Here is a 57,671-nt window from a genome sequence, read left to right on the forward strand (position 1 = left end):
ACTAAATTACATATTTCGTTGGTTAGTGTATTAATAACTGGCTTACTTGGTGGCTGCTCTGGTAGCGGCGAAAATAAAGTCGAAAGCAAACCAAAGCTAGCAAATAGTATAAAACCGGCTCCGGTATCAGCCGTCACTTTACAGTTTAATAAGGAAGCGGTTAGCGTGACCCCCACAAGTCTATCGCTTACTAAAGACCAGTCTGGTGTTTTTACTATCAAGACAATGCCTGGCTACAAAATTGAACAGATTTCTGGTTGTAGTGCAAAGTTAAGTGAACAACACAATACAATTACACTCAACGGTGCAACTCAAGATTGTACCATCACTATTATAGACAAAATGCACATTGCCAATGTTGCAATTACAAGTACGGTATCGGGGCTAGGTGAACTACTTAATTTACCTCAATCAGTGCAAGAAGGGAGTCCGTTTTCATTTGACTCAAAAGCACGTTCAGGCCATAAAATAAAAAGTATTTCAGGGTGTGGCGTGACCAAGAAGTCACAAAATAACTGGCATGTAAGCAATGCTAAAGCACCATGTCATATTACAGCAACGTTTGAATCTAAGTTTCAAATGCCTGAAGCTTCAAAAGAGCTCATAAAATTACCCATTGTTGTACACACATTTGACAATGCCACAACCGTAATTAGCGATGCGCAAATACATGCCCAACTTTCACAACTAAACAGGCATTTTCGGGCTGAAAGTTTAGGCAATGAAACAGCTACAGTCAGTACAACATCAGCAATTGCGACACAAGATACCGGCATACAATTTTATTTAGCTTCAATAACGCCATCAGGTGAAGCAACTTCTGGTATTAACCGCATAGCCCACAGCGACATCGTTGAGCCTTTAAGCACAAATAAACCTGAATGGGACACATCACGCTACATTAATGTATGGGTTGGAGACTTTACAACAATTACAGGACTTAAGTTAGGTAAAACAACCCACATGCCAACAGACTCAAATAACCCAATAGGCATTGTTATCGACAGCAGTGTGTTTAACACAGATGAGAGTAACGTTTTAGCAAAACCTGCAAAACAAAATGCATCAATCGAGCAAATAAAGCCTGTACGAGATGGATTAAACACTGTGCTTACCCATCAAGTTGGGCACTTTCTTGGGTTACCAGGCTACGTCGTCGACAGTCCAAAAGCCCTACCTTGTGATGTAATAACAACTCAAAATGACCTCTGTGCGAATCAGCTAATACACTTGAATTTCATGCGTGAAACAGCCTTGGGTGGTAACAGACAACTATTCACCAAAAGCCAAGTTAAGCAAATGAGAACAACGCTTACCAGCGGTGCTCTTAAACCCTTATACGATAATTCGCAAGCTCGCTAAGCGCGAGCTGCTAGTTCCCATATACCTCAAAATTTTAGGTGTTGAAATGAAACGCAATAATCAGTTGCTACGCATTGCTTTGCTTCTTCTTATGTTTGGCTCATGTATATATGTGCTGTACAGCATGCCAAATGATATTCAGCGGTATGCCTGTTCACACCAACAAGCTTACGATGCCGTCAAGACACAGAAAAATGCCTGTTTTCTTCACAAGAAAAAAGAGGTAAGTATAAATAAATCAACATATTAGATGAGCTTGTCAGCTAGAGCATTTTGCATAATGCGCTAGCTGACAACACGGTGTACGACTTTTATACCAATCGTCTGCATTTGACAAAAAACAAACACATCCACGTTGCTTTTTCCACGAATTATGAGGTTAAAATGAAGCATAAACAAAAGTGCCAGCTTTTGCTGACTGCACAGAGCTTATTATTGCTCAGCATTGGTGTACATAGCCAATACACGCGAGCCGACGAAATTGTTATATCATCGGCATTATCATTACAAACTGGTGATACTATTGTACTTAAACCCAAAAATGCGCAGCCCAGTGACTTTGTTTGTTTGGGGAACGACAGAGACAGTAATTTAGCAACGCTTGCAGTGCCTGATCACCGTGGCGTGCCAGTATCATCAAGAGGTTTTTATAACCCTTGGTGCAAGTTTAACGTTGAAGTTGTCGATGCTCAGCGCGGTATTCTCAATCTAAGCATCCATCAAGATGCAACATATGACTATGCAGGACGTTACTTAAAACGATATTACCAAGACAAACAGTACGTTTCTATTACACCTGGTTGGACACCTCATGGAACTTCTGCCTTTAAAGTAATCTCGCAAGGGAGTGATTTAGTTGAGTTACAAGCGGACAATGGAAATTATGTTACAGCGTTTGGACGTACCATTAGTGTCAGTAATACTGGCGAGCGCCAATTTCATTTATATACATCAGCGGAAGATATCACTGACGGTAGCCCTGATGAGAAGGCGCCCGAAGAGGAAAGTGTAAACACTGATACCCCACTATCACAATCGCGAGCTTACATGGCCAGTACGCTCGATGGCTACCCTGCATATAGTAACAAAGATGGTTACGGTGAATATCAGCTCATTAATGAGACAAACCAAGATGCATTAACAATTTTATCATTTGAGCGCCAGCTAGCCCCTAACCAAAACGGCGCAACACTGGCTTTTGAATACAAAAGTTGTAATGCCGATGGCAAACCTAACACTCAATCTATGCAAGTATCCTCTTTTGGTATTCGTCTGGGTACACCAGCACCCACAAGCCTTGAAATTAAACCTAACTCAACTATTGGCCCGTTACTTAATGAAGAAGCCAATGGTATCGAGGTATTTTTTAGAGATACTTTTGGTCGTATGATAGGCGTATGGGGGCATAATCCAAGCGTCGACATTCGCAACTATATCTGGACTGATTATCAATATACAAATTGCCAATTTAAAGACGTTACTTTACATATTAATACCGACAACCAGCTTTCGCTTAATATTAACAAACACACCATTTTAGACAAAACACAGTTAACTGACGAGCAAGTGGCCAACATATACTCTAATCCAGTCACTTTTTTTGCAGGTAGTAATAGCACTGGTTTATCCCAACAAAGCAATAGTTATGCGATTCGTAATATTCGCTATGAAGGCATTGATGCCACTTTTAGTGCTGATCCCATAGCAAAGATCCCCTCTCTTACTCGTGATAACACACAAAACCCTAGTGAGTTTTCGTTACTAAACACAACAACCAATGCACCAAGCACTCGCAGCGTATTTTTACCGCCTTTAGAGCATGCAGAGTTTGGCTTTGAATTTGATTATCGCGTTTGCCCTACACGCAATACCACTCAAACAGATATTGGCCTAGCAATTAGCTTTAATCAAAGGGATGTTATTTCAAGCTATGAAAAAGCCAACTTAAATCGCTTAACACCTGAATTATACGGCCTACTAGAACCCGAAAAAACGCAAGGCGTTGCTTTGCATGTTGGCGTAAATAGCAACGCAAAACTACTTGATACATTTGATCATAACATTATGAACCGTGGAGCTGGTCAATCACTCATCGCTGATTGTACTTGGCATTCTGCCGTCCTTGGTACCAAAAGGGTAACAGACGATGTATCAGACTCCTTTGCTTTTGGCTTATATCTATCTCCGAACGATGCAGATAGCAAATACGGTCAAGCCAACCCTGATTATGCATTATCTGTTATGCACAATTTAAGTGCTGATATTGTATATGAATTTTTATCTCAACCTATTGGTTTACATGCTGCCAGCAAAGATTTTGAAGGTAGCTTTGATATTCGTAACTTAAACTATTCGCAAAACTTACGCATTGATGAGCCGCACGAAAACTTAACAACAACGCAAACCATATTGAATGTTGCTGAAGTATCGTTTGAAGAGGACACCGATGCTGACAAAGTAGCTAATTGGTATGAAGATTCTCGTTTTAACATTAATACTGAACCTACCTTACAAGGAACTAATATTTATAGCTTTAAAGGCAACTTGCAAGCATCAGCCAAAGACATATTTACTTATTTCAAGGAATATTTAACGCCAGACCAAAAAACGATGTACCTTTACTATCCTGAATTTGTGAAAATGTTCCACGCTTTACAGTTTAATACTCAGCAAGCTACACAGCAGCTTGGCGGGCACCCAAAAAGCCGAGGCAACGTCTGGATAAACGCTGTTGGTGCTTATTTGCAAAAACTACAAGCGCATAGGGTTAATAACGAAAGCATGGAAAACTTATCCAAACAAGAAAGTTTGGGTAAAACCATTTACTTAAAATCGATAACTCCATACATAAATAAACCCATAGAGACACAAAAAGCGGGCGTTACACTAACCAACACCCTCACTCGCGATATCATAGATGGATACTTTAGCGGTACATTTTTGGCTCATTCAGGGTTTGCTAAGGTGTCCGAGAGTGCGAAATACATCGTACAGTTTACCCGCTTTGACAATATTGCTGACCGACAATATGGTGCTGGCAACTACCCTATTCCTACCGTTAAAAATCCAGATCCAGACTGGCAAGAAGTAGAAAATTGGCGCTTGTTTCATCGCGCAGAAGTACCCGCTTTGTGGGCGTATGCAACGCTAGGATTAGATGTTTACGGTTATGGAAGCCGTGCAGCTGGCACAACATTGCGTGAATCCGAAGAAGCAAAAGATGCAGCAAGCCGACAAACTCGCGAATTTTACAAGCTCAATGGTCATAACGGCGATAAATTGTATGCTGCAGCGCAACGTGCAGTTGCGCAATATCAACAAGCCTATTTACCCGGTGCATTTGGTTCTGCAGGTTACGATCCAATGATTAGAGCTGCGCACTATGTCCGCAGAGCATACGCAAAAAACCTTCTTCAACATGTTGATGGGCAATTAGCTTCAGCCTGTACAACAAGTCAATTTGATTATGAGTTAATAAAAAACTGCTTCTACCCGCAACTGCAAGCTGACTTAAACAAAGTAGCTCGTATTCGCCAAGAAGCAATAAGCGACTTCATAACCCAAAAAGGCAGTAAAGGTTTTTTTGGCGGGTTTGTTGACTGGCTAATAATTTTACTACCCGTGGTAGAAGAAATTAGAGCCATGGACTTAGTCAGCACATTTAGCGCTGCGCTTGAAGAAGAAGGTATGTCAATGAGCAGTTTTGCAGAAGAAGGTATTACTTCATTAGAAGAAGAAGGTGCAAGCTTAGAGAGCGCTATTTTAGGACCTGAAACAGTAGAGGAAATCGACTTTGCTGCATTTTGCCCAATTTAAATCGGAGAATAACAATGATTAAAAGTATACTGATAACATCACTGTTAATATTATGCACAGTTAATGCTTATGCAATTGGAACGCAAACAAAAATAATAGATGAAAAGCCTTTTACTTATGCGTCAGATTTAAGTGAAGAGGCTAAAACTGAACTTTTCGAACGCTTTACCAATACAACCGCGGTGGTGGACAAAAGCGCAGCCGATTTTGCATATATAAATGATGTACTTGCCTACGAAGAGTCTGGTGTTGCCGCTGCGACATTAGCTGAATACCAAAATTCATTCCCTGAGGCTAGTAGACTTTTTGGTCGGCTGATTAACCAATCTAAATCAGCTATAGCTCGTTATACAAGAGATTTTACAGCAATTAATAACTATGCCCGCACAGGTATTGCTACAGGTGCAGATGACTTCGTTGCGGACCTTGCTGATACTCAGATGTATATGAATAACCTAGATACTGGGTTAAAGCATTTACCTAGATATACAGGCACAAGTTATCGCTACACTCGGGACTTTGGCATAGGTCGCAAGCTTACTAGCGGAGAAATAAAAGTGGGCGATGTGGTTGCTGATAAAGCTTATCAGTCAACTTCTAGCAACCTAAACTTTATGAACTCCACTAAAGCAGAGCAGTTTTATGGTAGTGCTGATGACCTGGTTTTTTACGAAATAGAAGGGGTGAATGGTCGCTTTTTACCTACGAACTTCACCGCGTATGGTCCTGCAAAAAACCAATTTGAAGTGCTTTTTCCAAGAAATACCGCATTTAAAATTGATGGTTATTCGCAATTTAAAAAAGTCATGACATCAGGAGGTGTAGCTAGGGAGCGCGTTGTAACATACATCAAGGTATCTGAAGTTGAGTCTGATCCCGAGGTAATGGAAAGTGCCTTAACCAGTCACAGTGGTGAGCTTATCAACGCTGTGAGCTGTATAGAGTAAATAAAAAGTTAAAAAAAATTCTACTAGGCTAGCAGTCGGGTTACTTTTCACTCGGCTGCTATTTCAAAAAAAGTAAGTAAATTATTCAAGCATATATAGTAACAATTCTGACTTATAAACACTCCCCCCATTTTACAACCCGTAATAATAAAAGCCAAAAATCCATTCAACACATAAAAAATAAAATAAAGTATATTGTATATCTTTTTAATAAAATGCTATAAACATATGGCTTTGTTTAAATTACGTACAGATAAGTGCAGTAATCAAAACAAGGCATCACCCATACACTAGTAAGGAAAACCTAATGGATACATACAATACAACATGTAATCTGTGCTGCGCGACGTTGCTTATGACCGGGTCATTTGCTGCATATGCACAGCAACCAGACATAGCGCATATCGAAGGGGTTAATACACCCACTATCAACGATATGTCCTCGAATCTAGCACAACAACTTGAGGATAGCTGTCAAACTGAATCTCCCTATGGAGGAAGAAACTTAACAAATGGAGATACTGTCTGCCTCTTCGATCAAAGCACTCGCTATTTGAGTATTGCGAACTCAAACCAACACGATAGTATTGCAATCAGCACCGGTTATGGTAACGGTAATTTGGATTTATACGCTAGAAATGGTGGCTGGCCAAATACCAATGGTGGTGATCCATCGTCAAAAAACCCTGATAATAACGAATGTATTATCATCAGCAACCCGAACCAATACTGGACATATATCACAGTATCTGGTCAAGCCTCAGGTGCATCTTTGGTGGTTGATTTAGGAGCAAATAGTTGTAAAACGACTGGAACTACACCACCGCCGCCGCCAGATGGAGGAGGTTATCAATATGATTATGCCAATATCAAAGTATATCGCTTTGAATTCTCTGATACACCATTAGAATGGCCCACCATGCAGCAGGAGTTAGATAAGGCGGCACAATACTACAGTGAGCAATCGTATGGTAAGTTTAATATGACCTACGATATTACAACGCCTGTCATAAAAATAAATGCCCCTAAAAGTCAGTATGATAATGACTTTCATGGTTGGACTGCATTGTGGAAATCTAAAGTAAGTGAGCTTGGTGTTAATCCTGATGATCCCGGTGCGGGCAATGTCGTCATGATGGTTGCACCTCAAGTTGGAAACTATAATTCAAGCGCAGCACCACCAAACATTACTTTATACCACCATACAGCTGGTGTTATTGCGCATGAGTTAGGCCATGCTTTGGGACTGCGTCATGCAAAAGCGCTAGAAGCAGGTCCTGGTAAAGTAATTGGTGTTGGCAATTATGACTCTGAAAGCCTTAATTACGGTAATATATACAGCATGATGGGTATGGGTGCTCACTCACTACAAGAGTACAACTTACTGTACAAAGAGTATTTTGGTTGGTTAAGTGCTTCGGATGTTCCACTAATCAATGCATCTGGTATCTATCGTATTTATGCCTTTGATCACGGCAGTAATAGCAATGGCAATATTGGATTAAAACTAAAATCAGGCAATGGTAGCTATACTTACTGGCTAGAATACCGTACAACGCACAGCCGTTATACAAATACTAAAAATGGCGTACTCATCAACCTACAAGGCTATTTTGAAAATGAACAAGATGCGCGTTTTTGGAAAACAACGTCTTATTTGTTAGATATGACCCCAGGTTCAAAAACACCCGGTTGGTGGGGTGATGACCAAACTGATTCAGAATTAGTGATTGGCAAAAGTTATACCGATCATTGGGGTGGTTTTAAAATAACGCCTATTCGTAAAGGCGGTACTGAAGGCACTGCACAAGCATGGATTGAAATTGAAGTCGAAATGCTTTAATTCGCTGATTCGCTTTAGTGGTAAGGTTTTCAACCTTGCCACTGTTAAACCCTCTGATAAGAAACATAAAATCAACACTGCATACATCATTATTTAATCTTTCTCTGTCAGTATTGCGCACTTTTACAATCAAGGAAACAACGATGAGGTACGCACTATTTGCAGCTGGCGTAATAAGCGCAGCATTATTCACGCAGCCATCAACCATGGCTCATTCATTTCATGTCACCCCCTACTTACAAACCGCAACCCCTTCAAGTATTTGGATCAGCTGGGAAACAAGTGGTGGCGAAGAGTCCATCGTACACTGGGGCACCACTAGGAATTTAGGGCAACAAAGTACAGGGCAAAGTAAAACAGGCCATATACTCAGTCGCATCCATGAAGTGCAATTAATCAATTTAACACCCGATACGGTTTATTTTTATCGCGTTAAAACACATGATGTAATGAGCGACATTCATAGTTTTAAAACGCCACCACTTGCGTCACAAGAGAAAAGTGCGCGTATTTTAGCAATGAGCGATATGCAACAAGACTCATCAAACCCAAATAAATTTAGAGATGTGATAAATACCGGCGTGATCCCGTACGTTGAAAATACGCTTGGCGTCAGTTTACATGAAGGGCTGAACATGACGTTGATCCCTGGTGACTTGGTCGATAACGGCAATCATTACAATAGTTGGAAAAATACTTTTTTTAACCCTATCGCACCGCTTGCCCGCCATGTACCCACCTACCCAGCACCAGGAAACCATGAAAACGATTCGCGTTATTTTTTTAATTACTTCAACTTACCCACAAATGGTTCCCCTAACTACCTTGAACATTGGTGGTTTAAAGATCATTCAAACATTCGTGTGATCTCTTTAGATACCAACTCTAACTACCGCATTGATGAGCAGCTGCAATGGCTAGATAATGTACTCACCCAAACCTGTAGCAACACCGATATTGATTTTGTATTTGCGCAAATGCACCACCCTCATAAATCAGAAATGTGGTTAGCAGGCGAAACCGATTATAGTGGTAAAATTGTTGCTAAAATTGAGCAGTTCTCAAGCTCGTGTAACAAACCAAGTATTCACTTTTTTGGCCATACGCATGCCTATTCGCGAGGCACCAGCCGAGATCATAAACATGCCATGGTTAATGTGGCGTCCGCTGGCGGCAATCTAGATTATTTCGACGAATATGCTCAAACCGACTACACCGAATTTGCCGTCAGCCAAGATGAATATGGCTTTGTTGTCGTAGATGTAGAAGCCGGTGACGATCCAGCATTTGAAATTAAACGCATCTCATTGGGTGATGAAAATACGCCACTAAATAATGTGATACGCGACACTTTAAAAGTGAAATTAAATAATACCGCCCCCTACACACCTGAGGTTTTATGGCCTCAAGCAGGGGCAATCAATGCCAGTTGCAACACAGCTACAGCTACCTTGTTTGCCGATGCTGACTTAGATTTATTTGGTGCAGCACACTGGCAAGTAAGTGGGCAGTGTGATGATTTTTCAACGCCCTTATTTGATCACTGGTATCAGCATAAAAACATTTGGAATGAACAGGACACCCAAGCAGGTAAAGCACCTAACAAAGTGGCTTTACAAGGTTTAGTAAAAAACCAGCAATATTGTGTAAGAGTACGTATGCGTGATCGAGCTTTAGCGTGGAGTCAGTGGTCATCTCCCATTGCCTTTACCACTTCAAGCTCAACACAACTCAGTGATAATTTGCTTCTCAACCCAGGAGCAGAACAAGCGGTTACCCACTGGCAAGGCACTGGCCCCATAGAGAGTCTTACTGATGGCCAATGTGATTCTGTCTCACCACACGATGGACGACATCTATTTGCTGTGGGCGGTATTTGCAACAATGAGCAAGACTTTGGTCAAGCATTTCAGCGCATTGATGTGCATAACTACGCAACCCTTATCGACCAAGGTGGAATAAAAGCGCATTACTCAGCTTTCATGCGTAACTTTAACGGCAGCGATACACCAGCTATCAAACTTGAATTTAAAGATGTGCAATTACAAACACTCACAACCAGCGCACCACTCAATGGTGCCAACTCCAGCTGGCAAGCATTTACCGGTAATGCATTAATACCCCCTCAAACTCGTTATATTGATTTTGTGCTCACTGGCACACGCAGAAATGGCACCGACAACGATAGCTATTTCGACTCACTCAACCTTCAAATACAAACTGAAACATCAAACTGCCCTACTATCAATAATCGGGGACCAAGCAACGCACCTATTGAGCATATTACTCAGCAAGTCGTGCCATCAGGTAATTTGCTGCAAAACCCAAGTGCAGAGACAGGGATAGATGGTTGGAGTGGTGCAGGCCCCATTGAATCTCTAAAAGCAGACCAATGTGATTCAGTTGTGCCCTTTCAAGGTGAACAGTTTTTTGCCATAGGCGGAGTATGCCAAGGTGAAACGGCACAAGGAAGCGTTTATCAACGTGTTGATTTACAAAGCTACAGTTCGCAAATAACACACGGTGCAATACAGCTTAATTTTGGCGGCATGTTACGCAACTACAGTGGAAAAGATACCCCATCTATCCAGCTCTCACTATTTAACCACGCTGGCGAGCTAATAGAACATAGCCCTGCGCTCACAACACAAAGTGCGCAATGGCAAAGTGCTACAGGTCAAATAACATTGCCTATTGATACCGCCTTTGTAGATTTTGTATTAACGGGTAAACGCAATCACGGCTCAGACAATGATAGCTATTTTGATGCACTTTATTTAACCATACAGCAGTAACGTTTAAACTGTGGCAGCGCACTGCTGCCACAAAACTAGATAACAACTAAAGAACATGCCTATACTGACAACATAATTAATAAAATAACTAACCCTATGACAAAAGAAGAGATAGATTTACTTGCCTATGAACTCGCTAATCTTCGTCTAAAAGCAGACCTAACATTAGCACCTCAGTACCCTGCTTTTTCAGATAAACCTTACCCGCTTGGCCGGTGTCTTGAAATACGCGATGAGATGTATAAATTGATCCATGCGCAACTGGCGCATAACAGCGAATCTCTCGCACCTCTTGCACATTACATGCAAAGCGCTCAAAAAGAACTCCAAAAAGTATGGGGATCGCTCAGAGACGAATATTTTCAAAATGCCATTGTTGTAGGGCACTGGTATATTGACTGTGCCAATGACACAGTCAATGCCAACAAACCTAGGGTTGAGATAAAAAAGCTTGAACAATCTGGTTTTTCAGCCATTAAGGACTTTGAGCAATTTGTAAAAATTGCCCAGTCATACTGGCAAGTGACTGTTTATCAAAATACGGCTTTTCCAGCTTTAGCACCTTATTTTCCGCTAATTTGTGAAAATGAAAAAGGTGCCAGTTGGCTTGCAGCAGCAAACGATGACATGCTAAAAGTTGCCATGAACAGTGAATTTGCTTTATCACAAAGAATCTTAGCTAACCTGCCACCGCCCCCTAAAGCAATGCAAGTACGTTGGCGTCAAATAATAAGCAAAATGCCCAATCCAGATGAGCTTTTAACACACCAAGGAGACCCACTCTCATTTTGTAAAAGTTACAGTGAATCAAATTTAGCGACTGATTTAACATTTAGAGATAAAGCGGTACGTGCTTTTATGAGTTTACCTAAAGGCGCATAAAAATTGACTCTGACTCACACATTTCATAAAATTTTAATAACTATAGTGGATGATTTTATTGCGTGTTTTACAATTAATAAACGATACCGAAGTATTAAGTACTTGAGGAATTAAATGATTAACGCTGAACAGATGTCCGCAGTACTGGCGGCGTTACCAGATCCTGCTTTTTTGCTATCACGCAGTGGCAAGTACGTTGCTATTTTTGGTGGTAAAGATGAACGTTATTATCATGATGGTAGCAACTTAATAGGCAAATCTATTAATGATTTAATAGTACCAGAAAAAGCTAGCTGGTTTATTGACACCATTGCGCGTGCATTAGACTCGCAAGCGTTGCTAATTGAAGAATATGAACTAAGTAATCAAGATGTTAAAGGCCTACCCAAACAAGACACCACCGAAAAAATGTGGTTTGAAGCCCGCATAACCCCCCTCGATTTTAAAGTAAATGACGAAGATATGGTGTTATGGGTTGCCAGTAATATTTCTCAGCGACGCCGACTTGAAACACAACTTAGAGAACAAAGTGACACAGACTTACTCACGGGGCTATTCAATCGCCGACGTCTTGAACGTGAATTAAGCTATCACTTTAATGCGTTTAAAAGACACGATTATTGTGTATCAATCCTCATGTTTGACCTTGATCATCTCAAAGCCTTAAACGACAGTGCAGGCCACCACGCTGGCGATAAAGCAATTTGCAAAGTTGCCAGTACATGTCAAAAAACATTACGCCAAACAGACATCCTTTGCCGTTTTGGAGGCGATGAATTTGTGGTTATTTTACCCCACATACAAAAAGATAAAGCCATTCAAACAGCGCAACGACTGCGCCAAAATGTTAAGCTAGCATTTAAGGGAAGCCAAGATTTTGGGCTAAACACCATTACTATTAGCGTTGGTGTTACTGAAATTTTAGCGTCTGATCCATCATACACACAAGCACTTAAGCGCGCAGATGCAGCAATGTACAAAGCCAAGAATCAAGGACGAGACAGGGTGTGTGCACAGTAACCCTTCTCTTTCAGGTATTGTCTTAAAGTCTTGACGAATTTGTTGCACAAGCACCAAAAAGCACCTAACTCGTAGCGCAGCTTAAGACTAAATTTAGCACCACTTCATTGGCTTATCTACAATTCACAAAGTGATAACAACGACTCATTTTTTGCTGCCCTAAACTTAGTATATAAGCCAAACGCAGTAGGTGGCGCTATGAAAAAATACGTTAAGTACATTGCATCCATTATATTAATTGCAACGACTATAGTTTGTATACTTTTGTATGGGCCTATGCTGAGAAAAGATGAATATAGTCATAGACAAGTGCAGGCAATAGCCCCAAGTGAAAGCAATTTATTGCTTGATTTTTATCCGCACATTTCCCAAGTACCCCGCCCAAAGGACCCCTATCCATTTCCCATCAACCTTGGGCAAATAGGGCCATCAACAAACTTATATTCCGGTCCAAATCAATACCCATTTTTCTGCATGACGGTTGACTCGGGGCTCGGGCAACCTGAAGTAGATAACCAACAAGGGTATGGTGTTGCTGTGTTTGATCAACATAATAAGATGATCGGGTACAGCAAAGATTGCGCTTTAAAAACTAAGCTTGAGTATTACACTTTGGATAAAAGCTTAACTCCAAAACAGCTCGGTGCAACCCAAGCTAAACACCATCAAGGACCGCTATTTAGAGTTGAAAGAGGCACAATAAATCGTTTCATTTACACCCTTATTATGCCAATTTCAAACCAAGAAGTAGGTGACAGACTAACGCAATCTCAATGGAACAAGCGGTTAATTTATCAATTTAATGGCGGCTCTGGTATTGGTTACCGCCAAGGTCGACAGCATGCTTGGAAAGTAATGCAGCGCCAAGCACAGCAATTACTTGATGGTTATGCCGTAATAAGCTCTAGCGGCAACAAAACCAGTTACACCTACAATATGCTATTGGCAGAAGACACCGCACGGCGCGTTAAAAAACAATTTACTAGCTTGTATGGTGAGCCGCTTTATACCGTCGGTGTTGGCGGTTCTGGTGGCGGACTTGCACAATACCTGATTGCGCAAAATAGCAGCGGGATTTTAGATGGACTCATTCCACTTTATAGCTACCCAGATATGATAACCCAAACCACCTATGCGCTAGATTGTGACTTACTCAACAACTACTTTACGTTTAGAGCAGACAATAGGAAGTCGTGGTTAGATTGGGAGCGCAGACGGCTAATTGAAGGCATGAATGCCATTAATGACTTTCCTCAACGCGCGGGTTTTTTACAACCATTAAACCAATTAATGGCAGGGTTTGTGCCCTCTTTCCCTGATGGCAATAGCGAATGTATTAACGGTTACTTTGGACTATCTGCATTTATAAATAACCCCAAACAAGGTTTTTTAAGGCAATTTTTTGCAAAACCTGTGATAGCACACACTAACTGGAGTTATTGGCAAGATATGCAGCATATTCTTGGCACTAATAAACAAGGTTTTGGCCTGAGCACTTGGGACAACGTTGGCGTGCAATATGGTATAAATGCCTTACTTAAACAGCAGATTTCAATGGATGAATTTTTAGATATTAATCGCCAAATAGGCGCATGGAAAGCTCAAGAACACATGCATAAAGAACATATCATTACACCATTGGGCACCAAGGTTCCGCTTTGGTTATCACTGTGGGGTAGCGATAACATTACACAACCTCAAGATGGGGTTGCGCCTCGTCATCATGGCTCTGTCAAAGCAATGCAAGCAGCTTATCGTTCTGGACAAGTATTTTTAGGTAAAGTACACCTGCCTATAATAGACGCCCGACATTACTTAGAGAATGAACTCGATATGCATCACATGTCTGCCTCATTTTATAGCCGCTTACGCATAGAGAAAATGCAAGGTCACAGCAAAAATCATATTATTTGGGTAGCGCACAAGGAATATGACCCAACCGTTAAGGCCTTTGCAATGATGGATGAATGGCTATTAAGTATCAAGCATGGTACGCCCGAAGAGGTTGTTAAAGCAAAACCTAAAGCACTAAAAGACAGTTGCTTTAACGAAGACGGCAGTGTTTATTCAGCAGGGCCAAAGGTCTTTGATGGGCAATGGAATAACCGTATTGAGGGCCAGTGTCAATCGCGTTTTCCTATGTACAGCACAAGTCGGATTGAAGCAGGTGCGCCATGGGCAGGAGACATGTTTAAATGTGCTTTAATAAATGTTGAGTTAGCAATCACTCGCGGTATTTACGGTACTAACTTGTCCGAGCAAGACGTGAGTGCTCTAAAAACAATTTTTGCACAAGGCGTGTGTGATTATAGCCAAGGCGATATCGGCAGACCAAAGGACATTTAATTTAAAAGGTTTTTTGTTATAGTTATGCCTTACTCATTACTAAGGTACAACATGGAACAGCTCTTTTCGTATGGTACGCTGCAGCAAATTCAAGTGCAATTAGACTCTTTTGGTAGAAAACTCGAAGGTCATAAAGACACATTAATGGGCTACTTAGTAAATGAAATAACCATAACCGACCCAGCCGTTATAGCCAGTAGCGGTAAAAATGTTCATCCAATTTTAGTGTATACTGGTAAAACCTATAACCTAGTTGAAGGCACTGTATATTCGCTGACTGATGATGAGCTAACCAAAGCCGATGACTATGAAGTAGATGACTATGTGCGCGTAGAGGCCAAGCTTAAATCAGGTAAACGTTGTTGGATTTACGCGGCATCTAAACCACTATGACAAAAACTGAAAAACGCTTAGAAAAGCAATTAACCTCACTGCTCACAAATGCGTGTAATACCTTAAAAAACGAGCTTCCTCAGTTTTGTTACTTAAGCCATACAGCCTCTTTAAAAAAGTTAAACACAACACTGTTGGTGCAACTGTTTTGTTCGCAGAGCTTAAGTGCAACTCAATTGCAAACTGCCACTCAAGTATTAAATACACATTTATCAGCACTTAACTGCACACTTAAAGCAACTCAACTTAAAATCACATTGCTTGACTAAACAGCGCGGTTAGAATTTGTGCGAAATTGTTATTAATTGTATTTACATATTCAAACCTTTTTGTTTCTAAAGTACGATCTGCAAAATTTCTTAAAAATATCTATAAGGATATATTATGTCTCATTTCAAATTAGGCACTATTGCGCTTTGCAGCCTACTCGTCAGCGCATGCTCTTCAGATACTAATTCAAACTTAGTTAAAACCGAGGCTATTTGGTCTGATATTTTGGTTAAGTCTGATGGTGATATCAGCAAAGTTGTTGCAGAACTCAACGTAAGTAGCAGAAACGGCAACAATATAAATTTAGTGCAAGGAGATAAACTCTCGGTCACAGCAACAAACAATGCTATTTCAGCAAACATGACTAAAAATATGGACAAAGATAACAAGATTTTTGATATTGATTATCGAGCAAACTTTCCATATTACCAAGCTGATACTCAGTATGAAATTAGGCTTTATAGAGCCAAAGATAAAGTTACGCTTAGTAGCAAAGTAACACTTCCAGAACCTATTTTGATACTTGCGCCACAGGCTTACCAAACATTTTCTGCAGATAGCGCTTTGGAGCTGCGATGGGCTAAAGCAACGAAAATTATAGGCGATCAATCACTTAAAATAAACGTTGATAGTACTTGCAAGCATGGTGAGAAAGAAATCACCAAATCTTATAATTATAATGATATAAAAGATGATGGAATACAGGTTGTTGATTTTGAAACCATTGGCCTTTTTAAGAATGAAGAACTAAACAGTAACTTTACCTGTACGGTTAAATTTAGTTTTGAACGCAGGCGTTATGGCTCGGTTGATGGCCGCTACGCATCAAGTAGCAGAACGTACGCCACACAAACCAAAATATTAGAAAACATCAACATAACTATCAAATAACCCGCTTTTTAAGCAAGTGTCACTCGCAGACACTTGCTTCTATCAAAGATTTCCAAAAATAATTAACAAATATGTAATTTAAGTTCCCTAAAGTTCTACCGATAAGGTAGGCTATACTCAACGACGTATGGCAAGTGCATGGAAGGGATAAGTTTTCTTGCCAATAAAAATTAAAATTGAATTGTAACTAGGAAGTTTATCAAAGGATCTGGTTGCAAGTTCTTTATTGGAATACTTAAGTTATGTCGCTCACACAATTTTCAGACGAATTTATCACCTCGAGCTTCAATTCTGAGCATTATGAACTGCTCCATAAGATTGGTGAAGGTGGCTTTGGTAAAGTGTTTAAAGCCAAACACAAAAACACCAACCAGTTAGTCGCTATCAAGTTTTTAGCTTTAGAGCCCCATTGTGAAGAACAAAAAAAACAACGTTATATTGAGCGATTCAAACGCGAAACTGAACTAAGTAGCCAATTGCAACACCCTCATATTGTGCGTTTGTTAGATAGAGGCCAAGTGAACGAGGACATTTTATATGGGGTGTTTGAATATGTTGAAGGCGTATCGCTGCGTGAACATTTAACCACCGAGCACGCACTAGACTCTGTGACCGCCACTGATGTGATGCTTCAAGTGCTCGATGCACTTATTCATGCTCATCAAAAAGGGATTATTCATCGCGACATAAAGCCTGCCAACATCATGTTGACCAACTCAGGTGCCAAAATTCACGCTAAGATTTTAGACTTCGGCATTGGTACGCTGGTAACTGAGAGTCGCCAACCAGACTTTAATACCTTAACACTTACGCAAGAAACACTCGGCACGCCTTCTTATAGCGCACCTGAGCAACTGCGTGGAGAACCTGCGTCTGCAAAATCTGACTTGTACGTGTGGGGTCTAGTATTTTTAGAATGCTTAACAGGGTTACCCGCCGTCACAGGTAACAGTATTGCATCAATTTATCATAAGCAATTAAGCGATGTACATATTCCTATTCCCAGCGCATTGCTAGGCCACCCATTGGCTGAATTACTGCGCCGTGTATTACATAAAAATGCCACTGAGCGCGTGATAACAGGCAACGAAATATATTCAGATTTATCCTCTATTAACGTCTCAAACCTAGTTGGCGTACTTGCAGATGCTAATGCGCAACATGGCTTTGACGACACCACCGTACTGATTCGTGATGATGACCCAAACCACAGAGCGCTGCAAGAATACACTGCATTGACTGAGCGAAAACAACTAACAGTGCTTGCGGTACGGTTAAGTGTAAAAGCACTGAATAACAGCGATAAAGACTACGATGTAATAGATACTGTTTACAAATCTCAGCGCAATAACCTGATTGATATAGCCACACGCTATGGCGCTTACCATGTGGGAAACTTATCAGATACCTGCTTGTTTTATTACGGCTACCCAGTGACCAGTGATAACGACACTCGATTATGCGCTCGTACCGCACTTGAAATGGTCAGTGAACTCAGTAAACGTAATGCTTTAATGCATGAAGCACATAATGTGGCTATCAACGTGCACCTTGGCATGCATACTGGGGTATTTATCACTTACGCCAACGCGGTGCCTGAAGGCTATAATGCCAACATTGCAGTCGCACTGTCCCGAGAAGCCGGCGAAAAGCAAATTCTCTGTACCGCAGAATCGAGGGCTATTCTCGACTCATACTCTGAATTTACCAGCTACGGACAAGCCCAAATGGGGCCAATTTTTGACCCTATTGATGTGTATAATTTAGTGGGTGAACGCCGAGTAGAAGCCTTTGGATTTATGCGTGGTACACGTAATAATCATGAGCTAATTGGCCGCCACCAAGAGCTTGAACAAACACTCTCGTTAATAAAAGCCGATAACAATAACACCCGCATTGCCCATATTCATGGTGAAGCAGGCATTGGTAAATCGCGACTATTGCAAGAAATACGTGCTAATTCTGCGCAATTTCAACACCTTGTTGCACAATGCCTACCTGAGCATCAAAACAATGCACTCTACCCAATATTGACTCTACTTCGTTACCTATTTAACACCACAAACCTTGATACAAAAAACGCATGTGCGTTATTTAGCAAGCACCTTAAGGAGCAAGACAGCACCCTTAACATTGATCAAACTTTACCAATTTTACTGGTATGGTTAAATATTGAGTTAGGAGAAGAGTTACAACCCTCAGCACTGGCACCTGATGCTCAAAAAGAGCTACTTTACAATGGTTTAAGTGCATTGTTATTAGCCAACCAACACTCGCTTAACGAGCTCAAGCTCTATATTGTTGAAGACATTCATTGGGCTGACAGCGCCACGCTTGAGTTTTTGCATCACTTTGCGCAAAAGCTTACCTCAGGGCACGTATTACTTAGCACCTCAAGACAAGATATTCCAAGCCAGCTACAAGATTTAACTTTAATGGACGTGAATCTTAAAAAGCTCACAGAACAAGCCACCGAAGACTTTATTGCTAAACTATTCGACGGCCATAGTGTTGCCCGCAATGTGTTAGATGTATTGGTCAGTAGAACCGACGGCATTCCACTGTTTATTGAAGAATTAGTCGGTATGCTAAAACAAAAAGGACTGGTTGCTGATAGCAATGGCACCATTGATTTTGTAAGCCCTGATAAATTAGACCAAGTACCAACAAGCTTACGAGAGTCATTACAACAAAAACTCGACAGCTTACTCTACGCCAAAGAAACCGCACAACTGGCCGCCACCATTGGCCGAGAGTTTGAATACGACCTACTCGTTGCCGCCTCGCCCCTAAGCGAAAACCAAGTTCAAAACGACTTAAATGAACTCATAGAAAACGACTTAATCATCCACCAGCGAAGAGTAGATAACGATAGTTATATTTTTAAACATGCGCTGGTCAGAGATGCGGCTTATGAGAGTAGTAATACACAATCTAGAGTTAATTTTCATCAGAAAGTTGCTCACTCGATGACTAATATGTCTAATGAAATGATGATTGAGCCTTTAATCATATCCGCTCACTTTCACAAAGCAAATCAGTTCGATGAAGCCGTAGAATACCGTTTAAAAGCTATTGATAAACAAGTAAAAAGCTCAGCTCATATGTCTGCCATTGAAATTAGTGATGAAGCATTGTGCTGGGATGAATTTCAAGGTACTACTAATAAAAATAGCTTACTTAAAGAATTAGATATTTATAAGTCTATGCTTCCTTCTATTATGACCCTATTCGGCTATGGCGCAGAGCGAGTTCTTGAGTGGGGAGAACACGTAGGAAGAATCACAACAAATGAATTATTCTCATCTAATGAAAAGCAGCAACTATTTGATATGTACAAAAAAAGCAAGTGGACACTATTTATGTCGGCACACTATGCTTCTCATCGAGTTAAAGCCAGAAAACTTGGTGAAGATTTACTAACAGATGTAACAAAATACGGTACTCGGCAAGATAAGGTCGTTGTCTTAGTACACCTAGCGCAAGCATACAACATTGATGGTGATTTATTAAAAGCAAAGCAGTTATATGAGCAAGCACTTTCTCTTTATGAAGATGATCAAGATGATGTTCTGGCTTTAGAGTATGGTATGAATATCAAAGTACAAATTCTAGCGCTAGCATCATATAACTATTTACATTTAGGTGAGTTATCAAAAGCTAAAGAATTTGCTTATGCAGCTGAAAAAATAGGTGAGCAGTTGGATTCAATAGGTGAAATTGTTTTTGCAAACATCTTCATTGCCTTGTATCACATATTTTTGAAACAACATGAATATGTAGTAAGTAACTGGGAGAGATTTAATGATAAATACTCCAAACAAGCAACTGGAAATGTCTTCCACCTTCATTATTTAGAGTGTTATAGCTATTCATCAGCTAGAGAAACCATACTATCTCAACTCGCTCTAAACAAACAAATAGAAACAGGACAAACTTTTGCTACTGGCTACTATGTAACTCATTTAGCAGAAGCTTATATAGAAGAAGGTAAATTAGAAGAGGCAATCAACCTGATTCAGACATCATTAGAACGGTGTATAAAACAAGGTGAGCACTCAGTACTTCCGTTTGTAAAAAAAACTTATGCACAGTGCCTGTATCTAAAATATAGCCAAGCTACTGATGGAATCATTAAGTTATTAAGCGAATCGATTTCTGATGCTCAATCTCAAGATGCTAAATTCTTTGAGTTAGAAAGTCGTTACCTACTTTATAAATTAGCCAATACGACAGAGAACCTAACAGAGTTAAAAAAATTGTACACATGGTTTTCTAACCATAAAGAAACTTTAAATAGTCCACTTTTTAATGAATTAAAAGTGCTTTTTACAAAGGAGAATTAAAAAATGTCTGAGCAAAAAACACATAAATTAGGTACTAGATATGGGTTCAATAGCACTGCTGATTGCGACACCCCTACACCTGTTGATAATGTTTTAGCTATTAGTGCCTGGCACTCTGCACTTGGAAGAATGATCGCATATACTTGGAAAAACTGGGATAACGACAAGGAGTTAAGCTACATAGTTAAGTTCCCTGAGTATTACTTGGCGAAATTCGGCTTTTTTCCACAGATCCCTGCTTATCAAACGAAAGTCCGCTTTGTAATTAAGAAAGGTGACTCAGTCACTTTCTCTCATGGTAGCGCAGATGAGGGCGGCACTATTAGCGCTATATCGCAAAGCCAAGAAGCTGAAAAAATTGTTGAATCCCTTAAACCCTGCCCTCAATATATTGTCAACAACACTGAATTCCCAACTACTTGTGATATTGAGTCTGTAACAAGTGTCGTTGAAGGTGTTGACCAACCAACTGACGCAGAAATTCGTAAGCACCTTTCCGAACAGCTTGGACTAAACAATATAGAGTCTGAAAATGAACTATCATCACTTCATAACGGGTGGCAGTTTGAAAACATGAGTGAGCTAACAGGTTGCTTTATTGTAACTATCCCACCAAAGCCAAGCTTGCCCGAATCATTAAACCAAGATCAAAAATCAATGATCGAATCACAAGCAATAAGTGACTTCATGGATATTTGTCGTAGCCAACCTTTCACTTCTTGTTAATGATTTAAATTACAGCGTACCTAGTGCGCTGTATCCCTCTATATTTCTAGGCAGTTTTATGAGAATTTTCGATTGTGATCGGCATGTTATGGAGCCGCTCTTTATATGGGAAAAGTACTTAGACAATCAAGTGTATCAACAATACCCTGTTCACTTTAAACATCATTTTGAAGCTCAGGTGGATTTACCTCCAACCTACTACATTGGTGAGATTCCTATTTTAAAACACTGGAATCGTGATATCCAACTAGAAACAGCTTTACGTCCACAAAATTCTACTGCTCGTAAACTGGCCATGAGTGGATTAGGTCAATTACAAAGTATGGACCAAGACTGTGTAGAGAAAGCGCTTATCTTTCCTACCTTTACTGGCTATATCGTTAACCACAAACAAGTGCCAGAGCAAGTATCACTTGCCTATGCTCAAGCATACAATCGTTGGATATTAGACTATTGTATGGTAGACAAAAATCGCCTCATACCTGCTGCAATGGTTAGCCGTCACAATACCAGCACACTCGCCAAGCAAGTAGAGTTAATTGCTAAACAAGGCTTTAAAGTCATTACTATTCGTCCAGAGCCAATAAACGGATATCACTTAGGAGAATCGGTCTATTTTGAGTTTTGGGCAGCTTGTCAAAAATTCAATATTAATATCGCTTTTCATGGTGGCACACACTTGCATGGAGACACAATTGGAGCTGATAGGTTTGACACACGATTTAGCTTACATGCTTGCTCACATGTGCTGGAAGCACAAGTGGTATTTTTGAGCCTATTGGAAGGGAATGTTTTTGAGCTATATCCGCAACTGAAGTTTATTTTCTTAGAAGCTGGCGCTGCATGGTTACCCTATTGGCTGTGGAGATTAGACAATATCTGTTACCCAGAATTTCCGGCTCTTGTAAAAGATAAATTACCAAAGAAGCCTTCTGCTTATTTTAAAAATAGCTGCTACGTTAGCTTTGAAGTTGGTGAACCTTGTCTGGATGAAGTCGTTAATTGGATTGGTAATGACAAGTTATTATTTGGTTCGGACTTTCCACACCCTGATCACCAAGGCTTTAATACTAATGCCCTAACACAAGAGCAAAGTTTATCAAGCCAAGACGTCGAACGTACACTCTTGCAAAACCCACTTGAATGTTTTGGGTGGCCACATGAATAACCACTATCAAGATAAAGGGTTCCATCTCTTCGATGATAAAAGTATTGCACACAAATTGATTGATGCTGCATTCAAATCAATTCCTGACCTCTTTTGCAATAAGAGCGATACAGGATTAAATCACTGGGGTATTGTCAATGGACATGAAAATGGTGCACTGATCCGTGTTGCTCAGCCTCACCTTTGTAGCAGTGCATTTAATAATTTGCTTATCCATAGCCATATCGGTCAAATAATTGCACATATTCTTAAGTGCAATAAAGTACGCGTTTGGGGGAGCCAATTATATTATAAGCCTCATGGTGTAGGCAGTAGACTTAATGTTGGTTGGCATAGAGATTCACAACATATGCCTTTTTTTAAAAGCGGAGTTGCGACATTATGGATCCCTCTAGTTGATGTAGCACCTGATACAGGCTCACTATGCTATGTATCACAATCTCATCATTTACATCAATTTGAAACGCCTGTTGGTGCACAAGCACTTGAGTTAGAAAAAGAAGCCATGCGCATTTCAAACACTTCCCAAGGCCAGTGGAGTGAACATGCACTGACTCTCAACAAAGGAGCTTTTGCTATGCATCACTGGGACCTAATCCATGGTAGTAAGAGTAACCACAGTCTAACACCAAGAGCTGCATTATCTGTTGGCGTGTGCACAGAACACTTACAAGTAAAAGAAACGGAAAATGACTATGGTTATAAACAAATTTTAAACAACGACTTTTACTGTCCTGTATTATTTGAGAAATAATTAATTATGAATGCACGCTATCTACTTTGGCACCCCAAATTTACTTTCGCAAGCCACACTAACACAAAAATTTTTTTATCTAGCAGTACGGTTAATTATATTTTAGACAGCGCCCAGTTACCGTTTATTCAATTTATCGATGGAACAAAAACGGCCTCCCAAATTGAGAAACTTCTGATAAATACTTATGATAAGTCATCTTTTCACTACTACTTAGACTACATGCTTTCAACTGGGCTAATCCACGAGGCGGTATCACCTATAAGCTCTGAACTAATCCCTAGTGTTAAAGTTATAAAACAAGAGCAATGCCCACATTTTGCAGAAATCTTTAACACACTTGATATACACAATATCATCATCACTAAAGATATTTCACAAATCAATAGTGAATTTACCAAAGCATTATCACCTTTCATTATTATTGAAGACTTCTACGACAACTTCGTAATTAGCCCAGTACTTTTTGAATCAACACAGCACCTTTTGGAAGCATACTTAGACGCTAGACTGCAAAACCTCCCACTAATAAACTTTATAAGTCACACTCAAGCGCGCATTTCAAAAACATATAGCCCCTACAATGATGGAGCATTGGAGGTATCGAAACATCTACTAAATAACTTGATTCGCCATCAAGAATGCACAGTTATCACTAGTACCCGCGAAATTGAAAGTTATTATATTCCGCAACCTGAGGAACAACCGATTTGTTCACATGAAATATATTTAAAGGATTGCCTGATTAACTATGATGACGATGGCGGCTCTCGCACAGTATCAGCTAAGCAGACGGTGAGTAAAATTTTACCCTATGTCAATCGCTATACAGGGCTAATTAATCAACTTTCTATCTTAGTTGACAATGCTCAACCGATAAAAATCTATAAAACTGCTTTTTATAAACAAAATCACCAAAACGTTTCCAACGCGACTATCGATAATTTCAATCAAACATGTTTAGGGAAAGGTGTAGAGATAACTCAATCTAAAGCAAGTGCACTTTGTGAAGCACTTGAACGGAAAAATGCACAGTACAGAGATACTGATGTGGGTATTTTAACCACGCCCCAATACCTCAATGCAAGACATTATTTATTTCAAAGCCTCACCCCATATAGTAATACGCAGTATGGATTTTTCAAAGACATTACAAATTCAGAGTCAAAACGAAAACAAGCCGCACATGAATATAATAACACTGCAATTCATTGGCAACCATGCTGGTCATTAACACATAATGAAAGCGTTTATATACCCAATGTATTATGCTTTGCTAATATGCCCTTGCATGAAGAACAATTCGGGTGCTGGAATTCAAATGGCTGCGCAACAGGAAACAATTTAGAAGAAGCTATCTTACAGGCGTTATTTGAACTGATAGAGCGAGATGCAACCGCTATTTGGTGGTATAACAAAATAAAAAGGCCAAACTTTGACTTAACCCAGTTAGACACTACTTACTTTACACCACTTCATGCCACCCTTGACACCACTCATCATTATTGGGTGTTGGATATCACTAATGATATAGGTATACCTGTGATGGCTGCTATTGGCAAAGATAAAAAGACTCAGGGCTGGACATTTGGCTTCGGCTGCCACTTAAAACCAGAGTTAGCGGCTCAAAGAGCACTCACCGAATTATGTCAGTTAATACCTATTCGCGATCAAAACTCAGCCCCATTCAACTTTGACGCAATAATAGATGATTACTTCTTAACCGCACATAATACTACAGTGCAGCATTATGCAATTGATTCTGCAAATAATCTTAAGCTAGACATTATAAATATTGTGAAACGTCTTCATGATTTAAACCTTGAAAGCGTAGCATTTGATTATAAACGCACTGAATCACCACTGCACACAGCTAAAGTGTTTGTCCCCGGCCTTTGCCATATTTGGCCTCAACTCGGTAATCCGCGTCTTTACAACACCCCCGTCAAGTTAGGCTGGCTGACAGAGCCTTTAACAGAAGAAACTATCAACCAACAAGGTTTATATATCTGATATTTAATGTAGAATTGCCGTCATTAATGCCAATGCGTTTAATTAAGTGAGCTATTTTGTGGCAATGCAACCTTGTCGATAGCCAAGCAGAAATTTTACTATGTAAAATAACTACATACCGAAATTTCTCCTTGTTACTAAGCCATTTATCTATCGCAATGTCTGGTCATTTACTTAGTGCAATTGGTATAAAACATAACTATTTTACATCGGCCTCAACGAAGGCCGACTTAAAGGGAGGTTCTTATGAACAAATTAATAACGGCTGCTTTGGCCAGCGCGGCGTTTATTTCAGCACCTAGTTTTGCTGATATTGGTATTACCGCATATGCTGGGCAAACTTATAGTCAAAAGCTGACCACTAGTAAAGGTCAAAAACATGAACTAGCTGACGATGCGCACTTTGCAGTCAGTATCGACAGGCATATCGATGGTGCTAAGTATGGTATTTTTTATAGTAACTTTGAAAGTGAGTTAGAAAATAGCTCACAACACCAAGTAGACTCTGAGCTTTTACTATTTCAAAGTGCCGTGTATCGTCCAATCACAAATAACTTACACACTTACTTTGGTGCACAATTGGGTGTTAATCGCATCACAACTAACTTTGTTGATGATGATAATTTCTTTGCAACAGGGCTGTTTGCAGGGCTTGATTACAAGTTGGGTGCAGGCTTTAGTGTTGGCACAGAAATTAGATGGATTGCTACGATTGTAAAAAACACATCAGTTATCTACTGCGATGACGACCCAGAAACAACCGACACGTGTAGCTGGCACTTTGATAGCGACTCACTGAGTCAATTTCAGGCAAGTGCCAATATTACCTATCGCTTTTAACAGAGCTTTAAAAAGCCTAGGGGTTGTTGACCCTTGAGGTATAAATTTATTTAAAATCAAAGGCTTGTATAACAAAGAATGAGCAATGCAGCATAGTGGTTTATGTTAGTTGCGAATGACAAAGTAGTGGAAGCCTTTGCTTGAACCCTTTGGGTAGCGCCATTCGGGCATTTTTTTTCTACGTTATCATCTGGCTAACATAGAATACCTATGGATGCAGGTTCCGCCTTGTAAAAATACCCGAGTGACTGCAGCAACAACACACAGCAAAGATCTACACGCCCCTAACAATTGGCTTCAAATTATGTTATTAGAATAGGTTCAAAGATCGAAGTTTTTACTTATCTCACCACTTTAATTTGGGCAAAACAACCAGAGAACAACATGCAACATCAGGTAATCATTAGAGAAGCACACACGGGAGATCACCCTTTTATCTTTTCACTATCTCCTCACTTGGCCGAAGTTGCGCAACTGCCGTGGCACACTGATCAAGCCATTAAAAAAATGCAAGACGAATACATTGCACAGATGCTCACACCCACAGATAAGCCAACCCTCACTTTAATCGCTGAGGTAGACAGCACAACATTGGGCTTCATACATGTACGTACTCACACAGATGGTATTTCAGGTGAATTGTGTGCCACCGTGCCCCTACTGGCAGTATCCCCAAAATCACAAGGCCTAGGGCTTGGCAAACAACTTATGACATCAGCAGAGCAATGGGCTAAAAAGTTAGGTTGTCGTTTGTTGCATTTAGAAGTGTTCGCAAATAACACCGCTGCACGCGGCTTTTATCAACAACAAGGCTTTGAGCCAGAAATGATTCAGATGGTCAAAGTAATATAAAATAGTGATAAAATAAAGCCACCTCAACACCAGAAATTTTTATTTAAAATCAAAAAAATACAGGTTTTTTTGAGAAACAAAAACAAACTATTAACAATAAAAACACCTTTTGCTATCATTCCTACTGTATTGAAGTATAGTAATTCACGCAGTACTCAATTTAACAAACTGAATAAGGATATAGCACATGAAAAAGTTTTTATTAGGATTAGCTGCGTTCAGCACATTTTCAACCATTGCAAGTCAATTACCTTCATTAGAAAGCGTTGTTCAAGAGTCTGGATTCCTCGCGTATCAACAAACTCTAAAAAAAGAAGTACTCAACACACATGAAAATTATCAACTATACATCGACTCTCTAAAGAGTAAGGGTGAAATTGTGCCTATGGCACCTGCACCTGAACTGACTTACTTAGAGATCCGTGGTGTTTTATCAGCACAATCTCCATCATGGGACTATGTTGCTGTTGGTGATTTTTCAACCAATGAAGACCATGGTGGCGAGTTTTATGCCGTCACAGTCGAATATGGTTATGCTACGCCATCTTCAAGAAGGTTCCAGCTTAATGGCTCAAACCTATCATTAGCGCAATCTGAGCCTATCAAAGATTCAGGTAATACGGTTATCGGTTGGATTAATTACTGGCATAATACACAAACCAACTTCACAAGTGGCACATCTACCTATCAAGCAGTATCAATCAACTTCCCATACAATAGAGAAGATGATCGACTTTATATTCGATAATAGAGCATGAAATACAAGCGCTTACTTAAGCGCTTGTATTTAAACCAAATTGATATGCCTCTAATTTACTAATCAATGCCTTATAATTGCTGACAACATCTGAAGTTGCTTGTCCTTGCCCTTGTACTGTTGCAAGGTTTTCTTTCATATTTGCTATAACGTCAAAGCGCTCACTGTTTGCTTGTTTTAAAGTGGTGCCACCTAGTTGCCCGTCATGCTCAATAAGCCCATAACGTCCTGTCATAAAAGCCATTTCCCCCATGGATAATACGCCTTTATCGTATAGCGTTTTCGCCGCATTAGACTGCTCAGCCAATGTCATATTTGTAAAGTCAAATTCTCTTTCTGGATAGCGGTGCTGTACGCTGGCAATTTCTTGCCTCGGTGGTTGTTCTACATGCTTTGTTGCACTCGCGTTACTTAGTTTAACACTTTGATTATATTGAGAAGTCTGAAAGTTGCTATTAATTCCGAAAGTGGCCATGATTATTCCTTATACTAATTGCTTTGTCATACCCCCTAAATAAAGCAAATTATATTCCAATATGAGTACCTATTTACATATTAGCGTGCCAAGTATTCTAGATATTAAACTATACAGGTCAGCATCACTTAACGAGTGTATTGATCTTTACTTCAAGTAAACCCCTGATATACAAATATAAGGTAATGTGTCATTCGCTAACAATTAGCATTGAGTTATGTTATTAGGGAGAGCTAAGTACGACAGCTAACAAGCTCTCTTACACACAAATTAAATGCAGACTTACCACTTAGAGGTTACATTTGGAATGTATCCGCAAATAACACCGCTACACGCGGCTTTTATCAACAACAAGGCTTTGAGCCAGAAATGATTCAAATGGTCAAAGTAATGTAATTAACTGTAGTAGCTCATATCTGATTTTGCGGTGTTGACGAGATATGAGCGAACAACGGTCGCTCAATAGCTTTACAAGTTTTGTCTATAGCTCTTCAAAGCAGACGTTCAACTAACTCGTTTATGCCCCAAAACGTGTTTGAAACGATAGTCAATGTCGTTTTACCTATCCTTAGTTTGACCGATAATATCTAATCCATATAGACTGAAAAAAATCTGTTAGGTTAGTTGCTGAAATGAATAAATACACGCATCATCATATTGAACGGTTCTATGACAAATTCATTAATAGATCTTTTGATCAAGATGATACTGCTATGTTTATCGTATTAGCTAGAGATTACACACCTAAAGGAAGTATCTTTCGTGAACTTGGTGATTTTTTAGCACATCCGGATGAAAAAGACCGAGGTCTAGTGATTAGTTCATTCCAAGATATCATTGATTATTTTGATGAAAATACTCTAAAAACTTTTGATGGAGCAGAATTGCCGAAACAACGAAATAGCGGGATTAGCGCTCTTGATGAAGTAAAGGATAGTTTATGCGCTATCTTTGCGCTAATTGGGATTGACCATGAGATAGAGTCTAGAAACGAACTACGCTTCCGTGACTTTGTTTTCTGTTTGATATTTTTACTGGGAAACTTTCGTTTGAAGATGAATGATCAACTAGTACAAATTCAGGTCGAGTACGGGAACGGTCTCTCTCTTTCCATTTCATATGAAAGTGCAAATTATGGCAGACACTACTTATCGTTTAACTTAATGCTATTATGTGGTGTATGGCCTAAGTGCATACCTACCGATTATAAGAAAGACCTTAGTGGTTATATTGTTAGGAGATTTTCCAATGGATATTTGGGCGCAATTCCATACGAGCTAGATGGGCTGACTTTAAATACGGACATGCAATCATTTGAGAGAGATGTAGTTTGGCCTTTAAATGATTACAGATTTTAGAACAATAACATTGAGAGCTTAGTTGATTTATATTTTTCTAATACATAACTCCTCTGAGCGGCATTTTATTTAAAGTATGCCTTCACGAGCATCGCTAACGTATTCCTGTCCAGAAATGAGTTGGTTTAACATCTGTTATCGCGGTGACGAAAAATTAATATTGGATTAGCTGAGCGGCTCAAAGTGGCACATATGCGATTGTCATATTTGATCAAATCTGACAGATTCAGTTAAAACTCATTCAAGTAACGCAAAAAAGCCCAGATCACTCTGGGCTTTAGGACGAGAAATGATTCTCTAGGGATTACTTGTTAAATTCTTGTTCAGACAGCTCACCGTCTTTATTCGCATCCAATTCATTAAATTGTTTCATTAAACTTTCAGATGCGGAGGCTTCACTTTTACTGATCACACCATCTTTATTGGTATCAAAATCTGCAAACGATGCCGCCATTGCAGTTGTGCTTGCCATTGTAACCATCGCGATAATAAGGGTATTAAGTGTTTTCATGTTTTCTCTCCTATTTTTTAAAGTGAGCAAATTCTACAGGGCTAAGTTCGTTGTCTTTGTTGCTATCAAGCTTGCGGTACTGTTTAGCTAGCTCAGTTGATACTTGTGCTTCAGTTGGGCTTATCACACCATCATTATTACTATCTAATGATTGAAATGTGACCTCTTCAGCAAGCGCTACCGTGCTTATCAATGACGCGATTGTTAACGTAAAAACGTGGCTTAATTTCATGTTGTACTCCAAATATTAATTTTTAGCTGTGGCTGGTAGCCTGATAAAAAAAGGCGTTATTCACTTTTAAAGCTTGCGAACTCTTGTGCGCTCAGCTCGCCATTACCATCGGTGTCTAACTCTTTAAACTTTGCCATCAACGCGGGTAGTACTTTTGACTCAGCTAAGCTGATTGACCCGTTATTATCAGTATCAAGTGTTGAAAATGTGTCGCCAGCCTGTGCTGCTGCGCTTACTGATACGGCTAAAAATGCAATTGTAATTAAACTGTTTTTCATCATTTGATTCCTTATGTTCTGCTCACAGTCAAACTAGTGCCTACTCACTAGTGACTTTTACGGCATAAAACGATTTGCCCGTCGTAGAGCGATTGTTTGTGTCGCCCTAACTATTCCAACTTTAATGCCAGAAATTAAAAAACAATATAAAACATAAGGTTATGAAATATCAGCCTGCGCAATTCAGTGACGATTAAGACAGTTTGTTGCTTAATAGCAACAGCAGACTATTAGAAAACAAATAACATACTTTAAATCAATGAGTTAAGGTGTTGCTTTTTAGCAACTTGCGGTTTAAATAAGGAGTGATTAGTGGGTACAAATCGGTTAAAGTGGCCAAGTACTTTAAACTTAGTAGGCATTAAAAACTCACCAGCGAAGTTTTTTTCTCAGTCCTTAAGCCAGCAAGCAAAGCGTGCAATGTTATTAGCGCTTGTTCCCATAGTAATACTAACCTTGTGGTATGCACAGCAAGTCGCACAGCACCAACAAGAAACAAACCATATTTACCATAAAAATCAGTCGCTTGTTTTATCTTTTAACACACTAAAAGGTGATATATCAGCGCTTGAAAAAGCCCACTTAAACAATCAACTGTTAAACAATGCACAACTGCAAAAAAGTATTGAAGAAAAATGGCAAGTCACCAACAAACGTATTGAATTTTTAAAAAAATCACATGTGTCCGAGCAAATAGTTGCTAAATGGCAACAGTTGCAAAACCTGGCCCCAAAAACACATGTTTTAAATGTAGATTACGCTAAACTTCAGCAGCAATTATTAAAGCTAGAGCAGCCTTTACACAAAGCAATAGAAGATAGTTTAAGCCAACAGGCTATCGCGTTTTCAACGCTTAACCAGTATTTTTTAGCGGGATTGTTTTTATTCATCCCCTTACTGATTGTGATCTCTTTAATTGTGATCCGCAAAGTGACCAATCAGCTCAATGCACTTGAGCGGGTGATATTGCAACTCGGTGAAGGTAATTTTGCCAAGCCCATCACTTTGCACGGCAGCGAAGAATTTGTGGCATTAGGCAAAGAGCTTGACTGGCTAAGAGAGGAGTTGCACCTAAGCCATAAACAAAAAGACACTTTTTTGCGTCACGTAAGTCACGAGCTAAAAACGCCTCTGGCCTCATTAACTGAAGGAAATAGTTTGCTGCAAAGTGATAGCTTTGGCACTGTAACCAAAGCTCAACAACGTATCATTAATATTATGGATGGCGCATTGTCTCGTTTGGCCACATTAATTGATGACTTACTAAATTACAGCGCAGCAAATCATCCTCTGTCACAACAACTGTATTCTTTTGATCAGATTAAACTCGAATTAATCAAACATTTTGAGCAGCAAATCAATGACTCTCGCCTGCGCATACATTGGAACCATGAAGACTCAGCGCCTTTACTACCTTACTTACCAATTAAATTGATCTTAACGCAGCTCTTAGGTAATGCATTGCAATATGCACATTCACATATCGAAATACATTCTCAAATAGAACAAGAGCAAGTTCAATTAAGCGTTATAGACGATGGTCCAGGTATTGATTTATCTGAGCAACACAAACTCATGCAACCGTTTTATCGTGGCAAACACAGCGAACAACATAACGGCAGTGGCTTGGGCTTGGCGATTGTTGCGGAATGCGTTAAACAACTACACGGTACTGTAAAGTGGCAACATGCCCAGACAGGCAGCCATATATGTATTCAATTTCCAATTCAAAGAGAGCTTTCAAATGCGTAACCTACTATTGATCTTGATGACATACTCGTTAGTTGCATGCCAATCAATCAGTTCATCAGATAAACAGCTTCCTTTTGTTGGTCCAACCAATGCTAAGTACGCACAATTTGCACCACTTGATGCATTGCTTCACGCCCATCAAAGTGCATGTGATGGCAATTTTTACAGCCCCTTGGCAGGTTATCGTTCTGCTAAAAAACTCAATCTCTTTTTCAGCGCTTTTTGCTCAGAAGAATCAACCACAACACAGTTGCGACTTATTGCCCAATTGCATCAACAAGATGATTGGCCGCAAGCCTACCTAAGCTACTTTGCAATGTTGCATCAGCAAACGTCTGTATTAAGGCAACATAAACTCAATAATATTGAATTAAAAAAGCAATTAATTGAGCACCAAAGTGCCCTACATAATACGCAACTTGCATTGAAAAATTTAAAGCAAAAACTCGCCCAAATCGAGCAACAACGCTTAGCATCCCCCTCAGACATTGAAAATAGCCAGTTAGGAATACAACCATGAGCCGTAATACCTTATTACTTGTAGACGATGATACATCACTTATCGAGTTACTCGCGATGCGCTTAGAAGCCAACAATTATGATGTACTAACAGCGCATAGAGGTACACAAGCGCTACAGTTACTGCAACACAATGCGATTGATTTAGTGATCACTGATTTACGAATGGCTCACATGGATGGCTTTGAATTATTTGAGAACATCAAAAAAAACCACGTTGGGCTACCTGTCATTATGATGACCGCGCATGGCTCAATCCCTGATGCAGTCGATGCCATGCAACAAGGGTTTGTGAGCTTTTTAAGTAAGCCGATACAAAGCAAAGCATTACTTGAAGCCATAGACAATACCCTCAAAAATAGTAAAAAACGCGACAGCACAGTTAACAAGCAACACTTTCACGGACTCATTTATCAAAGCAATGCTATGCACCAAGTGGTACAGCACATTCAAGCACTTGCCCCAAGCCAAGCTAATATTTTAATTCAAGGGGCCAGCGGTACCGGTAAAGAAGTAACAGCCAATGCAATTCATAAAGCAAGTAACTACAGTAGCGGACCTTTTGTTGCCATAAATTGCGGCGCAGTGCCTGCTCACTTACTTGAGTCAGAACTATTTGGTCACAAAAAAGGCGCATTTACCGGTGCAATGCAAGATAAGGTTGGTTTGGTACAAAGTGCCTATGGTGGCACTTTGTTTTTAGATGAAATTGGCGACATGCCTATGGACTTGCAAGTTAAACTACTTCGTGTGCTGCAAGAGCGAAGCGTACGCCCAGTTGGCGGACATTGTGAGCAGCAAATCGATATTCGTTTTGTTTCAGCAAGCCATAAAAATTTACAACAAGCCGTTGCTGATAAAGAATTTAGAGAAGACCTTTATTATCGACTCAATGTGGTATCTATTCATCTACCCAGCCTACATGAGCGCCCTGAAGATATTCCTCTTTTAGCCAATCGATTTGTGTCGCGCATCAGTGAAGGCCAAAAAATAATTAGTCCGCAAGCCATGACCTGCTTATTAAACTACCAGTGGCCTGGCAATGTTCGGCAATTGCAAAATATCATAGAGCATGCTGTTGCGTTTAGTTCATCCAAGCTGATAACCGCAGATACAATACAGGGAGCCATTCCAGATCTCGGCCAAGTGAGCTTTCAAGGGCTCAACGATGCAAAAAAACAGTTTGAATACGATTATATTAAAAAAGTACTGTCATTATGCCAAGGCAATGTGGCCGAAGCCGCCAAACTTGCACAGCGTAATCGCTCTGATTTTTATAAGCTGATTAAAAAACATCAAATAAGTTGCTAGAAAATATAGCGAAACGGTGCGTTACTCGTTATTGTATCTATACTGTAATAAACGTTAAAAAGCCCTTTTGACGTTTATTAACGTTTAGTTATCGTGCAAAGTAGCTAAATATATCTGAGCGTAAAAGCACACTCAGTCAAACAGTGCGTAACACAATGACAACCCCTTTGCAGGTGATAACTAATCAACAACAACACTAGCACACCTGCAAACAGACCAATTACAGGAGCACCTTATGAGAATGCGCCAAAAACTAATCGTCAGTTTTTTGCTCACTGTTATCGTGCCTATTTTAGCTATTTCTGCAGTAAGCATATCAAAAACCAAACAAGAGTCTCTCAATAGCTTTTTAGACTTTTCTAGCAGTGAAATGCGGCAAATTGAAAATACCTTTGTGTTGTTTTTCGATCAAATGAAGAACAACGCACGCTTTTTGGCCCAGCACAAAGCCGTTAGCACAGTGCCAGATAACATCACGCAATACTTTGATGCTGAGAAGCCCATGACCCCACTGCAAAATTCTCCGCAAGAGGGGGAAATTTTTGAGTTTTACACGGCATTTGGGCAAACTCACCCCGAACTATTATTTGTTTATATGGGCTCTGAAACAGGCGGATTTATTCAATACCCAGCAGAGCCTCTAGGCAATTATGACCCGCGTAAACGTCCATGGTACAAAAACGCCAAAATCAACCCCAAAGAGGTAATTATCACAGAGCCTTATCAAGGCGTCACCGGGCAAGCAATGGTTTCGGTTGCCACGGGTATTTTTAATGGCGGAAAATTCTCTGGCGTCCAATCTTTAGATGTTACTTTATCAACATTAACCGACATAGTAAGCAACATAAAGTTAGGCGAAACTGGCTACCTCATTTTGTTAGACGGTCAAGGCACCATTTTAGCCGACCCTAAGCGACCAGAAAACAATTTTAAAAATATTAGCGACTTAGACATTCCACTTTATAGCCAGATAGCATCGTCGGCTGACCAACCCTACATTAGCGTGGAGATGGATGATAAAACGGTCGACGCTAAGATATACGACTCTAAAAAGCTAAATTGGCGCTTTGTGGCCGTGATTGATGAAGATGAAATTTTATCGTCAGCTTACAGCATGTCATGGAGCATCATGCTCATCGCGTTAGTTATGCTGGTTATATTTGGTATCATCGCGGTCACGCTCGCGAATAAAATTGTCTACCCGATTGAACGTGTTTCAGAAGGGCTCAGAGACATAGCGCAAGGCGAAGGTAACTTGTCTAAGCGCTTACAAGTTATTGGTAACGATGAAATTAGTGAACTTGCAACGTGGTTTAATCAATTTTTAAGCTCGATTAACTCTTTGGTTAAAGACATCCAACAAAATGCACATACACTCAATAACGCAGCTCAACACTTTGAAAATCAAATTAACGATATACAAAGCCAGTGTCGAAGCCAACAAGGCACGGCTAATCAAGCGGCAAACAACACTGAATCGGTACATCATATGGCGCAGAATGTCAGTCACAACTGCCAAGGCTCATTAGATGAAATTGCACAAACCGACCAATTTGCTCACTCTGGCAATACCTTAATTAGCAACACCGTTAATCAAGTGGCGCAGCTAAATAACTCTTTGGACGCCTCTGCCACTGAGATTTCTCACCTTGAAAGTGAAAGTAATAACATTACTAATATTTTAGGTGTGATCCGGGGTATTGCTGAGCAAACAAACTTACTGGCATTAAACGCCGCTATTGAGGCAGCTAGAGCAGGCGAGCAAGGCCGAGGTTTTGCGGTAGTTGCAGATGAAGTAAGAACACTGGCGCAACGCTCTCATGATGCCACACAAGAAATTGAACAAGTACTTACCAAACTCATTGAGCAAACTCGTTCAGTCTCAGCCAAAATGACTGAAAGTGTAAGTGCTTCCAATGAAGCAATTGCACAATCAGAAGAAGCCCATCAAGCATTTGAAAACATTGCCAGTAGTGTGACCAAAGTGAAAGATTTAATTTCGACTATCGCGCAGGATGCCCAACAGCAAGGTTCATCTGCAAGCCAAACGCATGACCAAATAGCTGGGCTGACACAATCTGTTACTCAAGTCAGTCAAGCCTCAGATAGCTTGTCTGATGGTGCCAAATCTCTAGTAGACTTAGCAAAAAGTCTCGATCAACTCGTTGGTCGTTTTCATATCGATTAATATTTTGAAAGTGACTAAACGCCCTCTCATTTAGTCACTTTATGTTAATTATTAAAGGAATAACATGTGTTTATAGCTGTAAATTTTAAGGATGAAACCATTGCAAAAAGTTATACCTGAACAAACAAAGCAACAGCGCAGCTGGCTATTACTTTGTGCATTACTGCAAGCTTTAGGGTTGCTACTGCTACATCAAGCATTTAGCTTTGACTGGCCAGTTACGCACTCTCCCTCATTGGTGCTTGCAAGCTACGCGGCCCTTTTAACAGGCCCAACATTATTGATTTATGGCGTTACGGCCTCAACTAAACGACACTTTTACGTTATTGCTCTGTGCTTAAGTATGCTTACAGCTATATTGGGCGCTTATACAGGCATGCAAATTCTCTACCCACACTATCCAGATTTAGCAGTTCATGGTTTTAGCTTTGCCGTTGTGATGTTTATTTTAACTTTCAAAGCGATAATTTTTGCCGCATCAGTTGAACATCATAATAACCATTGGAAAGTTTGCTACTCGCAACTTATCAGTCATACCTGTCGTTTAACGATTACCATACTCCTTGCCAGCTTTTTTACTTTAATTGTGTGGCTCATTGTTGTGTTATGGGCTGAATTATTTAGCGCAATTGATATTAATATTTTTAAAGATATTTTTTATGAGCCATGGTTTGTATACCCAACGCTAGGCTTAGCACATGCAATTGGTGTATTAAAAGTGCGTAGCAGCAGTAAAATAGTTAATACCGCCAGCCACCTAATTCAAACACTGTCTTTTGCTTTACTACCACTTTTGTTACTACTGAGTAGCGTATTTTTAATCGCTATTAGTTTTCAAGGACTAGATGCACTGTGGGATAATGGCGGCAGCAACTTAGTGTTTATACTCACATTGCTAATTTTGTTAACGTTAAATTTAGCGTTTCAAGATACAAAAAGCCCCCCTAACATGCCTCATTATGCCTATTTAGCACTGTTAACTGGCATCGCTATTTTACCAATTTACTTGGGCATTAGTGGCTATGGTATATGGTTAAGAGTAGAGCAATATGGTCTCAGTATCAGTCGCTTATGGGCTATTTTAGCTTGGGCATTTTTGACTTTTTATCTTGTGTGCTACAGCTTTTGTATCATCAAAGATAGACTTAATTGGTTACAGTCACTTGGCACAATCAACATTCGGTTAGGGCTATTATTTATTGCTGCTTTGTTGCTCACGCAATCTCCTATTTTAAATTTCAAACACCTCAGCGCCCAAAATCAACTCGCAAGAATACATGCTGGCATAACCAATGTAGATGACATTGACGTGTACTATTTTGCCCATGAATTAGGAGTAGCAGGTGCCGATGCGCTCACTGAAATTGATGCACATTTTGCGCAGCAATATCCGCAACTTGGGCTAAGAATAAAAGCAGCGCTAAATAACGATAGCGCAAATAACACATTGCATACCAACAATGTAGACATTGCCAATACACTAGAAGTTATTGGCCAACATTCAAAAGTAACACCGCCACCTGAACTAATAAAAACACTGCAAGAATTTGCCAATGAGAACACCACATTTATTGCCAACAGTACCAAGCTAATGCTGCTACCTATTGAACTCAATGGCGACTTACAACACGAATATGTATTGATCTCAAAACAGGACAAATATGTTGATTTGTCGCTCTTTTATTTTGAGCAAGCACAGTGGCTACGCAAATCTTTGCACTTTAATCACTCCGATGAACTCTCTCAAGAAACACTGGTCGAGATGTTGATCAACGAAGAGTATTTAGTTGAGCCTGCTAAATTTAAAAATATAAATATTAATGGGGTAAAACTGCAGGTTTTTGATTATTAAGGCTTACCTGTTGGTGAGCCCTCAACACCTCCTGACACTCTGCAAGTGCTCAGTTAATTTCTTTTAGCCGCAATAATAGTTTGGTGTATGCTCACTTCTCTTCTAATATTAAAGACTTACAGTATTAAAATTTGGCTCATTTAGTTGCCTTTATGAAATCATTTCCTTCTCTTTATTTTACAAACTTTTTTTTAGTTGGCGGTACAGGCTTACTCACTACCTACCTTGCCCTTTACCTTGGCCAACATGATATATCCACATTTTGGATTGGCTTGCTTACATCTTGCTATTACTTGGGGTTATTACTTGGCTCAAAACTCGGTTACCACCTCATTAAATCTGCCGGACATATTAGAGCATTTTCCGCCAGTACAGCCGTTGTTACCGCTTGTGTTGCAAGCCACGGTGTAAGTGACAACATTTACTTTTGGCTCGTACTGCGCTTTGTAGTTGGCTTGGGTATGATGTGTAATTATATGGTATTAGAAAGCTGGTTAAATGAACAAGCAGCACCAGAGCAGCGCGGTCGCGTATTCTCATTTTACATGCTTACCTCCTACTTAGGTATGGTAGCTGGGCAATTTGCGCTCTCTAACTTTCCTGAGCTGGGTTATGCGCCCTTATTTTTAATATGTATTGCGCTCTCATTTGGCATTGTGCCCATTTCTATCACTCGCAGAATACATCCAAAGCCATTAAAGCCAATACAGGTCAGCCTATTAGGTTTTTTTAAAACCATTCCGCAGTCCCTTACTGCAGTGTGCTTTGCTGGTGTCATTAATGGTAGTTTTTATGGTTTGGCGCCCACCTTTGCAAGCCAAGCAGGTTTAAGTGCACAAGAAATTGCCATGTATATGTCGATTACCATTTTTGCAGGGTTATTAGCGCAGTGGCCTATGGGTATTATTTCCGATAAAATTCGCCGTAGTATTTTATTACGCACAAATGCGTTAATGATCGGGCTGATTTCTTTAGCTTTATTTTTACTACCAACGCAAACACCTTTGAGCTACTGGCTTACTTTTTCGTTTGGCTTATTTGCATTTACACTATATCCGCTGTCGTCTGCACTGGCTAATTCACGCGTTGATGATGAACACCGAGTGGGCGTTTCTTCTGCTCTTTTAGTTGCCTTTGGTGCCGGAGCCTGCGTTGGTTCAACAGGTCTTGCACAAATCATGTCGTACTTTGGCCCACACGCTTTGTATGCCTCATTCACGCTATTGACCGCCTGCATGTACTGCGCACTCACTTATATTAATGCCCGCCAAAAAGCAGAGAAACCCGCTGCATCTGACTACGTTGCTGCCACATCGGATATCACCAGCTCACCTCTTGCGGCAACACTTGACCCAAGGATTGAAGAAAAAACAGCGCAAGAGCAAATGCTTGTTGTGGATGAACATATTATCAATACAGGTATTTTCTCGGATGAACCCGAGGCAACTCTAGAGGGTGAAGCAAAAGACAAGGAGTAGATAAATAACCCTGCTCACTGCAGCACTCTCATCTTGCGCAGTTTTCTTAATAGATGAAAAATGACTAACTGCGCCCCCTAAATTTATGATGCTTAGCATATCAATACTACGCTGGCGTAAATATTATTCCGTACAAATTTAATTTTTCATTGAACCATAATTACTTACAAATAAAGAGCTACTGTACGGTTACTTGGCCGGTCATTCGCTCCAAAAAAAGGTCGTACCACTGTAAAAATAAAGGTACAATTAGCCTCTTTTTTGAAATAATCATATAAGGTATTTATGAAACCTGTACTCCCAACTAAAGGACTAGCATTGTCATTACTTACACTTGCATTAACAGCATGTGGAGGAAGTGGCGGTAACGATACTACGAAGACGCCAGACAATAATGAAGTAACTACGCCAGTTACACCAGAGCCAGTTACACCAGAGCCAGTTACACCAGAGCCAGTTACACCAGAGCCAATTACACCAGAGCCAATTACACCAGAGCCAATTAATCAGGCTCCTATAATTGAAGCAGCTGAAGGTTTGCAAAGCCAAGAACGTGATACATTTGCGTACACAGCTCAAGCAAGTGATGCTGATGGTGCAATTGCTAGCTATTCATGGGAACAAACCGCAGGTACTGACGTTGTATTATCTGGCATAGATACAAGTACAGTTGAATTTATAGCACCAGATATTATTGAAAATGAAAACATTACCCTCAAACTTACCGTAGTTGATGACAAAGATGCTGTCACCAGTCAAGAGTTTACGGTTGCACTCAATGCCTATGCACAACCTAATGCTGAATTAATAACTGATAGCGCGTTACTTTCATGCATTCAAAGTGCTGAACTTGACCTTGGGGCAACCAACATCGAGTGCAAAGATATACCGATTACTCAAATCACTGATTTAGCTAAATTTACTCAATTAAAATCATTATTGATTGAGAATAGCAAACTAGAGAGTATTGAAAATTTAAGTTCATTAACTCAGCTTGAGAGCGTAACTTTAAACAACAACTCAATTACCGACTACTCCCCAGTAAATGCATTAAATAATCTTACTGAGTTATCATTTTCAATAAATTCACAAACTGAATTTGAAACAATCGACTTATCCAACTTCAATAAATTGGTTAAGCTTGCGATAAAAAGCAATGACAACTACGTTCAGTTTGACTTATCGGTGCTACCTACAACACTTACACAATTATCGTTGCACAACGTATACAATGTATCAGCCTCAGACTTAACGCCTTTTACACAAATTGAGAAACTCAGCTTGACTAATATTGATGGTATTAAGTCACTGTCATTTTTAACTAAAATGCCTAATATTCAAGAGTTTAAGATTCAATATCTGAATGCGTATGATAGCGTAAATGACCCTAGCGCATTTGCAGTAACACCTAATTTAACAAAACTTGCTTTAATCAATATAGATATTACTGACTATGATTTTTTAAGTAACCTCCCTCTTATTGAAGACTTAGAGATCACAAAAAACTATTTATCATCGGGTGATACACTAGGTATTGAAAAAATTAGCGAACTGAAAAACCTAACCAATTTAAAGCTAAACAAGATTCAACTGGAAAATCATGATAAACTTAGCCAGTTCAGTAACTTAAAAGAGCTCCAACTTGATAATAATCATATTGCTACAGTTAGCTTTTTAGAAAGCCTTAATGCGTTGGAGAAGCTAGTAATAAAAAATAACGAGATAGTAGATATTGCTTGGCTTAAATATGCACCAAAAATTGAACATTTAACAATCGAAGATCTGAGCAATGACATAAACTTTAGTGTGCTAGAGTCATTAACGTCACTCAAGTACCTTGAGCTTATTGATGACGACTATTATGGTAGAACATTCGATGCTCAAAAAATAGCTCAATTGGAGAGGTTAGAGAATGTTAGACTAAAATTCAGTCAAATATCTAATCTCGATCAGCTAACATCATTCACAAAACTTAATTCACTTTATTTAAAACAACAGAGCTTTAGCACGTTACCGAGTATAACGAACCTACCCGCACTAAAGTCTTTGACTCTAGAGAGTCGCTCTTCAAATCAAGACAACAAGGTAGTGGACTTAGCCAATCTAGGTACTTCTCAATCTCTTGAAACATTAAAACTAGCTGGCTTTAATAACGTTGCCGATTTATCTCATTTGAGCGAGTTTACTGCACTTAAAAAACTAAACCTACATGACTTTGCTACATCAGATATTAGTCCTATATCAACACTCTCTCAATTAGAGACATTAACTCTCTCATCTTTCAATAGTCTTATTTTTGTAGAGTCGCTCACCCAACTTACCAACCTAGACTACCTAGATATAGATAACAACTACTATTTTTATTGTACTGATGTTGATGCACTAAAGAGTAAATTTGCCGATATTGCAGACAGTGAATTTCCACATAATTGCGTACAGCAGCCCGTTGATTACAGCTTAATGACTGATGAAAATTTAAAAACCTATATGTTGGGAAGAAATATGAAAGATATTGCTAGCATAACCGAGTTGCACATCAATACAAATGAAATAAGCTCTATTGCGGGTATTGAGCAATTAGAAAATTTAAAAGAGCTAGGTTTTAATTATAGCAATGATTTCACTGTACTAGACCCATCAATCATTAACCAGTTACCACAATTGCAAAAACTTTCTTTTAATCAAAGCAATTTTAGTGATCTTAACGGCTTGCAATTACCTAACACTGTGACTAATTTTACAATCTATAATCACAACACTACGCTGAACATTGATGGCTTTAGTGCTCCACAATTAACAAGCTTGAATTTCAGTAGGGCTAACCTAAGTAGCACATCTGCGCTATCAAGCTTTATCAATCTAACTAATTTAAACCTTTATAGCTCTGAAATAAAAGATTTGTCACCTTTATTTTCACTAACAAAACTACAACGTTTAGACTTACGAAATAATAGCCAAATAGATTGCAACCAGTTTATTCAGCTAAAAGAGAAGCTTGGAAATACGAATATCTCCTCACCTTATCAGTGTAACTAACACTGAGTGTATAGGCCCATATTTTGGGCCTATACACTACATTTAATTCATATAAGATTCTATTGTAATATTTTGCCAAATCAATGTGATAGTCCAAATTTGACGTACGCCTTCATTTCAAAATCATGATCACAAAAAAGCTCACCGTTTTCATCGATTTTTTATAATTTTTATTTAAGCGCAGTTATACTACCCTCAACTTGCGACAAAAATTACAGTAATAAGCTATGTACACACAAATTATTAGCTCAGCTACTAGCCCTACAAGAAAGTTACTTTTTGCAATATCTTTAATGCTTTTAACCGCTTGCCAGCAGGTAAATAACCGAGAAACAATGCAAGGCAGTCATGCCTTTATTAACGTTAAGGTTGCAAGCTTTAATGTGAGTATGGAGGCAAACAACTATATTGAAGAAGGTGATGCAACTCAAAGCATCAACTTAGCATTACCGCGTGCTCTAGCAAGCGCAGAACATCAACAAATTAAAAATATCGCTGAAATTATTCAAAGGGTGCAACCTGATATTTTACTGCTCAATGAGTTTGATTATTTAGAGAATACGAAGATAGGCATTAACGCTTTTCAAAATAAATACCTGTCAGTATCACAACAAGGTCACGCACCGATTTATTACCCATACATTTATCTAGCGCCAGTCAATACTGGTGTAAAGACCCCATTTCAAAGCGCAAATAGTCGTTTAACCCACTATGGTTTTGGCAAATACCCTGGCCAATATGGCATGGTGGTGTTGTCTAAATACCCGATAGAAAATCAGCAAACCCGCACCTTTCAACAATTTTTATGGCAAGATATGCCTGATAATTTAATGCCTGTCGATTCAGTTGGTAATTCTTGGTACAGCAAAGCTGAAAAAAAACACATGCGTTTATCTTCAAAATCACATTGGGACATTCCTGTGAATATTTGTAATAAGCAATTAAATATATTAGCAAGTCACCCAACACCGCCTGTATTTGATGGCGATGAAGACCGAAATGGACGCAGAAATCACGACGAAATACGCTTTTGGAAAGACTATATTACCGCTAATAGCGAAAGTTACCACTATGATGACCAAGGTAAAAAAGGCGGTATTGTTGAAAGTACCTCATTTGTTATTGTTGGCGACCTAAATGCTAGTGCAGTTGAAGGCAGTGCACACCCTAATGCCATGCGCCAGCTATTAACTCATTCACGTATAAATGATTACCCAGCACCTACATCAGAAGGTGGTGCGCTTAATAAACCAGATAACCCAAATGCAGCATCACATACTGCCAGTTGGGGTATGCGTGCAGACTATGTTATTCCGTCATCAGAGTTAAAAGTTATCGATAGCGGGGTTTTTTGGCCTAAGGCAGATAATGAAGCTTCACGGCTAGTTTCATCTCGCTCAGCATCCTCTGATCACCGCTTAGTTTGGGCAACGCTTGCACTTAAATTAAAAGATAAAGAGTGTAATAACGATTCGCTTAATTAAGTGAGCCTTTTAATCGTTTCCCATCTAAGGCAATTACTTCGCCATGAGTAAGCTTACAACATGTTTTCATCCAAGATGAAAATGAACCTTGAAATTGTGTTATGTCTATACGGCTAATGACTCTAGCAATCGTATCGTGACGAGGAATGCCATTTTTAAACGGTACAAACTTTCTAAGCCAATCGAGTCGATCATGTCCAAAGTCTTCTATATCTTCCTAACCTTGGCATCCTGAAATAACAGCACTCACAGTTAAGAATATGATATCAAAGAGCTTGTGAACGACTTTACCTTGTTGGCGAGGGTCATCAATTGATTCAAAATATTCTAGAAAAAGAGGAGCAGACATAAAAGTAACAACCTAAAAAGACATATAAGATCATACTTTTAAGTCAAGGTAAAGTTCGTGATCTTGCCCTGTTAGTTTATCTGGTTTATTAGTTTATCTGGTTTATTATGTTTGTTGTTTATTTGGATGGTAAAATAAAATTCAGCACGATCTGTTGTATAACTGTGCTTATTGCCATTTAGCCATAGTTCATAATGGCTGGCATTGATATCTGCCGACCATTGCAGCGTTATTGTTTTATGTGTTGTAGGATTGCTAGGTTAGTTGGTCCACACGGGGTTGACTTCTAGCTGCTTTGGCTCAAAGGTATTCATGATGTATTGGCTATGTACTGGCAGCCAAGCAGAGCCATGACTTGATGTTGCGCATAGTAAACAGAGTGTAGTGACTAGCATAGTGCACATATTGATATATTTTTTCACTGGCTAGTCCTTTACACTCACTTTACCAACTCGCTCATAACGATCGTTACTTATGCACATACCTGTGCCTTCTATCATTATTGGTTTCGACATAGCGACAGCGGTTAAAACAAGCCCATACAGTGCATAGTCTTGCTCTTGGGTAATATCTAACCCCCAATGTGACGAAGTACAGGGTGAGTTATCGCGACTCGACTGGGTTACTATCACAACCACATTTTGGGTCAACTCAATATCTTTTATGGTAAATGTTGCTAATGCGTTTGATGAAAACAACAAAGATAAAGCCAACAAATATCGATACATTATTTACCCTTTAATCTTCACGTATTTTGCAAAAGCCGGCACCACATACAGGGTGCTCAACCTTAATTAAAGGGTATACTTTTATCTTACTGGCACGCGCATCATGTTTATCGCATGAGTTTGAATTTGCGGTTTTGTAAGATGCTGCTTCAACAATAACAGAGCTGTCGCCTTTAACAAAAGTACGATGATTGTATGAGTAGTAAATGTTTGATTCACCGAGTAGCTCTTCGCCTGTGCAACCTAACCCAGTAAAATAAATAGTTTTTGAACCATGAAATGAAATGTTAACTTGTTTAAAGTCATCGCTTGCACTTTTATCTATATATTCCCACATTTTACCGTAGGAGCTACTTCCATGCTTTACATAAGTACCTAAACGAGTTACTCCATCATTTTTATATACCCCTATACCGCCGCTGGCATCTGCTTTCTTACTAACATCGGCAACCAAACGCAGGGTTTGTACTCGCTCTACTCCTAGCGTATCTGCACAGTCTTGAGCTGACACAGTCTCTATTGCATAGTTTTTAGACAAAGCTGTGACAATAAGTGAATACATCGCCCTACCATCATGGGTATTAAGTGAAAAAGCGCGCAGTTTTTTATTATCTACTAAGGTACAGGGCAAGTTGCTATCTGCTATTGAAGTGGTTGAAAACAACACTGTATTGTTCCTTACTTCAACTTGATTGATCACACCCGCGTGAATTGGAGCACTTACCATCCCTGCTAATAACATTAATTTGCGCACTTGCTTGGCCCTATTCTTACAAAATAACACGCATTGTATAAAAATAAGGAACACCATTCAAGCTAAAACAAAATTATTATTGCAACTGAACTTTACTTTAAATAACTAAAAAATGATGACAGGTACACATAAGTTTTAAATATTTAAAGGTGCGTTTAAGCTCTATATTTTGATTGAATAGATCACTTTGCAATCTCAAAAATCAATCTTGTTTAATTGTGTAAAGACCAGTTCCACACACAGGATGTTCAGAACAATGAACCCCATGGTATTAAACACGTACAATTACCTCTATAATCACCAAAAATGCTTATATTATAAAACTCAGTATGCATGACTTAGAACAAGACACGCACCAGCAATATTTGATAGATACAATACATACATCAGGCACTTCACTTTTTGTGTATGAAAACGCTCAGTATCGATGGCTAACTTTTTCAGACAACCTCATTCAAGGGGTAATGTATTTACCGCAACCTGAACAGCTCGTTACACCAATCTGCCAAGCATTAATATTGTTTTTACTCACCGAACAGCCTTCATATACTGTATTAAATTTAGGCTTAGGCACTGCAGCCATAGAACGCAGCCTGCACTATATACATAAACAACAATTTGCAAATATAACTGACTGTGTTAGCGTCGAACTAAGTAAAAATGTAAGTAATTGCGCTAAAAAACACTTTAATTTTAAGCCCATGACGCTAATTCATGAGGATGCCCACGTATATATCGATACTACACACACCAAATTTAACGTAATCACCATAGATATTCTATCTACATATCATGACAATGACTTTTTACTACCACCGCAATTTTGGCAAAAAATTACACACACATTATTACCCAATGGGCAAATACTATTTAATTTCAATCCTTACTCCGAAGATGCCTTGATCCAACTGCTAAAGCGTATTCGCCCTCTCTTTAGCGCCATTGAAATTATAGAGTTTCATAATTATAAAAATATCGTAATACGCGCGCAAAAATCATCGCATGTGATGTTGTGCCAGCATAAAATAAAAAATAATAAACTCTTTGCTAAAATAGCGCCAAAATTCTTACAAAGTGTAAAAAACATATTCACAGTGCAGTAAATCGACCCGTATCTACCGAGGCTTTATAACTACTCATAAATTACAGTGCGGCAAAATAAAGCTCAACGCAAACATGTTCAAAAAGCAATACTGGAGTATTTTTCTTTTTTAGTTTGGCTTAATTAATACAATCATTTATCAATTCAATTTGCTTTTTATTTAAGCTAATTCACCATTTACTGCGCCATGCAATTTATTTTTATCAGCTCACTTGGTTCTGTAAAACGTAATTCTGGAAATTGCTCTATTAATTGATGATATAGCTGCACGTTTTTTTGCTTTATTTTATATAGGGCATCAATATGCGTGTCGTTTAATTTTGTATGCTCAATAAGGCTTGCCAATACATTAACAGGTAATTCGGCTGTTGGGTCTTCGTAATTGTTAAGTGAATATAGCTTAAACCATAACGGGTCTAAGTCTTGTTCGCTACTGGTTAACGGCACACCTTGTGAAATCAAAAAAGGCACAAGCTTATCAGCATCTGCACTCCCTTGTCTTAAGCTCTTTTCTAACACCTGAGTTATCAACGAAAAGCCAAGAGAGCTGGTATTTTGTATGTTGTATTGCTGTTCAACAAGCAACGCCTTTTGCTCATCTATTGGCAGGCGATATAGCATGGCGTAAAAATTACTACTTTGAGGCACTAGTTTATGCTCTATTAGAGTTCTAATTTGCTGATTATTATAGGATGTGCGTGTATACATAATGTCAAATAACACCGCAGCTTCATACTGTTCAAAGTGAGGCAGCGCAGCTTGAAGCTTAGTATGATTAGACATTATTGCTGCAAAGTTATTTAGTGCATTAACGTCAACACCGTATTTATTGAGCTTTGCTGACACGGCTGTATAACCATAAAAAATGTTTTTTTCTGGGCACATATAATCTACTATCGCTTGCCAGTGCTTAGAGAGCTTATTATTTATATTGTTTGAACTTATTTGTTTAGATGAGATGCTTAAGTTGGGTGTTTGAGGCTCACAATAGTCTTGAGCCTTAAGCTCAATATTTAAGTCAGTATAGCGCTTAGCCAATGCGTTAATACGCTGATTTACTTCAGGGTCTATCTCAAACAATTTTGCAGAGGTGGTTCTCAATCGCCAAGTCGACTCACTATTATCAAGTGCCATTAAAGATTGTTTTACGCTGTTAGCACTACTCCCATGCTGCGGCTCTAAATAAACAGGCGCTAGTTCAAACATTGCTGTAAGTAATGGCTTTACTTGTGGCTGAGAAAAAGTACTAAGTAAAAATATATTGGCACTATCTCTTAATGGGTGCTCAAAAAATAAATCGTTTTTATGTAACGAATTAAGTTGGCTAATAGCATAAAGCGATTGCTGTAAATCAGTATTTTCTAGTGCCTTAGTGAGTGCTGCTAACCAAAGTTTAAGCGCAATATCAGGATAAAGATTAAGCGCCTTATTTACATCAAAGTGATCTTTATATGTAGGTACTTTATAAGCATCTAAACGCTGTAAATATATTCTATTTGAACCTGATAATGCACTGTATTCAAGCCCGTGAATATCTTGAATCAATGTTTGACTTTTTTCATAATAATGAGACAAAGCGTTTACCTGCTCAATCCAAATCATTGCATTTTGATAGCCATACATTTTTGCTAAAGTGTGCGCTATTTTATATTTATCGATACCTTCAAAATACCAACCAATCGCCTTTGCACCTATCAAGTTAAAATGTATCAAACGCGCTTTGTCTAATGCATTTTCATAAGCATCGCAACTGAGCGAGTGGTTACTTTCTACTACATTTAACTCAGTGCTTGCTTCGTTAAATGCAGTGGGGGGTTGTGATGTAGTATCAGTATTCTTTGTTTGATTATTCAGCTCGACTGAATTGCTCGGCTCAGCTTGTAAGGTAACGAAGTAAAAAACAGTACTAATAAAAGCAACAAACAGAAGTATAATGATAATTTTTGTTTTTGACACTACTTAGCTTTCCTTGCTCAAAGATTATTTATTAAATTTTGAGTATTACATGTTTGTCCCTGTTTTTACTAGCGCAAAAAATAGTGCCTTTGCCAAATATAGCAAAGGCACTCAATGGTGAAATTACAGCCCTAGTTCTTTAATCTGTTGCGCAACTCGCACACCACTTCTGACTGCGCCTTCCATGTAGCCTAAATATAAAGTATCTGTATGTTCCCCAGCAAAGTAAATACGCCCTACTGGGACTTCAAATAGCTTCCAGTATTCATTCACTTGGCCTGGGCCATAAGCCAAATAGCCGCCTTTAGTCCATGCTTCGTTAATCCAGTTTTGCGCTTTCGCAGCTATAAAATAATCGGATGAGCCTGGATACATAAGTTCAATTTCAGCGAGCCTCGTGTCAATGACCTGTTGATCTGTCCATTCTTTTTGCATTTTACTGAAATCTCCAGATGTGTAGGCTATTAAAATCCCCCCCTCACCACCTTGGCGCTCTGTTGTTTCCCACGTCCAACCAGTGGGTAAGCTTGCAACGACCGTATCTCCGCCCAATTTCTGTTCCAACCAAAAACGTTTGCTATATTGCAATAATACTTTTGAATGAGTGCCATAGTTAATATTATCTGCCGCTTGCGTCATTGCATCAGGCAATGTGGGTGAAAACGTAATTTTATTGAGTACGGTCAATGGTACCGTTACCACAATCACATCTGACGTGTAGGTTGATTGTGTTGACGTTGTAACAGTTATTTTATTATCAACTTGCTCTATCTTTGCTACGGGCTGACTAAGCACAATGTCACCTTGGATATTATCAACATAAGCTTGTGTCATAGCTACCCCGCCTTTTAAAAAGCGAGTAGACTCAACATCATCATCAGAAACGTTTTCATATACCTTTGAATACTGTGCAACATGTAAAAGAGATAAATTACTTGGCTCATCAAACTCGCCGCGAATAAACTGCTCTGCCATTTGTTTTGCAATGGGATTTAATTGCAAACCATCTAACCAAGTTTGCACATTCACTAAATCGTACTCTTTAGCCAAGGGGAGTTCAGCTGGGTTTTCTGGATCTGGGACTGCATCTGCAAGCAGCTTTAGTTGGTCTTTAAAGCGATAATAATCAGTCACCACAGCGTGATTATAGCCATTATCAAAATCAGTATAACTCACCAACTGGCCATCAATATAATAAGCACCTTCTTCTATATCGCCGTCGTACCCTACATCAGCGAGCGCCACGTTGAATAAACTGGCATAGTGGTGAATTTGTTTATGTACCGTTTCGCCATCAATCAGCTCACCGCCTATCTCACCTGTTTGAGACCCCATTTCAATGGTAGCGACTCGACCACCCACTCTATCTCTCGCTTCAATGACCGTCACTTTGAAGCCTTGTTGCTCAAGCTCATACGCGGCGGTTAATCCAGACAATCCAGCACCTACAACAATCGCATCTTTGGATGCAATGACAGGCTTTTCTGGTATGTTTTTTTGATTATCATGCTTATTATCACTACCACATGCTGTGAGTATTGTTGAAAATACCAACATCAGCAAAATATGACGGAAAATATCCTTTTCCCAAACTTTCATTATATAAACCTCTTTTAATTAAAATATTAAATTATTTCCTTCTATTCAATAATAGAAGGGATTTTAAGCATAGATAACTACACCACCTTTTGAATAAAACCTAAAAACCACCGATAATATACAACAGATAATAAACCAAATTAAAAAACAACAAAAACATTTTTAAAATAAAATTAACAAATAAAAATTAAAATATACTTGTTCTAACTTCAGTAAAGTTAATAAAACAACTCCACCTGCTTATAAACAAAAAGCAATAATTGGTTTGTCTGACGGCGCAGCTCATTAACTCACTTAACCAAGCCAACACTAAAGGAACAAGCTCCACTGCTTTAAAATACGAACATGAACTGCGTGAGCAGCTGAATAATACCGCTGAGATGGTAAGTCATAAAACGTCAGTTAGATCATGGTATTGGTTGATGGAGGTGGTAATCTCTTCACAAATTCAAGATAAATAATGACTTAATTTACAAACAGGTAGTGGTAACGTGAACGCTATTAGATAAAAAAAGGCTCTGCATTAAAGCTTTTTACAAAGAGCGATCCCGTCGTGATGATAAGCTTCACGGGCCTTCCCGTATTGCTGAAGATAAGATTATTCACTTTTGGAATTAAAAAACTAAGGCTGCCATAGTTAAACTATTACTGGCTATTCAACAACTTTTGCACTTTGCTGCTCAACATTTAATAAGGTGGTTGTAATATGCTGCGCTGTACCACCAATAACTGGGCAAAGGCTGTCATTGGTCTTGCTTAAGTGTGCTTTGATTAGTGAGGGCCTCCCCATCTCAAGCCCTTGTAAAAACACCACATGCTGATGAGCGAGTAGCTGCTCATAGCGGTTTAAATATGCGATTAATGCGCCACTTGCGCTACCTGTCGCACATTCTTCTGGAATGCCCCAATGCGGGGAAAAATTTCGAGTATTGGCATAATATGGGCTGTCATGAGTATTTAATTCAAAGACATGAATACTGGCCAATGAGTGTGTGTCACAAAATACCGCCATGGCTACTTCGTTGGCTTTTAAATGTGACAACATGCCAGATTTAATTGGCACGAGTAAATCTGGTAATCCCGTATCCACCACTTGAATTACACCACTAGTAACAAAAGAACCTTCACCTGTATTTTCAAACAATGTTGCTATGGTATCTGCAGTGTATGTTTGCGCAAATTTTGCCGACCTCTGTTTCATCATCACTTCAGCATTTTTAACTATGCTAACTGCGAAATTACCCGCTTTAGTTAATTGCGTGTAATTACCAGATGAAACTCGACCTGACGAAACAAGGTAATGTCCAACAGCTAAGGTTGCATGACCACAAAAGTCAACTTCTTGTGTGGGCGTAAAAAACCTAACCCGATATTGCTTTGCTTTTATATCGCACACAAAAGCGGTTTCAGATAAGCCCAAATATAGTGCAATGGCTTGCATATGCGCTTGGGTTAATAAGCCATTATGCTCAATAACGGCTGCAGGATTGCCTCCCTTACCTTGATGAACAAAGGCATTTATAATATGTGCAGAAATGGGAATAACCAATTACTAGGCTCCAATGAAAGATTAACATATGTCAGCAAATGGTGTTTTTTGCCTAGCTACTTTCTTCTATTATAAAAATCTGAATTTAAAATACTTATAAATTTTATCCGTTCTCGTTCATAATTATACCTTTAAGGTTGCCTCTAAGTATTTAATAAAACCAGGAGATTCGATGTAATACCTATCACCGTATTGTGATATTACTTGCATTGTTTTAAGTTTTTTAACACTAGTTTGAATTGCTGAAGAAGTCACTTCATTGGCTACTTTATTAGATAAATAGTCTACGATACTCGCGCTATATAGAGCAGTTTCTTCTTGGCGTATCAAGTGTAAAACCTCCACATCAAGGGCTCTTAAACGCTTTTTCAAACCTTCAAAATCACCATCTTGAACCATCAGCGCCTTAATATACTCAGTTCCCTCTTTTAACGATGCTTTATGCGCCATCAAATATGTCATCAACTTCATCATCCAAAAGGGCGATTTATCTATCTCTTCATAAAAGTCATTAATAGCTAATACGTCATACTCTAAGTTAAAATGAACCTTGAGTGTTTTACAGCAATGCTGTACAAACTCTTCGCCAAGCCTTGGAAAATCAATCATAAATGCAGAATCATAAAATGGTTTGTCTTTATCTGAAAACATCGCATTAACACCTGAGCGACTAGAGCCTGCAAATACTACACAAATATCGCTATAAGTGTCTAATGCTGTGCGCAGTGCATGCTGTACAGGCAAAAATTTATCTGATGAGGCTAGGTGCTGAATTTCATCAATAATAATTATTGCTTTATCACCACACTTATTAAAAAGTGCCTCAACCAATTGCCCTATTTTAAATAGCTCAGATTCACTGGGCTTATGAGCATGTTTGTCGCTAAATTCAATGATAGCTTTACCAAATACATTATTTCCCACTTCCAGCTTTTTTACTTCGCTATTAGCAAGTTCAGACAACTTACTTTTTAGCGTTTCATCTAATATTGATAAGGTATTATTCAACGCTTGTGTTATTGCAACTGTTGGACTTTCAGGTTCACCCCATAAGTTAATATAAACAGGAATAAAGCCATTTTCGATGGCAATCGGATACAGGTCTTTCAGCAAAAAGGTGGTTTTTCCCGTACGCCTTACATCCAGTAACGCAATGCGACTCATTGCCCCTTGATAAACAGTTTGCAAGTAAGACTCAGCCAAATCTTTACGCTGAAAATGCCAGTTGACTTTTTTCATGATCAGGTGCTCTGCTTAGTTATGCTAGCTTATGGTTAATTATGTATAGTATACATAATTAACCATAAAATCACATAATCAAACTTTATGCTGGCTGAACCTAAGTTGAGACGGCTTAGAGTATAAACTCCATACCGTTCCTTTATTATTTACATCTCAGTATAAGTTTGCTACATCTTTGCCTATTATTGCGCTCAAAGTCATAAAAGTGTCATTTTATTGCGCCATAATGCGAGCCACTTAAAATTAACTGCTACTTTTGACAATGACACAACCACCTGTACTGTTGAGTTTTTCTGCTCGAGCCTTAGATGAACATGCTGAAGACCAAGCGTGTTTACATGCGTTGCAGTACGACACCTTAAAGCTTGAATATCACACAGTGGGCTTAGCGTTTTTATGTGAGCTGCCTTATGATGCGCAACTGGGCGATATGATTGCACTGTATGCAACGCCTATCAAAGCCCGCTCGGCAAGTTTTAGTGCAGAAGCACCTCTGAATAAGCATGCTTTAGAAACAGGGCATCAAGGGTTAACCCTAAAAGGGCATGGTCAATCTGGTGAGTATATTGTGCAGTTAAGCTTAATTGGTCGCCATGGTATGGTTAAAAACTCGGTTGAATACAACGCCTATATTCATAACTCAAAGCAAAATGATAATAACATCGTAGAGCAAAAACCACCTATGTCTGACATGACCTCTGCGGTAAAACGCCACACGGCAAACCTGATGGCGTCAATACTTGCAATTTTTTAATACCCTAATCAGCAAAGCTCACTTTACCCATCGTTACACTCACTGATGATTGAGCGCTTTGCTCAATACATTCACCTACTAAACATTCATTGGCAAGCATAGCAAACAGCACCGCTTCTTTTGCATCAGGATGAACTCCTAGAACATCACTATTTTGCATTTTAATATGTGTACTTAATAGCTTCTTTATTTGATTTATCAACAACACATTATGTACACCTCCACCACTGCAGTATACTGAGGTTGAGTGTTTAGCTAATGCATTAATATGCTTCGCAATAACCTGTGCAGACAAAGCACTGAGTGTGGCCATCACATCTTGGTGCGATAACTCCAGCGTATTGCTATTGCGTTGTGCTCGCTTTAATAAAGCCAAATTAAACACTTCAGGCCCGGTTGTTTTGGGTAAATCTAGTGCAAAGAATGACGTTTCGAGCAGCGCATTTAAAAGCGCACTATTCACTTTACCTTGCATTGCAACCGCTGCATTTTCATCAAAAGGCTTACCATAATACGCTCGCATATAAGCATCCATCAGCGTATTTCCCGGACCTAAGTCACTACAAATAACATCGTCAAGCTGACCACCTTTGGGTAAGAAAGTTAAATTTGCTATACCGCCCATGTTAAGCAAAATACGGTTTTCTTCATTGCTGGCAAAATAGTAATAATCGCCGTATTGAGCAAGCGGCGCGCCCTCACCACCTGCGGCAATATGTTTTTGTCTAAAGTCAGCAATGGTCGTTATACCTGTTGCAACAGCAATATGATCAGCATCGCCAATTTGCAATGTCGCATTAGCAAATTCAGTGTAATCATGCTGATGTTGTGGGCAATGGAAGATGGTTTGCCCGTGACTGGCAATTACATCAATAGTGTGTGGGTCAACTTGCCAGCGCATAAGGCATTGATTGATAAGTTGACCATGATATTGGCCTAGCCATGGGTTGAGTAGAGTTAAATACTCAAGATTCACGGTTTGTTTAGCAAAAACTTGGCTTATTTTATCTTTAACAGACTGCGGGTAATCACAAGTGGTAAACGCTTGCACAGTAAGCTCTGTACCGCGCCCATTGCCACTAACACGGCACAATGCAACGTCAAGGCCATCTAACGAAGTGCCGCTCATTAAGCCGATGATCAGTCGTTCTGGTTTTGTCGCACTTTGATAAAGCTTTTTTATATGTGAGTGCATAAGTCGTAACGTTACTCTTTTTTATTGTTAGAAGTATACACGCTGACGATGGGGTAGTCGTAGCGGCCAAATTCAAGCGTTAGAGTAAACGTTTCACTCGCTTGTAATGAATATTTATCATCACCCATTAAGGGAGAATGGCGCGAGCCATCTGCAAAGAGTGCCATAACATGTTCTGGCTCAAAAAAGCGCTTACCTGTACTGGTGTTCTTAATAGTAACTAAAGCAGCTCGCTGCCCTTTTACAGTGCTCATCGGGTAGTAGCCCTGAATGATAAAGTCTCCATTTTTAGGGTATTGCCGTGCATTATTGGTAAAGGCATTTTCTGGCACTTTAGCTATCGCACTATCAAATGTATAAACTGGGTCTTGTGCAACTGTAAACCCGCTTAACAATAATAGGCTAAAGAGTATGGGTAATTTCATTGCTTTGTACCTCAATATTAAACTATCAAATGTATTATCAATGACAACTAGGACACAGGCTATGGTTTTTTATACACCCAAAGCTAATTGATTCACTTTATCGGCTATTTGCATAAAACGAAGACCTTCACAGCAAGCAAAGCCCGGTAGTTGCTTTAACTTGTATTGACTTATAAACGGCGTAGTAACACCAGCTAAAAATCGAATAATCGTGTCTTTGCTTATCGTAATATCACCTTGTCGTAAATGTTTTTGCATAGCAAAAACATAAGCGCGTAATGCATCATCATCTGGCATCTGCCGAACGTTACTTTGCGTTAATTTTGCGACTTGCCCTCTACACACGCTGCAATGTCCGCATGAGCTTGGTACCTGAGAATCGTCAAAGTAATAGGCTAAGTTTGCACTCAAACACTTAGAAAGCTCAAAAAAGCGCAGCATCGAGGAGATGCGCTTTAATTCTGCCTGTTCTTTGTCTTTAAAGTAGTGGTACAAGTTGTCGACTAATTCAGGCTGTGACAATACCTGCTGATTTACCCCATAAACCTGCACCATGCGCTTACTTTCAAGCTCAATCAAACCTTGCTGGTGTAAATAATCAAGGGCGGCAACGGCTCTTTGCCTATCAGCACCAGATTGCACAAGAGACTGCATATCTACCGTACCCCATACTTTTTTAAACTGAGTATGTGCAAAAATTTGTTTTAAAAATGCCTGCCTTGTCGAATCAAACTGACTCAGTAACTTCGATTCAATCGTCACAAATTTAAATCTAAAATCGGCGTAATACGCATACTTTGCGCTAATGGCACCTAATATTTCTAATTGCACTAACAGCGTTTTTAAAGCCAGAATACGGATGTTGCTCGCTTTAGATAGAGGTAGCTCTTGTATCTCCCACTTGCCATTGACTTGTTCTTGCAAACCTTGCGCAACAACATACTCTATACCGCTGCGCTCAGGCGTGTCGCCGTAAACAAAGTTTTCAACGGTGGCAACACCGTCTAAGTTTGCCAAAACAGTACATTTAGCTAGTTCGCCATCTCGTCCAGCACGGCCGATTTCTTGACTGTAGTTTTCTATCGATTTGGGTAAGTCATGATGTATCACAAAACGAATATCTGCTTTATCAACCCCCATTCCAAAGGCAATGGTGGCAACCACGACTTGAATTTGATTGGCCATAAACTGCTGTTGTACTGTGGTACGTAAATCATCTTTTAAACCCGCATGATATGCAGACGCATTTATGCCAGATGCTTTTAGTTGTTTTGCTACTTGCTCAGCTTGTTGTTGTAAAGTGACATACACAATACCCGCACCACGTTGAGCGCGTACAAGCTGCAGTAATTGAGGCAATTTATCATGCTCGCTAACACTCATTATCGATAAATCTAGGTTGGGCCGATAAAACCCTGTTTGTACTATATGTTGTGGCAAAATATCAAAGCGCTTTGCCATATCAAGTTTTACTTTTTTTGTCGCTGTTGCAGTTAATAATAATACCAGTGGAATATTAAGCT

Annotated in this window: 44 protein-coding genes and 1 pseudogene (2 of these 45 only partly in view); 30 read left to right on the plus strand and 15 right to left on the minus strand. The window is 39.3% G+C overall.

The features are described from left to right. The 19 genes from OCI93_RS05330 to OCI93_RS05420 all read left to right on the plus strand — a co-directional run. Positions 1–1,362 carry the 3' portion of a zinc metalloprotease gene (locus OCI93_RS05330; RefSeq protein ID WP_261625934.1) on the plus strand. Its footprint begins 3 nt before the window's first position, so only the last 1,362 of its 1,365 coding nucleotides appear in the window; the start codon falls outside the window, past its left edge; it ends in the stop codon at positions 1,360–1,362. A 384-nt stretch (positions 1,363–1,746) separates the two neighbouring features. Then, positions 1,747–5,178 carry a hypothetical protein gene (locus OCI93_RS05335; RefSeq protein ID WP_261625935.1) on the plus strand — a complete coding sequence of 1,144 codons (3,432 nt, stop codon included), beginning with the start codon at positions 1,747–1,749 and terminating at the stop codon, positions 5,176–5,178. 14 nt (positions 5,179–5,192) lie between these two features. Then, entirely contained in the window at positions 5,193–6,125 is a 933-nt protein-coding gene (locus OCI93_RS05340) for an ADP-ribosyltransferase (RefSeq protein ID WP_261625936.1), read from the plus strand. Between the two features lie 307 nt (positions 6,126–6,432). Then, positions 6,433–7,968: a pre-peptidase C-terminal domain-containing protein gene (locus tag OCI93_RS05345; protein WP_261591256.1), complete on the plus strand. Its 1,536-nt coding sequence runs from the start codon at positions 6,433–6,435 to the stop codon at positions 7,966–7,968. A 143-nt stretch (positions 7,969–8,111) separates the two neighbouring features. Continuing rightward, positions 8,112–10,763, plus strand: coding sequence for a purple acid phosphatase family protein (locus OCI93_RS05350; RefSeq protein ID WP_261625937.1), 2,652 nt, complete (start codon positions 8,112–8,114; stop codon positions 10,761–10,763). A gap of 96 nt (positions 10,764–10,859) precedes the next feature. Next, positions 10,860–11,645 (plus strand): hypothetical protein, encoded by a 786-nt coding sequence (locus tag OCI93_RS05355; protein ID WP_261591254.1) that lies wholly within the window; start codon positions 10,860–10,862, stop codon positions 11,643–11,645. 114 nt (positions 11,646–11,759) lie between these two features. Further along, positions 11,760–12,665, plus strand: coding sequence for a sensor domain-containing diguanylate cyclase (locus OCI93_RS05360; RefSeq protein ID WP_261625938.1), 906 nt, complete (start codon positions 11,760–11,762; stop codon positions 12,663–12,665). A 198-nt stretch (positions 12,666–12,863) separates the two neighbouring features. Then, positions 12,864–15,011: a DUF6351 family protein gene (locus tag OCI93_RS05365; protein WP_261625939.1), complete on the plus strand. Its 2,148-nt coding sequence runs from the start codon at positions 12,864–12,866 to the stop codon at positions 15,009–15,011. Between the two features lie 51 nt (positions 15,012–15,062). Further along, complete coding sequence (locus OCI93_RS05370; RefSeq protein WP_261625940.1) at positions 15,063–15,404, plus strand: gamma-glutamylcyclotransferase family protein; 342 nt, start codon at positions 15,063–15,065, stop codon at positions 15,402–15,404. Beyond that, entirely contained in the window at positions 15,401–15,673 is a 273-nt protein-coding gene (locus OCI93_RS05375; RefSeq protein WP_261591250.1) for a hypothetical protein, read from the plus strand. Before OCI93_RS05370 ends, OCI93_RS05375 begins: the two co-directional genes overlap by 4 nt. A gap of 115 nt (positions 15,674–15,788) precedes the next feature. After that, a complete protein-coding gene (locus tag OCI93_RS05380; RefSeq protein WP_261625941.1) occupies positions 15,789–16,565 on the plus strand; it encodes a hypothetical protein in 777 nt (258 codons plus the stop codon). Between the two features lie 242 nt (positions 16,566–16,807). Beyond that, a complete protein-coding gene (locus OCI93_RS05385) occupies positions 16,808–20,911 on the plus strand; it encodes a TOMM system kinase/cyclase fusion protein (protein WP_261625942.1) in 4,104 nt (1,367 codons plus the stop codon). 3 nt (positions 20,912–20,914) lie between these two features. Continuing rightward, positions 20,915–21,637 carry a hypothetical protein gene (locus OCI93_RS05390; RefSeq protein WP_261625943.1) on the plus strand — a complete coding sequence of 241 codons (723 nt, stop codon included), beginning with the start codon at positions 20,915–20,917 and terminating at the stop codon, positions 21,635–21,637. A gap of 58 nt (positions 21,638–21,695) precedes the next feature. Further along, positions 21,696–22,805 carry an amidohydrolase family protein gene (locus OCI93_RS05395; RefSeq protein WP_261625944.1) on the plus strand — a complete coding sequence of 370 codons (1,110 nt, stop codon included), beginning with the start codon at positions 21,696–21,698 and terminating at the stop codon, positions 22,803–22,805. Continuing rightward, positions 22,798–23,559, plus strand: coding sequence for a phytanoyl-CoA dioxygenase family protein (locus OCI93_RS05400; protein ID WP_261625945.1), 762 nt, complete (start codon positions 22,798–22,800; stop codon positions 23,557–23,559). The genes OCI93_RS05395 and OCI93_RS05400 overlap by 8 nt, the downstream gene beginning before the upstream one ends. Positions 23,560–23,565: 6 nt before the next feature. Continuing rightward, positions 23,566–25,572, plus strand: coding sequence for a YcaO-like family protein (locus OCI93_RS05405; protein WP_261625946.1), 2,007 nt, complete (start codon positions 23,566–23,568; stop codon positions 25,570–25,572). 246 nt (positions 25,573–25,818) lie between these two features. Further along, positions 25,819–26,412, plus strand: coding sequence for a hypothetical protein (locus OCI93_RS05410; protein ID WP_261625947.1), 594 nt, complete (start codon positions 25,819–25,821; stop codon positions 26,410–26,412). A 384-nt stretch (positions 26,413–26,796) separates the two neighbouring features. After that, positions 26,797–27,264 carry a GNAT family N-acetyltransferase gene (locus tag OCI93_RS05415; protein ID WP_261625948.1) on the plus strand — a complete coding sequence of 156 codons (468 nt, stop codon included), beginning with the start codon at positions 26,797–26,799 and terminating at the stop codon, positions 27,262–27,264. Positions 27,265–27,451: 187 nt separating this feature from the next. Beyond that, on the plus strand, positions 27,452–28,012 hold the full coding sequence (locus OCI93_RS05420; RefSeq protein ID WP_261625949.1) for a YolA family protein: 561 nt from the start codon (positions 27,452–27,454) through the stop codon (positions 28,010–28,012). A 25-nt stretch (positions 28,013–28,037) separates the two neighbouring features. Here OCI93_RS05420 and OCI93_RS05425 read toward each other — a convergent pair whose 3' ends face one another. Then, positions 28,038–28,496, minus strand: a complete 459-nt coding sequence (locus tag OCI93_RS05425; protein WP_261625950.1) for a hypothetical protein — start codon at positions 28,494–28,496, stop codon at positions 28,038–28,040. Between the two features lie 632 nt (positions 28,497–29,128). On the opposite strand from OCI93_RS05425, the gene OCI93_RS05430 reads away from it, so the two are divergent. Beyond that, positions 29,129–29,854 (plus strand): hypothetical protein, encoded by a 726-nt coding sequence (locus OCI93_RS05430; RefSeq protein ID WP_261625951.1) that lies wholly within the window; start codon positions 29,129–29,131, stop codon positions 29,852–29,854. 304 nt (positions 29,855–30,158) lie between these two features. On the opposite strand, the gene OCI93_RS05435 is transcribed toward OCI93_RS05430, so the two are convergent. The 3 genes from OCI93_RS05435 to OCI93_RS05445 are packed head-to-tail and all read right to left on the minus strand — an operon-like array spanning position 30,159 to position 30,875. Next, positions 30,159–30,365, minus strand: a complete 207-nt coding sequence (locus OCI93_RS05435; RefSeq protein ID WP_261591235.1) for an EF-hand domain-containing protein — start codon at positions 30,363–30,365, stop codon at positions 30,159–30,161. A 10-nt stretch (positions 30,366–30,375) separates the two neighbouring features. Further along, positions 30,376–30,597 (minus strand): EF-hand domain-containing protein, encoded by a 222-nt coding sequence (locus OCI93_RS05440; protein WP_261591234.1) that lies wholly within the window; start codon positions 30,595–30,597, stop codon positions 30,376–30,378. A gap of 56 nt (positions 30,598–30,653) precedes the next feature. After that, positions 30,654–30,875: an EF-hand domain-containing protein gene (locus OCI93_RS05445; protein ID WP_261591531.1), complete on the minus strand. Its 222-nt coding sequence runs from the start codon at positions 30,873–30,875 to the stop codon at positions 30,654–30,656. Positions 30,876–31,187: 312 nt separating this feature from the next. Here OCI93_RS05445 and OCI93_RS05450 point away from each other — a divergent pair, with 312 nt between their 5' ends. From OCI93_RS05450 to OCI93_RS05485, 8 genes are all read left to right on the plus strand, one after another. Continuing rightward, a complete protein-coding gene (locus OCI93_RS05450) occupies positions 31,188–32,627 on the plus strand; it encodes a HAMP domain-containing sensor histidine kinase (RefSeq protein ID WP_261625952.1) in 1,440 nt (479 codons plus the stop codon). Then, the gene (locus OCI93_RS05455) at positions 32,620–33,147 is read left to right on the plus strand and encodes a hypothetical protein (protein ID WP_261625953.1); all 528 of its coding nucleotides are present in this window, start codon (positions 32,620–32,622) and stop codon (positions 33,145–33,147) included. The genes OCI93_RS05450 and OCI93_RS05455 overlap by 8 nt, the downstream gene beginning before the upstream one ends. Further along, entirely contained in the window at positions 33,144–34,457 is a 1,314-nt protein-coding gene (locus OCI93_RS05460; RefSeq protein ID WP_261625954.1) for a sigma-54-dependent transcriptional regulator, read from the plus strand. Before OCI93_RS05455 ends, OCI93_RS05460 begins: the two co-directional genes overlap by 4 nt. A gap of 235 nt (positions 34,458–34,692) precedes the next feature. Continuing rightward, positions 34,693–36,645 (plus strand): methyl-accepting chemotaxis protein, encoded by a 1,953-nt coding sequence (locus OCI93_RS05465; RefSeq protein WP_261591230.1) that lies wholly within the window; start codon positions 34,693–34,695, stop codon positions 36,643–36,645. 100 nt (positions 36,646–36,745) lie between these two features. Beyond that, positions 36,746–38,497, plus strand: coding sequence for a DUF4153 domain-containing protein (locus tag OCI93_RS05470; protein WP_261625955.1), 1,752 nt, complete (start codon positions 36,746–36,748; stop codon positions 38,495–38,497). Positions 38,498–38,649: 152 nt separating this feature from the next. Further along, complete coding sequence (locus tag OCI93_RS05475) at positions 38,650–39,975, plus strand: MFS transporter (protein WP_261625956.1); 1,326 nt, start codon at positions 38,650–38,652, stop codon at positions 39,973–39,975. A gap of 285 nt (positions 39,976–40,260) precedes the next feature. After that, entirely contained in the window at positions 40,261–43,011 is a 2,751-nt protein-coding gene (locus OCI93_RS05480) for a leucine-rich repeat domain-containing protein (RefSeq protein ID WP_261625957.1), read from the plus strand. 227 nt (positions 43,012–43,238) lie between these two features. After that, on the plus strand, positions 43,239–44,495 hold the full coding sequence (locus OCI93_RS05485; RefSeq protein WP_261625958.1) for an endonuclease/exonuclease/phosphatase family protein: 1,257 nt from the start codon (positions 43,239–43,241) through the stop codon (positions 44,493–44,495). Here OCI93_RS05485 and OCI93_RS05490 read toward each other — a convergent pair. From OCI93_RS05490 to OCI93_RS05505, 4 genes and pseudogenes are all read right to left on the minus strand, one after another. Next, a pseudogene (locus tag OCI93_RS05490) lies at positions 44,488–44,844 on the minus strand (ISAs1 family transposase). The gene OCI93_RS05485 and the pseudogene OCI93_RS05490 overlap by 8 nt on opposite strands. A gap of 260 nt (positions 44,845–45,104) precedes the next feature. Beyond that, positions 45,105–45,266 carry a hypothetical protein gene (locus OCI93_RS05495; protein WP_261625959.1) on the minus strand — a complete coding sequence of 54 codons (162 nt, stop codon included), beginning with the start codon at positions 45,264–45,266 and terminating at the stop codon, positions 45,105–45,107. Positions 45,267–45,269: 3 nt separating this feature from the next. Further along, entirely contained in the window at positions 45,270–45,572 is a 303-nt protein-coding gene (locus tag OCI93_RS05500) for a hypothetical protein (protein WP_261625960.1), read from the minus strand. A 10-nt stretch (positions 45,573–45,582) separates the two neighbouring features. After that, positions 45,583–46,326 (minus strand): hypothetical protein, encoded by a 744-nt coding sequence (locus OCI93_RS05505; RefSeq protein ID WP_261625961.1) that lies wholly within the window; start codon positions 46,324–46,326, stop codon positions 45,583–45,585. A gap of 329 nt (positions 46,327–46,655) precedes the next feature. Between OCI93_RS05505 and OCI93_RS05510 the strand changes: the two genes are divergently transcribed. Next, positions 46,656–47,429, plus strand: coding sequence for a class I SAM-dependent methyltransferase (locus OCI93_RS05510; RefSeq protein ID WP_261625962.1), 774 nt, complete (start codon positions 46,656–46,658; stop codon positions 47,427–47,429). 176 nt (positions 47,430–47,605) lie between these two features. Here OCI93_RS05510 and OCI93_RS05515 read toward each other — a convergent pair whose 3' ends face one another. The 4 genes from OCI93_RS05515 to OCI93_RS05530 all read right to left on the minus strand — a co-directional run bounded on the left by OCI93_RS05515 (position 47,606) and on the right by OCI93_RS05530 (position 53,771). Further along, a complete protein-coding gene (locus OCI93_RS05515; protein ID WP_261625963.1) occupies positions 47,606–49,384 on the minus strand; it encodes a hypothetical protein in 1,779 nt (592 codons plus the stop codon). Between the two features lie 123 nt (positions 49,385–49,507). Further along, positions 49,508–50,983 carry a flavin monoamine oxidase family protein gene (locus OCI93_RS05520; RefSeq protein WP_261591223.1) on the minus strand — a complete coding sequence of 492 codons (1,476 nt, stop codon included), beginning with the start codon at positions 50,981–50,983 and terminating at the stop codon, positions 49,508–49,510. 652 nt (positions 50,984–51,635) lie between these two features. After that, positions 51,636–52,532 carry a PhzF family phenazine biosynthesis protein gene (locus tag OCI93_RS05525; RefSeq protein WP_261625964.1) on the minus strand — a complete coding sequence of 299 codons (897 nt, stop codon included), beginning with the start codon at positions 52,530–52,532 and terminating at the stop codon, positions 51,636–51,638. Between the two features lie 123 nt (positions 52,533–52,655). After that, on the minus strand, positions 52,656–53,771 hold the full coding sequence (locus tag OCI93_RS05530) for an ATP-binding protein (RefSeq protein WP_261591221.1): 1,116 nt from the start codon (positions 53,769–53,771) through the stop codon (positions 52,656–52,658). 265 nt (positions 53,772–54,036) lie between these two features. Between OCI93_RS05530 and OCI93_RS05535 the strand changes: the two genes are divergently transcribed. Continuing rightward, positions 54,037–54,528 (plus strand): hypothetical protein, encoded by a 492-nt coding sequence (locus OCI93_RS05535; RefSeq protein WP_261591220.1) that lies wholly within the window; start codon positions 54,037–54,039, stop codon positions 54,526–54,528. 4 nt (positions 54,529–54,532) lie between these two features. On the opposite strand, the gene OCI93_RS05540 is transcribed toward OCI93_RS05535, so the two are convergent. The 3 genes from OCI93_RS05540 to OCI93_RS05550 all read right to left on the minus strand — a co-directional run. After that, entirely contained in the window at positions 54,533–55,723 is a 1,191-nt protein-coding gene (locus OCI93_RS05540) for an anhydro-N-acetylmuramic acid kinase (RefSeq protein WP_261591219.1), read from the minus strand. Between the two features lie 11 nt (positions 55,724–55,734). Beyond that, the gene (locus OCI93_RS05545; protein WP_261591218.1) at positions 55,735–56,148 is read right to left on the minus strand and encodes a hypothetical protein; all 414 of its coding nucleotides are present in this window, start codon (positions 56,146–56,148) and stop codon (positions 55,735–55,737) included. A 69-nt stretch (positions 56,149–56,217) separates the two neighbouring features. Next, positions 56,218–57,671, minus strand: the 3' portion of a protein-coding gene (locus OCI93_RS05550; protein ID WP_261625965.1) for a RecQ family ATP-dependent DNA helicase. The gene runs 493 nt beyond the window's last position; 1,454 of the gene's 1,947 nt are visible here — the last part of the coding sequence; the start codon falls outside the window, past its right edge; its stop codon occupies positions 56,218–56,220.

Origin of the sequence: Pseudoalteromonas holothuriae, assembly GCF_945859825.1 — a bacterium.
GTDB classification, from domain to species: domain Bacteria; phylum Pseudomonadota; class Gammaproteobacteria; order Enterobacterales; family Alteromonadaceae; genus Pseudoalteromonas; species Pseudoalteromonas holothuriae.

Bases quoted from the DNA above. Each gene is read 5' to 3' on its own strand.
- OCI93_RS05335 (WP_261625935.1), top strand. From the start codon at position 1,747: ATGAAGCATAAACAAAAGTGCCAGCTTTTGCTGACTGCACAGAGCTTA.
- OCI93_RS05340 (WP_261625936.1), top strand. From the start codon at position 5,193: ATGATTAAAAGTATACTGATAACATCACTGTTAATATTATGCACAGTT.
- OCI93_RS05345 (WP_261591256.1), top strand. From the start codon at position 6,433: ATGGATACATACAATACAACATGTAATCTGTGCTGCGCGACGTTGCTT.
- OCI93_RS05350 (WP_261625937.1), top strand. From the start codon at position 8,112: ATGAGGTACGCACTATTTGCAGCTGGCGTAATAAGCGCAGCATTATTC.
- OCI93_RS05355 (WP_261591254.1), top strand. From the start codon at position 10,860: ATGACAAAAGAAGAGATAGATTTACTTGCCTATGAACTCGCTAATCTT.
- OCI93_RS05360 (WP_261625938.1), top strand. From the start codon at position 11,760: ATGATTAACGCTGAACAGATGTCCGCAGTACTGGCGGCGTTACCAGAT.
- OCI93_RS05365 (WP_261625939.1), top strand. From the start codon at position 12,864: ATGAAAAAATACGTTAAGTACATTGCATCCATTATATTAATTGCAACG.
- OCI93_RS05370 (WP_261625940.1), top strand. From the start codon at position 15,063: ATGGAACAGCTCTTTTCGTATGGTACGCTGCAGCAAATTCAAGTGCAA.
- OCI93_RS05375 (WP_261591250.1), top strand. From the start codon at position 15,401: ATGACAAAAACTGAAAAACGCTTAGAAAAGCAATTAACCTCACTGCTC.
- OCI93_RS05380 (WP_261625941.1), top strand. From the start codon at position 15,789: ATGTCTCATTTCAAATTAGGCACTATTGCGCTTTGCAGCCTACTCGTC.
- OCI93_RS05385 (WP_261625942.1), top strand. From the start codon at position 16,808: ATGTCGCTCACACAATTTTCAGACGAATTTATCACCTCGAGCTTCAAT.
- OCI93_RS05390 (WP_261625943.1), top strand. From the start codon at position 20,915: ATGTCTGAGCAAAAAACACATAAATTAGGTACTAGATATGGGTTCAAT.
- OCI93_RS05395 (WP_261625944.1), top strand. From the start codon at position 21,696: ATGAGAATTTTCGATTGTGATCGGCATGTTATGGAGCCGCTCTTTATA.
- OCI93_RS05400 (WP_261625945.1), top strand. From the start codon at position 22,798: ATGAATAACCACTATCAAGATAAAGGGTTCCATCTCTTCGATGATAAA.
- OCI93_RS05405 (WP_261625946.1), top strand. From the start codon at position 23,566: ATGAATGCACGCTATCTACTTTGGCACCCCAAATTTACTTTCGCAAGC.
- OCI93_RS05410 (WP_261625947.1), top strand. From the start codon at position 25,819: ATGAACAAATTAATAACGGCTGCTTTGGCCAGCGCGGCGTTTATTTCA.
- OCI93_RS05415 (WP_261625948.1), top strand. From the start codon at position 26,797: ATGCAACATCAGGTAATCATTAGAGAAGCACACACGGGAGATCACCCT.
- OCI93_RS05420 (WP_261625949.1), top strand. From the start codon at position 27,452: ATGAAAAAGTTTTTATTAGGATTAGCTGCGTTCAGCACATTTTCAACC.
- OCI93_RS05425 (WP_261625950.1), bottom strand. From the start codon at position 28,496: ATGGCCACTTTCGGAATTAATAGCAACTTTCAGACTTCTCAATATAAT.
- OCI93_RS05430 (WP_261625951.1), top strand. From the start codon at position 29,129: ATGAATAAATACACGCATCATCATATTGAACGGTTCTATGACAAATTC.
- OCI93_RS05435 (WP_261591235.1), bottom strand. From the start codon at position 30,365: ATGAAAACACTTAATACCCTTATTATCGCGATGGTTACAATGGCAAGC.
- OCI93_RS05440 (WP_261591234.1), bottom strand. From the start codon at position 30,597: ATGAAATTAAGCCACGTTTTTACGTTAACAATCGCGTCATTGATAAGC.
- OCI93_RS05445 (WP_261591531.1), bottom strand. From the start codon at position 30,875: ATGAAAAACAGTTTAATTACAATTGCATTTTTAGCCGTATCAGTAAGC.
- OCI93_RS05455 (WP_261625953.1), top strand. From the start codon at position 32,620: ATGCGTAACCTACTATTGATCTTGATGACATACTCGTTAGTTGCATGC.
- OCI93_RS05460 (WP_261625954.1), top strand. From the start codon at position 33,144: ATGAGCCGTAATACCTTATTACTTGTAGACGATGATACATCACTTATC.
- OCI93_RS05465 (WP_261591230.1), top strand. From the start codon at position 34,693: ATGAGAATGCGCCAAAAACTAATCGTCAGTTTTTTGCTCACTGTTATC.
- OCI93_RS05475 (WP_261625956.1), top strand. From the start codon at position 38,650: ATGAAATCATTTCCTTCTCTTTATTTTACAAACTTTTTTTTAGTTGGC.
- OCI93_RS05480 (WP_261625957.1), top strand. From the start codon at position 40,261: ATGAAACCTGTACTCCCAACTAAAGGACTAGCATTGTCATTACTTACA.
- OCI93_RS05485 (WP_261625958.1), top strand. From the start codon at position 43,239: ATGTACACACAAATTATTAGCTCAGCTACTAGCCCTACAAGAAAGTTA.
- OCI93_RS05500 (WP_261625960.1), bottom strand. From the start codon at position 45,572: ATGTATCGATATTTGTTGGCTTTATCTTTGTTGTTTTCATCAAACGCA.
- OCI93_RS05510 (WP_261625962.1), top strand. From the start codon at position 46,656: ATGCATGACTTAGAACAAGACACGCACCAGCAATATTTGATAGATACA.
- OCI93_RS05520 (WP_261591223.1), bottom strand. From the start codon at position 50,983: ATGAAAGTTTGGGAAAAGGATATTTTCCGTCATATTTTGCTGATGTTG.
- OCI93_RS05530 (WP_261591221.1), bottom strand. From the start codon at position 53,771: ATGAAAAAAGTCAACTGGCATTTTCAGCGTAAAGATTTGGCTGAGTCT.
- OCI93_RS05535 (WP_261591220.1), top strand. From the start codon at position 54,037: ATGACACAACCACCTGTACTGTTGAGTTTTTCTGCTCGAGCCTTAGAT.
- OCI93_RS05540 (WP_261591219.1), bottom strand. From the start codon at position 55,723: ATGCACTCACATATAAAAAAGCTTTATCAAAGTGCGACAAAACCAGAA.
- OCI93_RS05545 (WP_261591218.1), bottom strand. From the start codon at position 56,148: ATGAAATTACCCATACTCTTTAGCCTATTATTGTTAAGCGGGTTTACA.